Genomic DNA, 57,671 nt, shown 5'->3' with positions numbered 1-57,671 from the left:
AAAAGCATCAAGACAAAATTGCTGTCACCAATCAAAAAGCTACCCAGATGCCTGACCTCTTTATGCATGGGATTTTCACGAAAGCCTATGTCGCGAAAGAACTGCTTCGATTTTTGAAGGTCTTTTACAGGGAGGTTGAGCCAGATTGTTTTCATTTGATTTTGTTTAAAGGTCTGTTTTTTGAGCTATAACGTAGCAGGGTGTTTCCGCAGTCAAAGGTTCTGGATTCGAGTAACTCCAATTTCATTTGGTTTCTAACTTGGAACAGCGAAGTACCTTTCCCTAGAACGACCGGATTTACAATCAACCGAAATTCATCGATCAAACCGTATTCCAAAAAAGTCGAAGCGATATCGGCACCGGCGAACAAAACCAAATCCTTACCTGTCTTCCTTTTTTCCAACTGTATTTCTTCGATTACATTTTGTTTGATCAACCTTGAATTCCATTCCACTTTATCCAAGGTTTTTGAGAAGACTATTTTAGGGGTTCTGTTCATAATATCGGCAAATTCCCCAGTTTCAAAAGGCCAGTAGGTCAGCATTAGTTCATATGATTTACGGCCATATATAAACGTATCCACGGTTTTAAAAAAATCCATCATATAATCGGACATTTCCTCGTTCCATACATGCCAATCGATTTCCCCATTCGATCCTTCGATATATCCATCCAAGGACATCATCATCGACAATATTACTTTTCTCATATAATGGGTATTAATGATTTTCCGAACACACCATTCCAAAGATAAAGGGGTTTTTTGAAATCTAAAATGGGTAATTACGTCAATCTAACGGGTTGATTCCGACAAACGTTTTAATTACATTTGCAATTCAATAATAGCAGATAAAATGAAACACGTATCCATAATAGTTCCTAAAGGTCATAGTAGTGTGGTCAACATCGGGGGTACCCATCAGATGCTATCTTGGGTCAACGAATTTTTAGAAAAGACCAATAGGGAACCACTTTTTGATATCCATTTAGTAGGTCTTGAAAAACAAACGGAGCAGTCAAACGGTCTGTTTACGGTCAATCCGGATCTATTGATCGATGAAGTAGTAAAGACCGACCTGATTATCATTCCCGCCATACATGGCGACTTTGAGAAGAACCGCGAAACCAATGCCGCATTTATTCCATGGCTGATTGCGCAGTATAAAGAGGGAGCGGAAATCGTCAGTCTTTGTGTGGCCTCCTTTTTTCTGGCATCTACTGGGCTCCTAGACGGAAAAAACTGTTCTACCCACTGGCAATATGCCAACGAATTCCGAAAGAAGTTCCCGAATGCAATCTTAAAAGACGATAAGATCGTGACCGATGCCGATGGCATTTACACCAGTGGTGGTGCCTATTCGTTTACCAATCTCGTCATTTACCTCATCGAAAAATATGCGGGGCGCGAAACCGCCGTGATGGCCTCCAAGGGTTTTATGATCGATATCGACCGCAGCAGTCAATCCCCCTTCATTATTTTTTCAGGGCAAAAATCGCATAAGGATAAAGAAATACTACAGGCACAGGTATTTATTGAACAAAATTTTAAGGATAAGATTACCGTTGACGAGCTCTGCCATAAAATGGCCGTTAACCGTCGGACTTTTGAACGACGTTTTAAAAAAGCGACCGCCAACACTGTGGTAGAATACCACCAACGGGTAAAAGTGGAGGCGGCGAAAAAGGAATTGGAAAAAGGCCGTAAAACAGTCAATGAGGTTATGTATGAAGTCGGTTATTCAGATCCCAAAGCGTTTCGTGATGTATTTCGAAAGATTACCGATATGACACCTGTGGATTATTTAAAGAAGTATCGGAATGTGGAGGTGACTGTGCATTAATAAACTATCATACAATTTCAACTTCTTCTGGAATCATGAATAATAGCTCACAGCCGTTTTCGGTTCGCACGGCATGTTTGCAGTTTTTTGGGGTATGGAGATAATCCCCAGCCTCGAGAAATGACTCGTTTACGTAACAATCCCCTGTAATTACAAAAAGTTCTTCCCCGCCGGGATGGTTGTGGTACGGGTAGGCCGCCCCGGGTTCGAATTTCAGAAAGATTGACGGCGACCTTTTAGATGCTTCATCATACCTCAGCGACTTCACAAAAATGCCTTTGTAATGGTGCCCGTTTTCTATCAATGGCTGCCAATCTGTTTTATTTATATTTACAATATAATCTTCGATTGCTGTTTTCATTTTCGTTAATTTAAAGATTAATAAATATTCGATACTTCAAAATTAGGTAGGAACGAAGCTCGGATAAATGGAAAATCCTGTGAAATGGCTGCAATAATTAAGAAATTGGGGCTGAAATTACTTTGCTAGGCTTTTTTGATATTCCGTTGGAGAGAGCCCGGTGTGGTTCTTGAAGAATTTGGTAAAATAATAAGGGTCGTCAAAACCCAGTTGATGGGCCACTTCCTTAATGAAAAGTCTGGGTTCGTATTGAAGGATCCTTTTCGCCTCGGAGATAATGAGGCCATAAATGACTTTTTGTGCCGTTTTGCCCGCATGCAGCTTGGCCTGTTCGTTCAATTTCAATTCGGTGGTCTTCAATCGCGCTGCTATCTTATTTAGGGAGTAGTTATATTCAAAATTATTACGGACAAATTCTAGAAAATGCAAAAATAGTGCCTCGGGTTTCCAAATTTCGCCCCCATGCTCCAATTTCGCTCGATTGATGTCGACTAGGATCAGTTCGATCCGCGAATGCACCGTGGTCAGGTATTGAAAGGGTTTTTCGTTGAGCTCGGTTTTAATCATTGCCATTTGTCTTGAGATTGCCGGGTGGCCGGCAACATTTATCACTTCATTATAATCGAAATGACAAAACAGGCTGTTCTGAAAGATGAGTTCGATATCGTGCTCCGTTTTGGCAAAGAAATCAAGCGTAAATTCGAGTAAAAAGCCCTCGGCACTTTCAGTATGCGTGAAATGGTGGTACTGTCCCGAAGTAATGGTCAACACTTCGTTTTCCTTAAGCGTTATTTCCTTTTCGTCAACCTGCAGGGTCAGTTGCCCTGTTTCACAAGAGACCAGCAGGTATTTATTGACCCGTTGGGGGCCAATGGCCTTGATATCCTTTATGCTTTGAATGTTGACCATTGGTGTAGCGCAATGAAAAACGTTACTAAAGATAAAGGATAAATCCTGAGTTCGTTAATAGTGTTTTCTAAAAATCGGGATTTTAGTCTTCTGGAAAAATAACTCTGGAAAAGAACGCAAAGCGCTTACCCTTACCTACTATCTTTATAATGGTCGTTGAGACCGACCCCATTAAGAATTTTAGGCATACATTTCGCGATTCTTGACGCCCGGGTCTTGGATTGCTTGGGTGCAGAAAAATATAAAAGATAACCTCTTTGCCGACCTGGTGTCAACGATTCAAAGGCGGATTTTAATTCGGCATTTTCATCCAATGCCTTTTTAAGTTCATCGGGCATCCCAAATTCGGAAGTTTTTTTCATTTTTACCTGCAGTCCTGCTTTTTCCACCTCTATGGCTTCAAAAATATGGGCTTTGATTATAGATTTTAAATCAATTATTTCCTGCAAAGTAGTAAACCGAAGTTGTCGGGCGGCTTGTACGTTTTTAGTCTGTTGCACTAATAAGTTTTCTGCATTACTTAACAAAACACCCTTAGGAAAAAGTAAAGCACAATAGTCTTTGAATCCATGGATCAAAACAATGTTGTTGTTTTGAAACGTATAACAGGGAACACCCCACTTCAATTCTTCGGTCAGTCCACACTTAAGAACAATAGATCTCAAGGCTGCATATTCCTTTTGCCACTTCGTGTCTTTATTGAAAAACCAATCAACCTTAGCATTCATTTTGCATTATTTTTTTTGACTTCATTAATTTTTGCCTGAACTTTTAGGGTTTCCTTTAGTACGGCGACCGGTACTTTTTGGCCGAACTTTATTTGAACGGTCTTTTTCCCTGTTTTATAACCCTTTTCTTCTAGTATTTCACGGTTTTTGGCGTGCAGCGTATCCAATCCTAGACTAACATGGTGCTTTGCCACTGAAAACCCTGCAAGAATGCCGTGATATTTATAGATGGGCACATTCCAGCTTATTACTTCTTCCGCTTCGGGTACAGTAGATTTTATCAAATTCCGAAGCTCTACCATAATCTCACGGGCTTGGGCATTCGAATTGGCAATATAAGAATCAACATCTTTTGGTTTTAGCTTTTCCATTTTAATGGGTTTTCGGTTGCCTGTTACGATGGTTTTCGGGATGATTTTTAGGACCGAAAGTTTCAAATACCAAGATACTACGCTTTTGTCTAAAAGTAATAATTGAAAGAACACCTTGCCAATAAAATTTCAGCTTGCCGATTTTAGATAAGGTGAAAAGTTTTCCTTTGTATATGAATTTTGAATACATCCGCTTATTTCTATGGCATTAAAATCATTGGATTTGTTGAACATCGTTCCTTGTACCTGTGCTGAAAAACCATCAATTAATGATGTTATCTATGCATGCTTAAGGAATTAGGAATACATCAATAGTATCCATCTAATTCAATTTATCCTTGAAAAGTAGGTTCGGAATCACTATATTGCCCTGAATATCGGATGTTTACCGAATATGCAATAGAATAATTGTACCGGTAATCAGTGTAGAATATCGATTGTTGCCACAACAATCAAAGTAATTTTTTCCATTAAAACATAAGCACGATGTCAAAGAATCAAAAAGCTGTTATCAAGTTACACGGAAGCCAAGAATCCGATTCAAAAATAGAAGCGATTAAGAACCTCATTTTTGGGGATCATATCCAGGCCTATGATGCGGAGTTCGAAGTACTTAAACAAGACATTCTCAATAAGAAAAAGGTATTGGAAGACCTGATTGAGGAAGTAGGTTCTGATTTGCGAAAATCAATTGATGATGTTTCGACCGATGTGAATATTAGGATTACGGATTTGGAAAAGAGTTTGGCCAATAAGATCGATGATTTGGAGGATAAAAGCGTGGGTAAGGAAACGCTTGGGAAATTGCTCATCGAATTAGGCAATAAAGTCAGTAACAAATAAATAGACCTCAACGTTGTCTGGGATGAGCGAAAAAGATAGATTGGAAATCCTTAAGGATATTCTCTTCACTGACGATCGGGAAGATATCGATAAAATTGCCGATCGCATCGAATTTTTGGAGCAAGCCTATAACGACAGGGAAAAATTCGCCAAGAGGGTAGACCCCATTATTGAAAATCGATTGGATGAGTTTACCAAAAAAATGCCACATACCCTGGGGCCTACAATTACCGCAACCTTAAAAAAGGAAATTCAAAACCACAAAGATGAAGTAGTGGATGCCCTTTATCCCGTATTGGGCAAGATGGTCAAAAAATATGTGGCGCAGGAGATAAAGGTCCTTTCTGAAAAAATAGACAACCAATTGAGTTTTATATCGGCATGGAAAAGAAGGATTAGGGCATTTTTTGGCGGGAGTAAGGAGAAAGAGTTATTGCTCCGAGATTTGGCCTCCGAGAAAATAGAACAGGTGTTATTGATTGAGCGGGATTCGGGACTGTTGAAGGCCAGTTTTTCAAGAACGGATACCATCGACGAAGAAATGATCTCGGGTATGCTCACAGCGATCAAAACCTTTGTCGAGGATGCTTTTCACCAAAAAAACCAAGATCTGGAGTTGATCGAATATGAGTTATATAATATACATATCCAAAGCTTTGTCAATTACTATGTTGCCGTGGTCATATCAGGGTCATATAGTTTAAAAACGAAAAATAGGGTGCAGGATATCATCTTCAATTTTTACCATAATTTTATGGAGATGAACCTTGACCTTATTTATACGAGTCGACATTTGGAACACCCTGTTGATACGCTAAGTTCTTCGCTGATCGAGAAAAAGCTGGCAGAATATTTTGGCAATGCAAAAATCTAAGAAAATCGTGATTCTCGGTCATTTTGGTGTCGGGAAAACATCATTGATCAGGAGGTTTGTAAACGACAGTTTTTCCGATAATTATAAAGTGACCATCGGCGTTCATATCACCAAGAAAATTGTTGAGGTACGCGCTGATGAATCCATATCGCTTATTATATGGGATCTAGAGGGGACAGATGAAGTTAGAATGATTCGTGACGCTTATTTATTGGGATCCCATGGCGTGGTCTTTGTTTTCGATGTAAGCAGGCCCTCTACCTTCCAGGGTCTAAGCCAGGATTTGGAAATCGTTGCTGGGAAGACCCAAGGTATTCCCCTGATCGTTGTGGGAAACAAAATAGATCTGGTCATCAATGATGAGCTTCAAAGTCTCCTAAAAGAGAATGATATCGAAGCAAATTATCTGACAAGTGCAAAAACCGGGGATGCTGTCAATGAAATGTTCACCTATTTAGCTACGATATTGAATGACCTTTCTTGATCAGTATAAAAAACAATATATCAATCGGAACATTCAGTTTGTTGTCATTGATCTCCAGGGTCATATCCTTGAAAGTGACCAAACTTTCATCGAATTGAAAGAGGGTGATCTTATCTATGATGTACATCCTTTTTTTATGTCTTTCTCAGCTATTCTCGATGCTACCCAAGCATCGATAACCTATAACTGTGTCCATATCGAGGTACAGGATAAGGAATTCATCACCGATCTAAAAATATTCAAAAAAGAGAATCATGTACTATTGGTTATTTATGACCTTACAGAACACTACCTCGACTACCAAAGTATCGCCCAAGCCCGTAATGAGTCCATTATAAATTCTGAATTGGTGGTCCTGAAAAATGTTGAATTGGAAGAACGGGAACGGTTTAAAAATGCCTTTATTCAAAATTTCAGCCATGAATTAAGGAATCCGCTCACCAGTATTATTTCAATTACCAACTTGTTGGAAGGCACGAACCTGGATAACGAACAACGCCAAATGGTCGATTTTCTAAAGCAGTCGAATTCTAATTTGAGATTACTGCTCGACGATATCTTAAGTATCAGTATGATCGCTTCTGGCAGATTACAATTGCGGAACAAAGTCTTCAATCTATATGATTTACTCGAGCTCATAAAGTTTACGTACAAGTCAAAAACCTCCCAGAAATCGCTGCGATTCGTGATGGAGTATGATCATAAAATACCTGAGTATTTAGAAGGAGATCGTTTGCGTTTATTCCAGATCCTTACGAATTTGCTCGATAACGCCTTAAAGTTCACCGAAAAAGGTACTATTACATTGAATGTTAAACTTAACCAGAAGCGAGCCAATAAGGTAAGCCTAAGATTCGAGGTGGCCGATACCGGTATTGGAATTCCGTCGGAGAAATCAAATGCTATTTTTGAGAGTTTTACCCGATTGGAGACGGAAGATAAAAAGGAAGGAGTAGGTTTAGGACTTTCTATTGTAAAAGGGTTGTTGTCCCTAATGGGTAGTGAAGTCAAGGTAGAATCTATACCTGGGCAGGGATCGATCTTTTACTTTGATGTTACGTTAATATATGCATTGGATCTTGCTTCAAAACCCATTGAAAAGATAAAGGCCAAGCCCATCGATGTTTCTAAGCTTAAAGGTCATCGAAAGTATAAGGTTTTATTGGTCGAAGATGATGAACGAACACAAACGGTATTGTTCAAGGCGTTGATGGAAACTGCATTGTTTTATATTGATTTGGTCAATGATGGGGCCTTGGTTTTCGAAACAGTGATGAATAATTCATATGACATTATACTAATGGATGTAGATCTCCCGAATGTTCCAGGGGACCAAATAACTAAGTTGATCCGGGGATTCCCATTTAAGGACATCAAGGGTATCCCGATTATTGGGATTACGGGTAATGTGTTCAAGGAAAATATAGAGGGTTATTTAGATGATGGTATGAATGCAGTAGTGCCGAAGCCTTTTGATTTTCATGAACTCCTTGAAACCATAATAAAACATCTAAAATAACGGCTCCTGTTTCCCTAGATATTTTCTGGTTTTGCACTTTATTTGGATTTAGTTCACAATGCTAAAAGTAGGAATAAGCTTTCAAAATTGCATTTTATCGATAAAATAAGGCATTTCAGCGACAGCCAGATTTGATTTTTATTTTCTTCTTTCCCAGTATTGGTTACTTATTAGCTTTACATCGTATTGAAATCCAGAACGCAATACAATATTGAATGACGCTTATGAATTCATCGATTTTAGTTGATATTTTTTTCATCATCAGTTTGTTGGTTTTTTTAATGACGCTGTGCATCATCTTACCCTCAGCCCGATTGAATCGAAAGGCTGTTTTAAAGTCGAAAGGTGATCGATACGGACTATATATGATCAAGAATAAAAGGACTAGAGTAATTAATTGATTTTTTCAGGAATCGGATGGAATAATTGAATAAAAATATTAGTTGGATATAAGGCTATGCTAACACTAACCATTATTATCCATCAACCACTGGGATTGAAGTTCAATTCCAGTGGGATGTAAAAACTGGCCAGGGTTTTGATAGTAATTAAAGTAATTTAGGTTTTAATTAGTTTGGCCGGTTTAAAGACCCTGTAAAAAGGGTCTTTTTTTTAAAAAGCCCCCTAATTAATAAACATTAAAATGGGATACCCGCGTACATTTTTTAAACACTATCGAACATGCCAATTCTTGGGAAATTGATCAAATTGGGACATTTCAAGGAGGAATATCCCGAAGGCAGCTTATCCCGGCACAATGAAAAAGAGAAAAAAATAAAGACAAGCATGCTAGAAGAAGAAATGTTCATCGGTTCGATCTTCATTGGAGATGTATCGAACTTTGATCTATTGGAAAAAAATAAGAGGGAAGAAAACCTGGGAAGATTGGGTCATGGTTATCTAGAAGAATAAGAAGGCCCATGAAGAAAAAAGTTAATGGTTATGGCCTGTTGATCTTGTTTGGAATCATGATCATTTTACAGCTAATCGATACGATTCTCTGAGAAGAACAATGTGCTACTATCGATTGGAAGGTATAGATAGTTTTAGGCGCACGGATTAAGACCAGTTTCTATGTATAAAAACACTTTGTAAATCAAAATCACCAGTTAAGTAAAAAAGGGTTGTGTTTGTTACGTTCCCCCGAAAGGGATAATCTGAAGTAATTTGGATTGTCCCTTTTTTTATGCTTGGAATTCAATTTTTGTATATTTAGGTCTATGAGATACTTACTTTTCACCCTACTGGTGGTATTCATGTTTTCATGCAACTCAAATGAGGCCAAAAAAGGTACTTCGACAAATTCGCCCATTCAACCGCATATTCCCGAAGGTTATGATCCTGAGCAAAGATTAAATGAATTGGGTATTAAACTGCATGGGCTCTCGATACCTAAGGCGAACTATGTTCATGCGGTTCGTACCGGAAACCTTATTTTTTTGGCCGGGAAAGGGCCTAGTAATGAAGATGGGGAAAGCATAACAGGTAAACTGGGAAAAGATTTGGATGTTGATTCAGGGTATGCGGCATCCAGATTGGTTGGGGTGCGGCAACTTTCCGTGCTTAAGGCTGAATTGGGAAACCTTAATAGGGTAAAACGAATTGTAAAGGTTAAAGGTATGGTGAATGCCATCCCGGAGTTTACGGACCATCCCAAAGTCATAAATGGGTATTCCGATTTGATGGTGGAGGTTTTTGGGGAACGGGGAAAACATGCCCGGGCTGCTGTTGGAATGGGATCATTACCTAATAATATTGCAGTGGAAATAGAAATGGTGATTGAGATTTTTGAGGAATAAACATAGCTGATAAAGATTGTACAACAACCTGAAATATAAATCTTGAAACTAAACGGTTATGGGCATTATTATCGCCATTCCGTTCATAAATTGATCAATGATTATTCAATAACCTCGCCTTTGAAATCGACTTCAATGGCAAAGGGGTCTAAAATGCGGTCGGTTAAGATACTTACCGTTCTTCGGTTTAAAACGGTATCTTCATTCAACGGTTGATCAATATTCCAAGATTCCCATTGCTGGGCCAATTCCTTTAAAGAGTATTCGGGTTTTATCCGCATCACGATTTCGATAAATGAATTTAACGTCAACCCCTTACCGGAAGCGGGTAAGTTGTCCAAGCTTTCAAAGTAGGGCAAAAGCCCTTGCACATATTCATATTCCGAGACCAATTTATTTGGATAAAACCAAGTTTGGTTCGCCCATTTATATGGCACACCGTACCCTTTTAATATGCCGGTTACCCCAATACGCTGCATAGCAGTAAAACCTTTATCTTCTTTTTTCACGTCGATAAAAGGCATGAGATAAACATTCGCTTCCAATAAGGTATTTTGCACTTGCCTAATAGAAACTTGGGAAGGCGATAGGTTCATTTTGATAGAGCTAGCGGCCAATGCCCCTGCAGCCTGTCCTATGCCCAATACCACAGGTTGTAATCTTGTGGTTCCGTTTACAATATTGGAGACGCTTATATTTTTTTCTGCGACGATAAAATTTTCTATATCCTCGGGAATCAGGGCCCCGATGGGAATGGTATAACTTGGAACCTTTATATCGATGAAATCGATTTCCGGGGCATCAGGGTTTTTATCATGATGGTGGTCTATGGGGTAATCGCCCACTGCGATTCCCGTTCTATAGAGGTTGAAATCATAGGGATTTTCCAAATGTAGTGCAGTTAGAAATACCTTTCCTTTAACCCTTCGGCCTTCACGCTCATAAGGAATCATGGGAAAGTAATCCGTGGTCGGGAATTCCTTGGCCATTCGTAGGTTTTTGTACCCAAGCTCGTTTTGAATATAATATATGAAGCCTTGTGTAAACTGTTTGGCGGTTTTGAGTTTTTCCACTTTTTCTTCTTTGGTCATACCTGGCCAATTCAAATAATAATCATTGCCGCAGTTGGGCCAATTGATCATGTATTTGTTATTGGGCAACTTGCCATAGTTGAGCATTTGATCACAGTTTGAAACGGCACTTAACATTTCCCCATCTTCCCGTTTGCAAGCGCATTCATAATTTTTGGGATTATAGTTTTTAGGTTTTTTTACCAATCCCAATCTTCCTTTTTTTGTGCCTATATCCTCTAGAATGGCAACATAGGTAAGGTCTTGAACAATAGTGTTGGCCTTCTCGGGGGCTTGGGCCTCACCCGTATCCCCTTTGGCATCCATTCCCAATCTAAAATCGGCCCCGACAAGAGGCAATAGCTCCCCTGTTTCGGTTGCATCAATAAGGATTTTTGCATTGATCTGGTGACTTTTGCCACTTTGACGATAGGTGACCAACCAATTTTCACCATCTTTAAGTATGGTTTCATATTCAGCGTCGAAAGCAATATCCAAATGGGGAATATGGGCCATTTCTTTTAAAATATGATTTCCCACACTGGGTTCGAAAAGGGTATGGCTAACCCAACCCGTGGCCAATGCCTCTGCCCCGCCATAATGGGAGCGGAGCCTTTCACGAAACTCCCCCCATATCCCAGAGGGCAATTCATGATTACCATCAATGGCCGAAACACCAGCCGAAGTGAGCATACCCCCTAGCCAAGGGGTAGCTTCGATTATTTGCACCTGAACCCCCATTCTCGATGCTTGTATGGCCACTGAGGTGCCGCCAGCTCCTCCACCGATAATCAACACATCTACTTTTTTTTGGGCATGTAATACCCCTTGGGAAATCATCAACCCAAAAATAACAATCAATATTTTATTATAAAATTCCATTTTCGATTATGTATCAAGGGTTTTCCAGACTTCCATTAAAGCTCTGGGCACATGAAAGCAACCTTTCCATTTACCCCCTTTAAGAGGCAGTGATACGTCTCCCTGTCGGTTTAAATACCCATACCATTCACCTCCATTTTTTTTATCCCTAAAATGGGTCCAAGTATAATCATGTACTTTCTCGAACCATTGTTTGGCCTTGGGGTTTTGGTTATAAGCATAGGTTTTGGCCAATGCTACCAAGGTTTCCAAATGCACCCACCAGAGTTTTTGGTCGTGTTCAAGTTGCTGGGGTGGATGCCCATTAATATCCATAAAATAAAAAATGCCGCCGTATTTTTCGTCCCAACCATATTCTAGTTGTTGGTACATAATCTGTTCTGCTTTTTGGACCAGGGCGTTATTGTTTTCAGCGATACCCAAGTTCATAATGAACCACATAGCTTCAATGGCATGGCCAGGATTCAACAATCTACCTTCAAAACTGTCGACAAACTCCCCATTGATTCCAATATTTTCTAGAACCAAGCCACTTTCTTTATGATAGAACTGGTTTAAGATTTTGTGTATAATAGTATCGGTTATGTGCTCAACTTCTTCCAATTCCAACAAATGTTTCAATTCCAAGGATAGGTTACATAAAATCATGGGAAGGGCAAAGTTTTGCAACTCGCGCGTACCTGGATATACTTTGTTGAATTTTCCTTTAGTGTTTTCCTGTCGCTTAATAATATTCTTGAAGGTGTTCATTGCGATTTCCGCGTAACGGTCTTTCGGATCTATTTTATATAAAGCGCCAAAGGCCATGGCCGCAAAGCAGTCAGAAAATATATTATAAGGTTGTACCAACGGTTTACCTTCCCGATTTAGTGAAAAATACCAAGCGCCGGAGGGATCCCGGCCATATTTTTCCAAAAAATCCGCTCCCAAAAGGGCGATTTGTTTCCATTCTTCCTTAGGTTGAATTATTGTATAGAGTGTTGCGAACATCCAAACCTGTCTGGCTTGTAACCAAATGAATTTATCAGTATCGTAAATTTCATTAGTTTCTGAAATACACGTAAAGTAGCCACCAAATGCAGCGTCTATGGAGTATTTTTCCCAAAATGGGATGACTTCATTCAGCAGTTCATTTTTATATAGTGTAGCGTATTGCTTCATTCATTAAAGTGTTCCAGATACCTATTGTACAAATGGTGCGCTTGGATATATGCCGATTGTGGACTCATGAAATGGGAGAATTCGAAAGTAATCGCTTTTGTACAGCCTGCTTTTCTGGCTGCCTCTAATTTAAACAACATTTTCTCGAACTTTATCGGCATGAATTTAATGGGCATATCCCTATCAAAAGATTCAGAGTTGGTCCATGATTCCAAGGCATATTTATCGGCCAGGTTTTTATTAATCGTCAAATAGGCTTCCAATTCATTATAATCGACATGCCCATCTTGAAAAGCAACTATGTCAATACTGTTCTTTATTCCATCGAAGATTTCATCCCATTCCTTCTCATGTTCGCGAATAAGGATATAGGTTTTTTTCGTCAGCTCCGGTGTATTTGCCGTTACGGCTTTTTTCCCGTCAATCCAAGGTGATATCAAAACAGGCAATCCGCCACTAATAGCCTTGCAATGATCACCCAATTTTGCGATGGATGTTATCGCCCCTTTGGTTTTTCTACTCAACTCCAGACTTAAATACCAGCCTCCAAAATTGGGATGTTGACCATATTTTTGGAATGCTTCATCAATAACGAATAAATTAGAATCGATTTCATGGCCCATATTCCCGGTTTCCCAGTATTTCCCACTATCATAGATCCCGAAAAAGAAGGTCATGGCATACTTCTCGGATAGATCCAAAAAGAGTTGTACCAAATCCAGGGGAGGTGTATAACATCCATGTTGATCAATCAAATAATCGGAGGGATAGGTCAAAAACTGTTTGTAGCCGCAACGAATCATGATCACAGTGTCGATGCCTATTTTTTTCATATTGGCAAAATCGGCATCCCACTCCTTAGCACCCCAGTTTTGATGAGGGATATCGTGGCTTATCTCATCTAAAAATGTCCCAGTAATGCGCATACTTATCCAATTGTTCAAATACTAAAAACCCAATTCCCCAAATATATAGAACTATTTAACAAGGTATTCTAAAATTGTTCGATATGGCTTTTAGGACTCACAAAAAATGTTCTATTTTTGCCTCTTTGATGTATTGGAGAAAGGCTATAAAGCTAAAGTCCAGAATACGAATTCTTGTCTAATAAGATGCATCTTGATATTTTGGCCTCATAGTTCAACGGATAGAATAGAAGTTTCCTAAACTTTAGATCCAGGTTCGATTCCTGGTGAGGCTACAAAAATAGTTTCCTATTCACGTTTCATCCAAATCTCGTACATAGGTTCTCCTTTGCTATTCTTGCCTTGATGATGCCAGTCATTGCCCATAATCTTATATTCGAAAGTAAGCTGCGCACCGACCCGGGAATTATCCCTGGAGAAAAATCCGATATTTTCTTGGTATACCCCATCCGTCGACGTAAAAGAACCACCACCTGTGCCATGGAATTGCATAGTTTCGGTATTATAGGCAATCCATTGGAATCGGCCATCTTGCAAGTATTTCAATGTTTTCCTAGGTTGGCTGTCCCCCCTTCGTTCTTGCCCTTCATCCGGACCACGGGTGCCAAATAACCATTGACCATCCAATTCTTGATTGAGTTTAGGAATCGGGTTGAACTGCACGCTAGATTCTAGCTCAAGAATAAGATTTGAACCTTCCATTTTAAAAGGAACGCTCAGTTGTCGCAATGAATCTTGGGTATAGTTAGAGTTAAACTCTAGAAGCACAACGAGCCTATTGTCTTCGTGTTGTGGAAATCCCCCAACGGTTTTAATGAATTTTGCCGGGGATTTTTCGTATACCGTATGTGTTAGATAATTCTCTGAGATTTTGAGTTCGTGAATGGTATTTTCGGTATCTGAAATGTAAACCCCAGGATTGATTTGTGCTTGTAGGCTCATTATACCACAGCTGAAAAGTAATATGGCTTTAATTGTCATGTGTTTTTTTGCTTTCATACTTTGAATATCTTCATTAAAGATAATAATTAATGGACTATAAATGAATTGGTTATAAGCAATTATGAACGTATTTAACGACAATGAAAACTTTTTTTTACATTTTACCGTATTTTTTTTTGAAACACTTGTTTTTAAATATTTTTTGTTTTCATTTGTGCTTTCAAACTAATGGTATTATTAGTTTGGATTTAAGCTATTAGCTGAACATAATGAATGATGTTTGTATGTTCGGGTCAATGGGATTTAGGAAGTCAAACCCATTGTCAGCCCAAAGATTGGGTAACCGGAATTTAAAGCTTACTTCCGATTACACTTTCGCAATCGTCTGCAGCCAGCACGATTACTTTTTTATTCCAACTACCGCGAAACAGATAATTATTTGATTTAAATGTGACGATTTTTAATAAAAGGGTCGATTCTTTTATCTTAATCTTTAAATTGAATTTTATTTCCAAATAATAATTTGTTCCATGAACACAAAATATATTGATCTTATTGATCAAACCTTTGATTTTCCACAGGAGGAATTCACGCTAGATACCGACAACTTACGGTTTCATGGTATTCCTCTGATCGAACTTGTTGAAAAGTATGGCAGCCCATTGAAATTTACTTATTTGCCCAAGATTTCAGAAAATATAAATCGAGCAAAGAATTGGTTTGCAGAGGCCATTGAAAAAAATGGATACAAGGGTAAGTACTATTATTGTTATTGTACCAAAAGTTCCCACTTTCAGCATGTAATGCACGAGGCCTTGAAGAATGATATCCATATTGAAACCTCATCTGCCTTCGATATCAACATCATTGAAAATTTAAAGGAAAAGGGTAGGTTAAAAAACGATGCCTATATCATTTGCAACGGATTTAAGCGTGAACAGTATATAGAGAATATTGCTCGGCTCATCAATTCCGGGCATCGCAATTGTATTCCTATTATTGACAATTATGAGGAATTGGATCTACTGTCAGAAGTTATAGAGGATAACTTTAAAGTAGGGATACGTATTGCATCGGAAGAGGAACCAAAATTCGAGTTTTATACCTCTCGATTGGGGATTGGATATAAGAACATAGTGCCGTTTTATGAGAACCAAATCAAGGAGAATGATAAGGTTGAACTCAAGATGCTTCATTTTTTCATCAATACCGGTATCCGAGACAACGCATATTACTGGAATGAGTTAGCTAAATGTTTAAAAGTTTATGTACGTCTGAAAAAAATCTGTCCCTCTTTGGACAGTCTTAACATAGGTGGTGGATTCCCGGTTAAAAACTCCTTGGCCTTCGAATTCGATTACCAGTATATGATAGATGAGATCATTAATCAAATCAACATTGCCTGTCAAGAAGCAGATGTTCCCGTGCCCCATATTTTCACCGAGTTCGGTAGCTTCACGGTTGGGGAGAGTGGAGGTGCGATTTATGAAATCCTCTATCAAAAACAACAAAACGATCGTGAAAAGTGGAATATGATCGATTCGTCTTTTATCACCACGCTACCGGATACGTGGGCAATAAATAAGCGGTTTATTATGTTGCCGATCAACCGATGGCATGACGAATATGAACGGGTACTTTTAGGTGGGCTCACTTGTGATAGTGATGATTACTACAATAGCGAGCAAAACATGAACGCCATTTATTTGCCAAAGTTCCGCAGAAATAAACCGCTATATATCGGCTTTTTTAATACCGGGGCTTACCAAGAAACCATAGGTGGTTATGGTGGTCTACAACATTGTCTGATTCCGCAACCAAAGCATATATTGATCGATAGGGATGAACATGGTGATCTTGTGACCACATTATTCAAACCACAACAAAAGGCCGAGCAAATGTTGGATATATTAGGATATGATACGAGTGGGCCTAAATCGATTTCCAAAAAGAAGTTAAAAGAACGAACAATACCTGTACAAGGGTAATATAAACACAACTAAATAATTTTAAATCATGAGTACAATGAAGAATTACGCGGGAATTGCCGACGAATTCGCACAATTGGAAACTGCCAAAGTGGTATTGATACCGGTTCCTTATGACGGAACAAGCACTTGGGGCAAAGGAGCCGATAAAGGTCCAAATGCATTTTTGAATGCGTCGGAGAATATGGAATTGTATGATATTGAAACCGATTCAGAGGTATTTAAACAAGGCATTCACCTTACTGATGCGGTGACCGAAAACAGTTCACCCGAAACCATGGTAAATGCAGTCCATAAAATGGCCAAAGAGTATATCAAGCGTAATAAATTTGTTACACTTTTTGGAGGCGAACATTCGATTTCCATTGGTAGTATTAGGGCGTTTAACGAATGTTTTGATGATTTAACGGTATTGCATATTGATGCGCATGCCGATTTAAGGAAGTCGTATGAAGGCACAAAGTACAATCACGCCTGTGCCGTACATGAAGCTAGTCAAACAACCAATTTGATCCAAGTAGGCATCCGTTCTATGGATGCCATTGAAAAGACGATCATGGATGAAGAAAAGACCTTTTTCGCCCATGATATGGTCAATGATGAGTATTGGATGGACAAGGTGATTGAGCTCATGACCGATAATGTCTTTATTACGTTTGACTTGGATGCCCTTGACCCATCTATTCTGCCTTCTACGGGAACACCGGAACCAGGGGGATTGTTCTGGTATGAGACGTTGGATTTTTTAAAGCAGGTTTTTGAAGAAAAGAACGTAGTAGGTTTCGATATTGTTGAACTCTGTCCCAATACCCAAGATAAATCATCTGATTTTTTAGCCGCCAAGTTGTATTATAAAATGTTAAGCTATAAATTCATGGGAGAAGAGGTAGAGGATGATTATGATAATACCTACGATGTGAATTACAAATCGAATAACACCCATTCAAAATTCGATGATGACGAAGACTAAAGGAGCCATTTCAGATTTTATCGAGAAATACTATTTGCACTTTAATGCGGCGGCATTGGTCGATGCGGCCAAGGGTTATGAAGACCAATTAAAAAAGGGTTCCAAGATGTTGGTGTCATTGGCCGGGGCCATGAGCACTGCGGAGTTAGGTAAGATTTTCGCCGAAATCATAAGGCAAGATAAGGTACATATAGTTTCCTGTACCGGTGCCAATTTGGAAGAGGACATTATGAACTTGGTTGCACATTCCCATTATAAACGTGTGCCTAATTATCGCGACTTGACTGCACAGGATGAATGGGATTTATTGGAGAAGGGACTCAATAGGGTAACCGATACTTGTATTCCTGAGGAAGAGGCGTTCCGAAGGTTGCAAGGTCATATCTTTAGACTTTGGAAAGATGCCGAGGATAAAGGCGAACGTTATTTTCCCCATGAATTCATGTATAAAATGTTGCTTTCCGGGGTATTGGAGGACTATTATGAAATAGATTTGAAAGATTCCTGGATGTATGCTGCAGCTGAACTAAACCTGCCGATTATCTGTCCAGGTTGGGAAGATAGCACTATGGGCAATATTTTCGCCTCGTATGTGTTAAAAGGGGAACTTAAAGCCAGTACTATGAAGTCAGGTATAGAGTACATGACTTTTTTAGCGGATTGGTATACTGATAATTCGAAGAAAGGAATCGGTTTCTTTCAAATAGGAGGTGGTATTGCGGGCGATTTCCCAATTTGTGTGGTACCAATGCTGTATCAGGATATGGAGCGGACAGATACCCCTTTTTGGAGTTATTTTTGTCAAATAAGCGATTCGACCACAAGTTATGGGTCCTATTCGGGAGCGGTACCGAACGAAAAGATTACTTGGGGTAAACTCGATATGGATACCCCCAAATATATTATAGAAAGTGACGCGACCATTGTGGCGCCATTAATTTTTGCGTATCTTTTAGACATGTAATTATGGATAATCTTAAAAGAGTTATAGTAGATTTCAAAAAACTTACACCGGAAGTTCTAAAACTTTTGGTCGAAAGGTATCCTGATGGTTACGATGATCGTAATATCATTTCATTTAGAAATGCCAACGGTGAACGTGTAGAGGCGGTCGAAGTTTTGACTGATGATACCAAATATTTGGTCAAGATCAGTGCGAAATTAGAGTATACCATGGAAAATTATGATGAGGATGACTATGAGGATTATGACGATGACGATCCAGAAGCCGTTCCTGATCCTGATTTACCAGAGGATGGGAATGACGATGACGATGATGACTAAGGAAAGGGTGTTTTTGGTGTTTTATCTTATCAAGTATTCTAAGATTAGGAATTAATTCTAGCCGAAATCGCGTTAAAAGTGATTATCTATAGGTCATCTGCATCCGCAGGGACGTAACAACTGCGTCCTTTCGTGCAGTTCATGGGAGATACTAAACCACTGTCAGGCCCTGCCCCTCCTGCAGATGAAATGCACCAGCATATCGTGTTCGCATCATCGAGTAGAAGCCAAGGTTGATCGCCTCCTTCCATCATGCCATATGGGTTTCGAGCTCGAAGGAATTTGCAGATCCCAAGTTTACTTGGTTTATTTTCTCCCATCTTTATGTAATTTTTAAAATAGCTTCGCTAATAATAGATTTAAATAAGGGCACCTTATACCCATTTTTCGAAAGTGGGCGTGCAACAGACATGGCTGCCTCAGCTGCAGCCATAGCATTGGTATTATTGATCGACTTTTTTTCCATAGCCTGCTGGGCCTGAACAGAACGATATGGTACCGGGGCGGCCGCCCCTAGAACGATACTTGCAGATTTACAGGTATCCCCAGAAGTTTCTATAACTACGGCCACATCCCCGAGAGACCAGTCATAAGATTCACGCGCCACCTGTTTTATATAATAGCTTTTCGTATTCTTTGAGGGTGCGGGGAGGACTATTTCGGTAATAATTTCCTTAGCTTGGAGGATGGTTTCCATAGCAATATCCTGTCCTGCGGAAACAAAGAAGTCATCCATTAAAACCTTTTTCTTTTCTCCTTTACTATTGACGATAACGACACTGGCATTAAAAGCCATAAGTGCTGTCGATATGGAGGAAGCATGTAAACTTACACAAGAGCCATTGTCAATAATGGCGTGATTCTCATTTTCACCTGTTTCGGAGTGACGTGCAAAGCATCGATCTCCTGACTTCCGGAAGCATTGATGGTCTGCAGAACGGAAATACCAGCAACGGTTACGTTGGGCGATATTGCCACCCAAGGTGGACATATTGCGCAATTGTGGTGTGGCTGCATGGTTTATCGCTTGATGTAGTGCCAAATAATGATTTTTTATATCGGAATTCGATGCCATTTCGGCCAAGGTTACATTGGAACCTATACGCAAACCATCCTTAGCGTCATAACTGATAACGTCAAGACCGGGTATATTGCGAATATTGATGATTTTTTGTGGATTGATCAGGCCTTCCTTTACCCAGTCAAAAACATCAATACCTCCTGATTTAAAAACTGCTGCATTATTGGTAGACTGATACAGCTCTTCGGATACTGTTTTGTTTACTTGTTGAAGGGCATCTTCAATGGATGTGGCTTCGTACCAACTAAATTTATTCATGTCTTAGTATTTAAGAGACTTTATTCAATGCTTTGAGTATACTTGATGGCGTAATGGGTATTTCATGCAACCTTACCCCGATAGCGTTATAAACTGCATTGGCAACGGCAGCTGCCGTTGCAATATTTGCAGGTTCCCCAATGCCATAGGCATCAGTGGAGGATAATGCGGAATATTCTTCCACAATGAGGGTTTCAATCTCAGGAATTTCCATAGAATATGGCACCTTGTATTGATCAACATTGGCATTCATCATATGGCCCGTTCCTGTGTCCATTATCCTATTTTCATATAGGGCGTAAGAAATACCTTGTATGACACCCCCATTGATCTGGCTTTCCAATTGACCAATATTGAGTGGTCTGCCGCAACTATGGGCGGCGACTATTTTATCTACTTTTACAAATCCCGTATCGGTATTTACACTTACCTCCGCAAATTGCACCGAGCCCAAATCGCCGTAGGCGAGACCCCAAGGCTGTTGAAAGCCGCCATAATCATCTGATCGGCTTGCGATTTTACTAATTTGGCTAGTCCGCATGAGTTTGGTCGCCTCTTTAAAGGGCATTTTTAGATTGGCATCCTTTTTACTCCCTACTTGACCATTTTCAATGAACAATTCGGATGAATCGGTTTCCCATTTTTTTGCAACCAACTTCAATAAAGCAGTTTTCGCTTCAAAGGCTGCATTACGGGTAGGAGGGGTAATGGAGCCCGTAACGACACTTCCTCCCGAACCTGGTCCTACTGGGAAAAAAGTATCCCCTATATTGACGGTAATATCGTTTACCTGTAGTCCTAATTCCTCAGCGACCACTTGTGCAAGAATGGTTTTTGTTCCTGTTCCTATATCCTGGACGCTAGATCGTATTTCAACGCCACCATCGTTATGGATCTTGACTTCTACCGAAGAATCCAAAGTAACGAATCGCGGCCAAGTGGATTGGCCTACTCCAAGACCTTTCTTTACCAAACCTTTGCCACTACCGGCAGGTTGACGTCGTGACCAATTGAAAAGTTTCGCTCCACGTTGGCGTTCTATTTTACGCACCTCACTTTTATCAATAAGGTCTCGATATTTTAGCGGGTCCATATTTAGTTTTTCTGCCATTTCATCAATAGCCTGTTCCAGTCCAAAAGCGCCCTGAACATTACCAGGTGCACGCCAAGCCGCGCCAGGCCCTGCATTGGTCAATACATCGTATTGTTCAGTTGCAAAATTAGGACAGGGATAAAGGACTTGGGCAATACGTCCCACCCCGGCACCTAGTCCCACTCCTGCGGTTCCGTGGGAACGTTGTTGAATGGCGGTCAGGGTACCATTTTTCTTAGCTCCTATTTTTAAGTACTGAATGGAATTTGGACGGTTCCCTTCTGCAATATGTTCTTCTTGCCGATCCATCATTAACCATACGGGTCTCCCTGTTTTTTTGGAAAGATTAGCTGCCATTGGGCCGAAACTGCCTGCACTATGCTTGGCACCAAATCCGCCACCCATGAAATCACATACAACCCGGACTTTACTCTTTGGCAAGCCGAAGATACTAGCCATCTCATTTCTGACGGCATTGGTATTTTGAGTAGAGGCATAAACCATCATCATATCAGGTCTCCAGTCAACAACGACGCCATGGGTCTCCAACGGCATGTGTGTCTGTACTTGGGTTCTGTATGTTTTTTCCACGATAATATCCGCTTCATTGAAACCTTGCTCCAAATCACCTCTTGGTCCCCCAAAGAAACTACTGGTCGATGGTCCCCTAACATTACCTTGTCCTTTACTGCCATCATGTACTTCACCTACATCCCCACCATCGGCCTGACGTGTTATAGGTACATCAAAAACGATAGGTGCATCCATTTCCATGGCAGCTTCAAGATCTATGACGAAAGGTTTCTCTTCATAATTCACCTTGATCAAGGAAATCGCATCTTTGGCAATTTCCAGGCTATCCGCAGCAACACCTCCCAAAGGCTGGCCCACATATTTTACCATTGGGAATTTGCCATTATTTTTTTCTTCTCCCTCTTTCTGGGTATTTTCTATAAGGTAGATGGCATGAACACCAGCGAGACTTTTGGCTTCACTAATATCTATTGATTTGATGGCCGCATGTGGTACCTTTGATCGCAACATCTTGGCATATAGCATACCGGGCAATTTCATGTCCGAGGTGTACTTCGCCTTACCTGTTACTTTATCAACGGCATCGATTCTATTGACCCTTTTTCCGATTATTTTTAATTTATCGTTGATAGGCCATACTGGCGGTTCTTCAATAGGAATTTCCCGTTCTATTTCACTTAAGTTATGTCCAGGAATACCGTATGGGAATTTTTCTTTTCTAGTATCCATCTTAATTGGTTTTATTTGCTGCCGCTAATGTTGCCTTAAATACATGAGGATGTGTGCCACATCTACAAAGATTGCCCCGTGTGGCGTTTTTAACATCGTCTAGAGTGGGGTTGGTATTGTTTTCCACCAAGTGGACACAAGACATGACCATGCCCGGTGTGCAGTAACCACACTGGGATGCATCGTGCTCTATAAAAGCCTCTTGTACCGGATGCAATTCGCCATTCTTCGCAATACCTTCAATGGTCGTAATTTCCTTGTCACCGACATCAAAAACCGACATCATACAAGAATTCACCGGTTTCCCATCTAAATAGACCGTACATGCCGAACAGGAGCCCCGATCACAGACCACCTTGGTTCCTGTAAGTTCCAAATGGTCTCTTAAGGCAGCGGCCAATGTTGTTCTCGGTTCCACGCTTAGCGATTCGACCATGCCATTGATTTTCATTTGAATGGTCGTTGCCCCTGGGCCAAACTCTTTGCCGGCTGTTAGTTTTTCCTCCGATCCAAATGCAAATGCATTGGTAGTCAACAATACGCTTCCAGCGGTAGACAATCCTGCACCTCGAATAAAACTTCGTCGGCTTATCCCTTTTTTGGAATTGGAGTCCGCTCCTTGTTTTTTATCTTCCATAAAATTTGAATATGGGTTTATTTCCTTTAATTAACCAAAGAGAAGAAAGTTACTAAATTATTCATATAGAAGCTATATAAATAATCAAGGATTTCCAGTTAAAAACCATTTGATATTGTTAAATATATCTTAAAAGAAGGTCAACCTAAATCTGTTTAAATTATCAAAGGAAGGCCATTGGAAAAAATAGCATTATAAAATATGGTATTTACCGAAATAATGGCTTATGAAAAAAGGTTGATAGATTATGAAAATGGAAATACCCTTGGCAAAACACTTTTAGGTAACTTTTAAGTTATTTGGCCAAATTATCCAACATTTCGGCGGTGGTTTTTTCCAAATCAAATTCAGATTTCCATCCCCAATCAATACGGGCTTGGGAGTCATCTATACTATTGGGCCATGAATCCGCAATTTCCTGTCTAAAATCAGGGTCGTAGGTAATATTGAAATCGGGGATTCTAGACTGTATGCTATCGGCGATCTCTTCGGGACTGAAACTCATTGCCGCCAGGTTATATGATGATCGAATTTTAATATCTTCAGAATCGCTTTCCATAAGTAAGAGGGTTGCCCTAATGGCATCATCCATGAACATCATAGGAAGCTTTGTGTCTTTTTCCAAAAAGCAGGTATACGTTTTCGAGGTCAATGCCTTATGGTAAATTTCGATGGCATAGTCGGTAGTACCACCACCTGGCATGGTTTTCCAACTTATAAGACCTGGATAACGGATGCTTCGGACATCTACACCATATTTATTAAAATAATAATTGCACCATCTTTCGCCCGATTGTTTACTAATACCGTAAACCGTACTAGGTTCCATTATGGTATTTTGCGGGGTATTTTCCGATGGGGTATTTGACCCAAAAACAGCAATACTAGAGGGCCAAAAAACTTTATCTATCTTTTTCTCCTTGGCAAGGTTCAATACATTGAAAAGTGAATTCATATTCAGGTTCCATGCACGCATAGGAAATTTTTCGGCGGTTGCACTTAACATGGCGGCCATCAAGTAAACTTCGCTAATTTCATAATACGCGACCACCTCTTCCAAGGCATTGTAATCCGTGGCATCCAAAAGCTCAAAAGGTCCGGAGTCCATTAAGCTTTCGTTTCCTTCCCGTATATCACTTGCTATTATGGTATTGTCTCCATACTTTTCCCGAAGGGCATAAGTAAGTTCTGTTCCAATCTGCCCACAAGCCCCTAATATTAAGATGGATTTCTGCATTAAAATCTAGTTAAAAAAATACTTGGTAAATATAGCCTTTATTAAAATTTGTACATTCGCTTTATGCATAAATTATTAATTACCGTGGTAGTGCTTTTCATTTCGGTTTCTTGCAAAGAAACGGTAAAGGAGGAGACAGACCAGGATGCTTCCCGCTATGAAATAACTACGGATACGTGGCCGAAAAAAATACCCGTAGACCCCAAGGTTAATGCTATTTTAAGGGAATGGCCCGAATTTTTGGCCATGGACATAAGTTTTGATGCCATTTATAATGCGGTCAACAGGGAGGATTTGAGCCTAACCATAGATAACATTATCGAGGAGCAAAATTTACTAGAAGATTCAAGTTATCCAAAAGAATTTGATATACCCCAGGTTAAAAGCCGTCAAAAGGTATTTAAGACCTATGTCCTAAAAGTAAAGGGAGACTTAATCTATTATTTGGATCCTGAACCTTCGGTGCATCAAATGATCGTAGCTTATAATTTGCTCCGTGAAAAGTTCAATGGGGTCGTGAACCAAACCTTGGATGCCAAATTGATTTTAGAAGAAGAATAGAACATTTCCATCCTAACTACATCCACGCCTTTTTAACCTAGCAGTGCTACTCTTTTTGCTAAACCTCCAGACCTCTATGAAATGTCAATAAAAGACCTAATGGTTGCGTTATTTCTTTTCTTCGGTGGGTTGTGTTTTTCTGGTTTCCAAAGCTTGCCTGCTTAAACTTGCCAAATTAAAATTGGGATCAATTTTCAAAGCCTCATCGATCAGTGCAATGGCCTCGTCGATTTTGGTTTTGTCCTGATTGTAGGTGGTGAGTGCTTTTAAATGTAAGAAAGCGGCTTTCAATGAGGCTTCATAAGGTTGCTGCCTTTCATAAAAAGCATATTTCATATCATCCGTGGCATTGGCAATACCAAATTCAATATTAGTACTAGCCCCAAGTGGGTCTCCGGTCTGGATTTTTAAATCGGCCAATTCATAGGCCAAATAGGGATTTGGGGTACGTTTGTTCAAAATCTCAAATTGTTCCAAGGCCCTTTTGGGTTGGTTTATGGCCTTTAAGGAAATGGCCTTTACTTGCACGGCCAAGTCGGAATCAGATTCGTTTTTTTCGATCCCTATGGTATTCAGGGCCTGCATATGTTGATTGTTATTGGTGTAGATATAAGCAAGGGTATCCTTTCTTGCTTTGGAAGGCGAAAGTACATTAAGATGGGTCAGTGCATTGATCATGCCATCTACATCGGCCTGCATCCTCATTTCTTTGTAAAAGGCTTCATAATGCTTTTGCAATTCGGCATTTGATTGGGCATTGACCATGAAACTAGTGGCACATAGAACCACAAAGGCAATCTTTCTCATTTCGCTTGTGTTTTGTTGATTTTTGGTGCGCTAAACTATTAAATTTATTGATAATAAGCTGTTAAGAAAAGCCTTAAATCAACAATAAAAAAAGGTGCCTTGTAGGCACCTCTAATTTTAAATGTATTATTAATGAATCAAACAACGGTCAGTTTCACATCCTTTTTAGCGAATGTGCGTAAGAGTCCCGCATAAAACCCCATACTTTTTGCATCCATTTCAATACATGACCTTAAAAAATCCTTTAGGTTTTTGAACAAAAGATTCGCATGTAATATTGGGATACGGGTATTCACCTTGGTAGGGTGATAATACTTGTCATCAATTACAATATCCATAGCCACCCTTTTTCTGTGATAATCAATGGATACATCTGCTGCGTTATAGTATTTCTTCAAAAGCGCAACATGTAATGTTTCATATTTTTTGGTCGATTGTTGGTTGGCGCAACTCTTGGAAATTAAATTCTCAATCTCCGTTTTAAGTCTAGTACGTAATGTTGAATTTTCCATGACAATCGAATTTTATGGTTTACTTAAAGTTATGCATTTCATCGATAAAGTGTTTAAAAACAAGGATTTAATTAACACAAAAGAGGGGTTTTTGTTGTGAAAACCTACTTTTTTGTGGTGAATTAATCGAAGATTGAGGTCTTAAATCTGAACTTTTTAACACTTATTAGCTTACTTGAGTCGATTATTTTTCCTGAAAATTTCGAATTTTGAACATATTCTGGCGGCATAACTCCCCTTTTTAGTGCTATCTGCTGATAATATTTTTCTTTGGTGGGATGTATAGGGTATACGGCATTGAATACTTCACCCCACCAATGCTTTTTTAAAACAGAATTTATAAGGGCAACGCAGTCATCCAAATGAATTAAATTCACCGGATGATTACCATTGCGTAAGTCCTTTTTGCCCGATAACATTGTGATCGGATGTCTATCTTTCCCGATCAATCCCCCGAATCGGATGATGGTCGTCTCAACATTGGGGATGTTGCTTATCAGTTTTTCAGCGGACAATACCTGTTTTCCGGATTCGGAAGTCGGTTCAGGCGGTACCACTTCTGTTACCTTGCCCTGCCCATCCCCGTATACCGATGTACTACTTATAAAAACTATATTACGGATCTTCGATGCGATTACGGCTTGTCGTACAAGGGCCATTTTCTGGACATAATTCCCACGATTGCTTCCTCGTAGTTTAGGTGGAATATTAATAATCAAAGATTCCGAATTACCCAACAATTCTACTATTTGCCCTTCTATACGCTCTTCGGAAACAGAGACTAAAAAAGGAACGATCCCTGCCTTTTCAAGTACTGGGAGTTTGTTTGTTGAGGTTGTCGTTCCATATACTTTAAAGCCTTGTTTAATGAGCGATTGGGCCAAAGGAAATCCTAGCCATCCACAACCCATAATGGCAATGCTCTTATTCAAAGGTTATGGTTTTGGTCAACAGGATGGCATCATTTAGGACAAAGGGCATTGGAATAAGGTCTTCAGGTCTTTCCGGCACAGTGAATTGGGCATTGTGCAACAGGTCGTTTGAGGCCTCATAGAATGTTAACTCCAGTTTCTCCCCTTTAGGCAAGGTAAGTAGAAGGTCGGTATACTCATTATTACTTATATAATGGGTAATCAACTTTCCATTTTTCCTGTTGGCCAAATAATAGGGCGATAACACTTTTGCATTTACAACAGCCTTCTTGATTTCAACGTCATTGGTAAATACTTCCAATCGGTTAACATTTCGTTGCGGAATGATACACAGCTCTAAAATACGCTCGTTCTCAATTACGGTATCTAGACTAATATCGATTTTGGGGGATGCTATATCCTTTATCGGGGCTACGGCTACATAGCTGAATCCAGAAGAATACTTACTACTGATGGTTTTATCGGCCAGTTTTTCCGGAATTTTTTTGGCATCATTTATATATTGGGCTGTCCAATCAGAGATCAGATTTTCATAAGTGGCCCAAAGGGCCGTAGAGGCATCGGTGTCCAATACATACAGAAGGCTCGTGGGCTTTGCATTTTCTTTGGTAAAACCTGAATTGAAATGCGCTGAAGCCATAAACCCAAGAAAAAGCAAACACCCTAGCACCGCTATGCGATTTTTATTTTTGTAAAATCCGAAAACGGGAAGCAGTAAATAAAAGGTCAGGGTAGTCAAAAGTGTGGCAGCTACCATCATTTTCAACCCTAAGCCAACGGGGAACATTTTAATGAAGGGCGCGTACATCCATAAGGCAGGTACAGCGAATAGGAACAAAAGATATGCATTTGGACTTTTTTGGTTGATTACCACCATAAATGAAACCAAAAGGGCATAGACGGGAATAACGAAAAAGCTTGCCCCAGGTAAATAGGCCGAGACCAAACCACATATAAGCAACCAAAAGAATATGGGTGCAACCAAGAGATTTGGCGTTTCAACCTTTTTGAATTTATGATATACCCAAAAACAAGTGGCTATGGAGAATAGTACAAAGGCGGCTATATAAGCATGGCCGTTATAGGTAAATCCATGCAGAATGTCGGTATATCCAGGATAGATCCATTTGAGCACGGTCCAGCTATAAAAACCGACAACCCCATTAATGACCAAAGAAATGATCAGGGGTAGAAATCCCTTAAGGATTTCGTTCCCAAGGATTACTCTTTTCCGAAACCCGATTACCAATAGGATTCCAAAAAAGAGTACGGCCAAGATGAACATGGGCCAGATCCATTCAAAAGGATAAGAAACAAGTTTAAAGAAGGGCACATTGAAATAGATGAAATCATCCAAGCTCTTTAGGTTCCCCAAATCAGTGTTCGCGAAATAAGTCAATAAGGGCATTAAATAGCTGCCTTGGTGGGCCAGGGTATTTCGGTTTAATCGTTCATAATTATCACGAACCGTGTGATAATCGTAGTGGTCATCGATGAATGCAAAATTCAATCCCTCAATATCCCCATCTTCCCTAAAAACCGTTAAATCGGTATCGTTGGGCAACATTTTATAAATGCTATAAACCAATGAATTGGCCACAGGGTATTTAGGATCCGCTTTTATAAACTCCCCAATAAGTTTTCCATTGCCTCGATTGGTCTCAATGAGCATATAACTAGGTCCGCCACTACCCCGGGCCTCAAAATTCAAGATAAGGCCTACCTCCTTTGCCCATGGGTGTTTATTAACGAACAGGTCTGCCCCATTGAGCCCCAATTCCTCAGCATCGGTAATGAGGATAATGATATCGTTTTTCGCTTGTTTTCCTTCTGTAAGATAAGCGCGTACACCTTCCAGTATGGTCGCCACCCCACTACCTGCATCACTGGCCCCCAAGGAAGAATGTGGACTACTATCATAGTGGGAAAGCAAGAGCAGCGCCTTACCGGTCCCAGTTCCTTTGACTCGCGCAAGTATATTCGTCGCCTTGCTCAAATTGCCCCAATCGCCTACGGTATAACCTTCCTGTAAGGAGGGTTCCAAACCCAATGCTTGTAATTGGGCCATAATGTACTCCCGTACTTCGGCATGGGCAGGAAATCCGACGCCATGGGGTTTTTGGGAAATTCTTTCAACATGGGTCAATGCCCTATCTGTGGAGAAATTGGTTTCCGGTGCATTAAGGTCCCCTGAATAAGAAGGCATTTGTGCTTTAAAACCCCAATAAACCGCAAGGAGAATAAGTAAAAGTGTGATGACTTTAGTGAATCGATCCATATGAAATACTTGTACCTTAAAAGTATAAAATTCTAAGATGATGCCACATTACATCGAGTATTTTATGGAATTAGATTAATTTTTCTATCTTTAGTTTTCAACCTAAATTTTAAAGTTATGGCTATCAAGAGTTTTCAAGGGTTCAGAAAGGCGGTCAAAAAGGAATTTGATGCTCCTATTTTGGTCTCTGATTATATGAGCACCAAGTTGGTTACTTTTTCACCGGAGCAGTCCATTTTGGAGGTCATGGAAAAATTTGCCAAACACCATATATCCGGAGGACCGGTGTTGGACGATAATGGTTTTTTAGTGGGAATTATTTCCGAGGCAGATTGCATGAAACAGATTTCTGAAAGCCGTTATTTCAACCAGCCTATTCTTGACAAAAGTGTTGAAAAGTATATGTCAAAAGAAGTGGAGACAATACCCCACGATATCTCTATATTCGATGCCGCAGGTATTTTTGACAAGCATCATCGAAGAAGGTTACCCGTAATGAAAGATGGGTTGGTCGTTGGTCAAATAAGCCGTAAGGATATCGTTATTGCCGCTTTGAAGCTTAGTGGCCAGAATTATAAATAGACTACTCGCGTTTTACGATCATATAATAGTCATTCTCTAGGGGTAAGTACCCTAAATCATATAGAAAGTAATATGTTGTGCCTTTTTTGGTGGTATAAAGATTGGTGATGAATTCAAAATCGAATCCTTTATCCATCAACCGTGTCCGTGTGGTTTTGGTTTTTCCATCCTTTAGCGGAAAACTATCCAAAATACGGTAATTCTTTCTAAGCCGGTTGTTTATATTGCGAATAAGGTTTTTACTATCCTTGTTCACTTTATTGTTGTAGGCATTCCTACATTGGTCAGAACAGTATTTTTTGTCGACACGTCCCCTGATTTCGGCTCCACATTCCAAACACTTTTTTTGCATTCTATTCCATTTTTTTATAATTGAATTTTACTTCCTCCGAAGACCCATCCTTTTGGCCAATGACCACATACATATTAATCTCGTTCCCGCTTATTTTCTCAATGGTAAACCCATCGAAATAGATCCTATTGCCTTCCAATCTCACCAACGGGAAATCGACGGTTTCTTCTTTTTCCTCCCAACCTTTCAACGAGCTATCAAAATGCTTCAATTGCAATACTAACGTTTCATTTTTGTATTGTATATGTCCCGCCTCGTAAAACTTGACTTTACCCTCGGATACCAATTTAAAGACGAACATCATGGAATCTCCCAATGGGGGACTCCATATTTCTTCCGTTACACCACCAAAGGCTTCGCCTTTCCAGTGGCCCGCAATCCATGAAACATCCTCCAAAGTCGCTTTTGGTGAAGAACTTGTTGCCGGCAACGAAAGGGTGTTCTGGGCAAAACAGTTTGCCGAAAAACAAAGTAATAGTATGAGGACTTTTTGCATCGGATTTAGTTCTAGTTGACAACAAGGTACGAATTATCCGATTACAAATGAATAATGCTTAGTCTGCGATAATGCAGTCATATTTGGTTAACAATCCAATTCTATTTTCCTGAGAGAATTTGGCTTTCTTAATATCAGTCCGTAAAAGAGTCTGTTAAGGTTAATATGCTGAGCTTACTTTTGAATGATTCCAAATCTTCTCTTTTTGTTTTTTTAATGGTCACGGTTTTTTGGGTGTTCGGAAGCATATCAAAATAATTATCCGAGAAATTAGCGATGAATCCTGAAGATAGAAAAACATCCTTGGCCAGTTTTTTGGTGTTCAAGGTCACTTCAAAAACATCGGGGTTTTCCTTTACGGTAAATGAGAGCTCTGGATCTGGAAAATCCAGTTGCTTAAATGGTGATAAATAGTGAATATTTTCGGTTTGTATTTTATCACCAACATACAATGCTTCGTGTAAAAGTATATTTTCGGAATCCTTTCCCTTTAGAAAATCATTTTTTAGAAGTGTAACATATTGTTGGGAGGTGTTAGGTGCAACAACTACTTCTTCTTCCCATTGGTTCAGTTCATTGCCTTCAAAATCGAGTAATCGGATTTTCAATTTGGCATTAATGCTTTTCAAAGAGTCGGAAACTATGAATACATTCAACCGATCTGCCTTATCTTCATTACTGATAAGAAAATTTTTGAAAGACTTTTTCGCCTTATATTGCAGGGCTTTCCATTTGCCGTAATAATCGATACTAGACCAAGAAGCTACCGGCCAACAGTCATTGATTTGCCAGTATAGGCTACCCATACAACGTTCCCGGTTTCTTCTGTGGGCCTCGATGCCAACATTTACCCCGTGGGCCTGCAATAATTGGCTAACATACAGAAAGCTTGCAAAATCTTTCGGCTTTTTATAGTGGCGTAGCATATATTCTTCAATCGTTACATTGCCGATGCTTGACCTTTGATGCGAGGTCATTACCTCGGAATAGATATCATGGTCTTTAGGTTGGGTGTATTTTTCAACGGTCGACAATTCCGGAAAGGATTGAAATCCATACTCTGACATAAATCGGGGTATTTCAGTGGTATACTTATCAAACGGTTCTTTGCCCCACCAGACCATCCAGTAATGGGCGTCCCCTTTTTCGAGGGATTCCTTTTTCCCAAAATCACTACCGGGGGACGAGGGCCAATAGGCACGACTATTATTGAATTCCTGTACTACTTCTGGCAGGATTTTATGGAAAATATCATCATAGGCTTTCCAAATGGTATCAGCAATTGGTTTGGACTGTTCTTGGGCTACCTGATTTTTCCAGCCCCAGTTTTCCCAGGCAGACAGTATTTCATTGTTGCCACACCAAAGGGCAATTGAGGTATGGTTTCGTAGTCTTTTAACATTGTCTATGGCCTCTTGTCTTACATTGTCGAGAAAGGATGGGTCTCCTGGAAACATTGCACAGGCGAACATAAAATCTTGCCAAACGAGGAGTCCCTTTTCGTCGCACATTTGGTAGAACATATCATCTTCATAAATTCCGCCGCCCCAAACACGTAGCATATTCATATTGGCTTCCTTGGCGGAGGACAAAATATGTTCGTATTCGGCTTGTTTCGCCCTTGGCAGGAAGACATCTTGGGGAATGTAATTTGCCCCTTTCATAAATACGGGATGGCCATTTACCTTAAAGAAGAAGGAAGCCCCAATGGCATCGGGTTCCCGAACAAGTTCAATGGTTCGCAATCCTATTTTATGGGCTTTCTTGTCCACATAGGAATCGGAGACTACTTGGGCTTCTATGGTATACAGTACCTGGGCCCCCATGCCGTTTGGCCACCATAGTTGGGGGTTTTCTATTTCAAAAGGGATATTGAAATTATTTTTTCCTACCTCAAGTGCGACCTCTTGGGTCTTGACAATGGAATCATTAACGAGGATTTCGATTTTGGATTTGTCATTAATTTCTGTTGCACTCAATTCGATGTGTGCCGTGAGGTTGGCTTTTTCACCTATGGCTTCTTGCTGAATGAAAAGATCATCAATTTTATGATGGTTATAACTTCGCAGTTTTATAGGCCGCCAAATTCCGGAAGTCACCAATCGGGGTCCCCAGTCCCATCCAAAATGGTAACCGGCCTTTCTGGTAAAAATACTTACTTGCTTTTCACCTTCAACCTTACCGATCTTTGAAAGATCGTTATCCGAGACGGGGATTTTATAACCTAGGGCATCATATTTTTCCAAACCCTTGTTGATAGGGGATTCTAATAGGATATGTATTCTATTATCCCCAAGTTGTAATAGAGGTTTTACCTCGACCGTATAATTCCGGAACATATTGTCGGTCTGTAGGATCAAGGAATCGTTCAGGTATATCTTGCTGTACGTGTCGAGTCCTGAAAAATGCAGTTCTATACGCTCTTTGGCCAGTACTTCCTTCGAGACTTTAATAAGGGTTTTGTATTCCCAATTTTCCTTATCGATCCATTGTAAATCATGTTCGTTCAGCCTGTAGTAGGGATTGGGGATTTCGCCTATGTCAATCAAATCGGTGTGGACTGTTCCTGGGACGGTGGCTTTGTTCCACAAGGTATCCTGGACTTTTTTGAAGGTCCAATTTTGGTTTAAATCAATCTCCAAAACTGCAGGTTTATTTCCACAACTGGACAGTAAAAGGGTTGCCATAATAAAAAATAGGGTTTGGCGGAATTTAGTTGTTCTGCGCATCGTTGTATTTAAAAATATGTATAGAACGGACAACAATCAAAGAATGAAGTACAGAAGCAAGTCACCCCCTGAATTAGTCCACTAGTATATTGATTCTTTCTTTTTTGAGGTCAAGAGTTCACCCGTGTTCGGAAATACCTGCTTCACAAAATATTTTGGGTATCAGGAAAATCGGATCAATCCCAACGAACAACGGACTTTCATCCTTTTTACCAAAATTAAAGGATGCCCGCTTCTAAAACAAGTACTGAACACTTCTGTATATGAAAAAGATCATATCGTATCATAGTTAGATTGATCCTGTTCATATAGTAGAGTATGCGACGGGTTATGGCTTGCGATTCGGTAAAATTCCGTGCTATGCAGAATCGTTATTTCTTCGGAAAACTCAATAATGATATATCAATATCTATTATTTCAATCGCCTAGGATAGGTCTGCTTGGAGTTGTAATTCTTGAATTTTTACTACCAATTATTAATTAGTGTCTATAATTTATATCCGATTAGGATTTGCAACAATGTCGAATTTATTTCTGTCGTTGGGATGTCTGACTTAAGAACAAATGCGTACTGTCGTACGTAAAATGATTAAAAAAACAAAGTTCACATGTAGCAATGGATTAAGTAAGTTATTGATTATCAATCTTAAAAAAGTATACAAACGAATACAACCGTTTACAAACGAAAGTAATTATTTTACAACCGAATAAAAGTTTTTCGGGGTGTTAGGTTTGTGCTGTCGAATCAAGGAGGTTCGGTAGTATTAACTGTTTAACACTTAAAATTAGAAATTATGAACGCACTTAGAAACAAAGTACAGTTGATTGGAAACTTGGGTAACGACCCTGAAATCGTAAACTTGGATGGTGGCAACAAATTAGCCAAATTCTCTATTGCAACCAATGAAACCTATAAGAATGCCAAAGGCGAAAAGGTCACCGACACCCAATGGCACAATGTGGTCGCCTGGGGAAAAACTGCAGAGATCGTCGAGAACTATTTAACCAAAGGAAACGAGGTAGCCGTTGAAGGTAAATTGACACACCGTTCTTATGAAAACAAGGAAGGTGAAAAAAGATATATTACTGAAATAAGATGCAATGAACTGCTAATGTTAGGGAAGTAATAGGTTAAATCGTCCTTAACCTTCAGTTCAGAAATGAAGCGATCTCATCTTGGGAAAATACCCTAGTGAGATCGCTTTATTTTATTCACCATGATTACTTGTTCTCATGATAGGAATCAATCATCCACGGCTGCCCCCACCATTTGCCGAAACTTCCAGCCTGTATCATCCTGCACGGATCCTTGGGTTTGTTTCATCAAAACACCAATTACCTGTTCCTTGGGATCAGCAAAATATTGGGTATTAAAATATCCGCCCCAATCAAATGTTCCCGCACTGCCAATTCCACCGGCATCTTGTCCATTCTCGGTTACCACTCCAAAAGCCAAACCATAATGTTTGGGTCCATCGCCCCAAATATCACCGATTTGGTTACCCATAATACTTTGTACAGTAGTACGGCTTAAAATACGTATACCATTTAGTTCGCCTTTGTTCAAATACATCTGTAAAAAAGTGGTATAGTCCTTGGCAGTACTTGAAAGTCCGGCACCTCCTGAGAAAAAGCGTTTCGCCCCTTTCTTGGGATAATCGGTATCATAAAAGGTAATCGGATACTTTTTCCATTTTCCATCGACTTTTTGTTGAACGGAAACCAAACGGTCTTGTTTGTTTTTAGGAAGGTAGAACCAGGTATCCTCCATGCCCAACGGTTCGAAAATACGGGATTTCAGAAATTCATCAAAGGACATTCCTGAAACAATTTCGATAAAATAACCTAGCACATCCAGCCCTTCACTGTAGGTATATTGGGCTCCAGGGTTATGGTGCAGTGGTAGTTTGGCCAATTTTTTTACACTTTCCCCAATACTGATATCCTTGGTCGTGAAGAGGTCGGTTATACCGGCTTTGGCATAGATTTTTTTAAATCGTTCATCACTATCGATCACACCATAACCTAAACCGGAAGTATGGGTAATCAAATCGCGAATGGTTATTTGATCTTCGGCCGGTTTGGTGGTATAGGTCGAGTCAGTTTCATTGAAAGTATCCAATATCTGAGCATCCCCGAACTCGGGAATAAACTTGGAAATGGGATCGTCCAATTTAAATTTTCCCTCTTCCCAAAGAATCATCACGGCAGTGGAGGTAATGGCCTTGGTCTGGGAGGCAATCCTAAAAATGGCATCGGTTTCCATTGCTTTACCCGAGGTGTTGTCAGCCATACCATAAGCATTATGAAAAACGATTTTTCCATTCCGGGCAATAAGGGCAACGATACCTGGGAGATTGCCATTGTCGACATTAAATTGCAGCATGTCATCTATTCGCGCCAAGCGTTCCGAAGACAAGCCGACACTTTCAGGTGTTGCTTCGGTAAGCGGAGGGGAGAATTGTACCGATGTGGTTTGGGCAATGGTCAAAGCGTGAAAAAGTACCGCAATAAAAAGAACAATTGGCTTCATAAGCTTGCTTTCAGGGTTGCCAAAAATGCACAAAATGAATATGTACAGATAGAAAGGTATTAATTTAACTGCTTTTTATAAAGTAATCCCCTAAAAATCTCCACGCTAATACCCATTAATTATACACCCGGAGGTGCTGCGGCACTATTGGCCGTAATCTGTTGCACATCGCGATCAAAAAGATAAAGTCCACCTTTATCGTTACCGATAAGGTTTATTTTATCCAAAATCGTCCTAGCCAGGGCTTCTTCCTCTATCTGTTCGGCTACGTACCATTGTAAAAAGTTATGGGTAGCATAGTCCTTTTCCTGTAAAGTGATATGCACTAGGTCATTGATACTGTTCGATACAAAAATCTCATGTTCCAATAGCTCCTTGAACATTTTTTGGAACGTGCCAAAATCCAGTTTTGGTGCTTTCAAGGTCGACACTTTGGCATGCCCTCCACGTTCATTCACGTACTTGATCAATTTTAGCATATGCATACGTTCTTCATCCGATTGGTCGTACATAAACGTGGCGATGCCTTCCAATCCCTTAACTTCGGCCCAAGAGGCCATTGATAGATATACTTGTGATGACTCTGCCTCAATCTGTATTTGTTTGTTGAGGGCTTTTTCTAATTTTTCAGATAACATAATTTTTCAATTTGTATAAAATTACAAAGAAAAATAACCTCTTTGGATGATATATATCAAGTTAATTGAGGAACTTTACTTATGCAGTTTTAGTTGAATTCGCTTTCTTGGGATGTCTATATCTAGAACTTTTACAATAACTTGCTGGTGGAGACTTACATGTTCATTTACATCCTTAACAAATGCATCTGCCAGGTTGGAAACATGAATAAGGCCGCTTTCCTTGATACCGATGTCTACAAAACAACCAAAATTGGTGATGTTATTCACGATTCCCGGAAGTAATTGGCCTGGCTGTAGATCATTGATAGATCTGATATTTTGATTAAAGGTGAACACCTTGGCTTTTTCTCGCCTATCCAAGCCGGGTTTTTCCAGTTCCTGTACAATATCCTTTAAGGTAAATAGTCCGATGTTGGAAGTGCAATATCGCTGTAGTTCAATGCCTTGTAAGAGGGATTTATTTCCGATCAAGTCCGAAACGCTTTTACCCATATCCTTGGCCATGGATTCAACGACACTATAACTTTCAGGGTGTACTGCGGAATCATCCAAGAGGTTTTTTGCATTTTTAATCCTGAGAAAGGCTGCGCCCTGTTCAAAAGCCTTGCTGCCCAAGCGGGGCACATTTTTTATGGCCTCCCTACTTTCAAAGGCACCCTTTTCGTTTCTGTAGGCAACAATATTTTCAGCTAATTTGGGCCCAATACCCGATACGTAGCTTAATAAGGGTACGCTTGCCGTATTGATGTTGACACCCACCGAATTCACGCAACTTTCCACAACGGAATCTAACGAAATCTTAAGCTTATTCTGGTCAACATCGTGCTGATACTGGCCTACGCCGATCGATTTCGGGTCAATTTTAACCAATTCCGCCAAGGGGTCGGCTAATCGTCGCCCAATGGAAACCGCTCCTCTAACGGTAACATCGTAATTCGGAAATTCATCACGGGCGATTTTTGAGGCGGAATAGATAGAAGCTCCAGCTTCGTTCACTACAAAAACCTCAATAGGATTTCTAAAATGAATACGCTTTATCAATTGCTCCGTTTCCCTGGATGCCGTACCATTACCGATGGCAATAGCATCTATTTTATAGGCATCGGTCAAAGAACTTATTTTTTTGATAGCCCCTTTACTATCGTTTTGGGGCGCATGGGGGTAAATGGTCTCATTATGTTCCAAATCGCCCTGTTCACTTAGGCAAACTACTTTACAACCCGTTCTAAAACCTGGATCGATGGCCAATATTCGTTTTTCACCTAAGGGAGCCCCTAATAACAATTGTTTCAGGTTTTTTGAAAACACCTCAATAGCCGAATCATCGGCTTTTTCTTTGGCTTTTTTCAGGGTTTCATTGGATAGGGATGGGAATAAGAGGCGTTTATATGCATCTTGAATGGCCTCCTTTAATTGGATAGTGCATGCATTGTTGCTTTTAAGTATTCGTTCTTCTATTTTTTTTAAAGCACGGTCATTGTCAATTTCTATTTTTACCCGAATGAAACCCTCGTTTTCGGCTCTAAGAATGGCCAAGAGACGATGTGATGGACACCGACCCAGTGATTCGCTCCAATCAAAATAATCCCTGAACTTTTGGGCTTTTTCTTCTTCTTTTTTGGTGGGGATGACCTTAGTGGTTATCTGGGCAAATCTATCCAGTTGAAACCGCAATTGATTACGGATATCAGTACGTTCATTAATCCATTCCGCAATAATATGCCGGGCACCCTCCAGGGCCTGATCCTCATTTTGAACGGCATCGTTTAAAAACCTTAATGCAATTTTTTCCAACCCATCACTGCGTTGCGCCATGATAATCTTTGCCAAGGGTTCCAATCCATTTTTACGGGCCGTTTCGGCTTTGGTCTTTTTACTCTTTTTAAACGGAAGGTAGAGGTCTTCAAGCGTAATTAAGTCCTCGGCTTGATTTATTTTTTCACCTAGTTCTTTGGAGAGTACTTCTTGTTCCTCCAAAGTTTTGATAATAGTCGCCTTGCGTTTTTCAAGTGCCTCGAATTGCGATTTAAAAGTGACTATGGCACCGATTTGCACCTCATCCAAATTCCCAGTCCGTTCTTTACGATAACGTGAAATAAAAGGGACCGTGCAGTCTTCATTAAGAAGTGCCACGGTATTGCTTATCCCTTTTTCAGGCAGTTGGGTGTGTTTGGCAATGTAGGGGATGAGTTGCATTTATCTTTTTGTTATTGGATTTAATGTCCGGTCGAGCGCAGTCGAGACCTTAATCTTTGTCAGTAGGTTTAAAATCAGAGTGTGAAACATTTCTACACTCTGCCAAAATTTGTAATAGGTCATATTTGCCTTTGGCCAGGGCAATTTTCTTTTTACCACTCCATTTTTTGATTTTCTTTTCAAAATAAATGGCTTGCACTACATCATTGAATTCTTGATGGAAAATTAACTCGACAGGTCTTCTTTTATGGGTGAAACAAGATTTGTTTAGACCCTGTTGGTGCTCGTCGAATCTTCTCTCAATATCATTTGTAATTCCGGTATACGTTATTCCATCCGAGCATAATAATATATAAACATAGTAGAATTTCATTATAATTTACTGCTTTAATCCAGGTCTCGACTGCGCTCGACCGGACATCACGAATATCAAATAGCAACCTTCTATGAATGGTCTCGATTACTCTCGGTGTTACTCTAGTATTAATTAATCGTCAACCCATTCCCAACCCCGTCTTCATCGGGGTTGACAAAGACCAATTTACCTTCAGTGTTTTCAGTCATTAAGATCATTCCTTCACTTTCTACCCCACGTAAAGCACGAGGGGCAAGATTCATCAATACGGTGACTTTTTTGCCTACTACTTCTTCAGGGGTAAAACTTTCGGCAATACCCGATACGATAGTCCGGGTATCTAGGCCGGTATCTACTTTCAAGACCAATAATTTTTTGGCCTTTGCCATTTTTTCCGCCGCTACAATGGTACCGACACGCATATCCAGTTTTGAGAAATCGTCGAATGTAATCGTATCTTTTTGTGGTTCAACCTCCTTGTTCATTTGCTCATTTGATTTTTTAGTAGCTTCCAGTTTATCCAACTGGGCCTGTATTTCCTGGTCTTCTACTTTTCTGAACAGTAATCCGGCTTCACCTATTTGGTGGCCGGCTGGCAGTAAGGATTCTTTGGTGGCAACATCTTCCCATCCGTTCTCGATACGATTCTCCAAAGTCGAATCACTCGAACTGACATTCAGAATATGTTTTAATTTCTTTGAAGTAAACGGCAAAAAGGGTTCACTTAGAACAGCCAATCCGGTTGCGATTTGAAGGGCTACGAACAGTATTGTTTGTACGCGTTGTTCATCTTCCTTTATGACTTTCCATGGTTCTTCATCGGCCAAATATTTATTGCCCAAACGTGCCAAATTCATAAGTTCTTGACTGGCTTCCCTGAACCGATACCTATCTATAGAACTCGAGATAATCTTTGGGTATTTTTTCAACATTTCCAAGGTTTCTTTATCAACCTTCGAAAGGATACCCGGGGCAGGGACTTGACCACCATAATATTTATCGGTCAATACTACAACCCGATTGATAAAGTTCCCGAAAATTGCCACCAATTCATTGTTGTTCCGAGCCTGAAAATCTTTCCAGGTAAAGTCGTTATCCTTGGTCTCTGGGGCGTTTGCCGTTAAGGTGTATCGCAGAACATCCTGCATTTCAGGAAATTCTTCCAAATACTCGTGCAACCAAACCGCCCAATTCTTGGAGGTGGAGAGTTTGTTACCCTCCAAGTTCAAAAACTCGTTGGCAGGCACATTGTCCGGTAATATATATTCTCCATGTGCCTTTAAAATACTAGGGAAAATGATACAATGGAACACAATATTGTCCTTACCAATAAAATGCAAAAGTTTGGTGTCTTGATTCTTCCAGTATGGCTCCCAATCCTTGCCTTCACGTGCCGCCCATTCTTTGGTAGAGGAAATATAACCGATAGGGGCATCGAACCAAACATACAAAACTTTACCCTCGCCACCTTTTACGGGTACCGGGATACCCCAATCCAAGTCCCGGGTAACCGCCCTGGGTTTTAATCCGTCATCTATCCAGGATTTACATTGGCCGTATACATTCGGTTTCCAGTCGTTTTTATGTCCAACAAGAATCCATTCCTTAAGAAAATCCTCATATCTATCCAGGGGTAAAAACCAATGTTTGGTTTCCTTTAATGTAGGGACGGCCCCTGATATGGTCGATTTCGGGTTAATCAAATCGGTAGCGTTCAAGGTGGACCCGCAATTCTCGCATTGGTCGCCATAGGCCTCTTCATGGCCACATTTGGGGCAAATACCCACGACAAAACGATCGGCCAAAAATTGCTTGGCTTCCTCGTCGTATAATTGTGCTGTGGTCTCCTCTATAAAATCGCCTTGTTCGTAAAGCTTTACAAAAAATTCAGAGGCCGTCTTATGGTGGACTTCGGCCGAAGTTCTGGAGTAATTGTCAAAGGAAATTCCAAAATCGTCAAAGGATTTTTTGATGATGGCATGGTATTTATCTATGACTTCCTTTGGTGTGACCCCTTCTTTTTTCGCTTTCATTGAAATGGCCACCCCATGTTCATCGCTCCCACAAACAAAGGCCACATCTTTACCTTGCAGTCTTTGGTATCTTGCATAGATGTCAGCAGGGACATACACACCGGCCAAATGCCCAATATGGATAGGGCCATTGGTGTAAGGAAGTGCGGCTGTAATTGTATATCTCGCTGGGCTTTTCGGTTTTGCTGCCATTTACTTTCAAAATTAAGCCTCAAAAATACTGATTTTGCTCGGTGCAGCCTAGGTTTAGATAAAAAAGGAAAGCCCCCGAACCATCATTGCTGATGGTATCGGAGGCTATTCCAGAAAGTGGGGGTTGTTAAGCAACCATTACTGATTTGCTCATTTTCTGGTTCTGAACATTTATTCGATAAATATATTTCCCTGTGGATAAATGACTTGGCATTCGTTCACGGATATTTATCTCGGTAGAACCTTCAAACATCATCTCATTAAATACGGTTCCCACGTTTTGTCCTAGAATATTGTACAACTGTATATCTACATGGGCACTAAAAGGCATTTCCAAGTAAATATGTGGTGTACTGTCCGTAGGATAAAACGGTTTGTGTACGATTGCATCCAATAACTCCGGGTCGAAAGGAGTTTCGGGGGTAGGTTCTGTTGTTGGTAACGTAGGTTCACCATCGCTGTATACAATATCAGGGAAATCAACCCCACTACAATTGAATCCTAAGTTTACCGGTGCATAAGGGTGGTCAAGTAAATGTTGTTCTACCAAAGGAATATCCACACATAACCATTCGGCCAGAACAGTGGCATAAAGATCCCTAAAGTCCATCGTGAATTCCAAATTACCACGACCGTCTGGGTTATCCAAGGTCGGGTGGTCCCCAACGAAAGCACTTCCATTCAGTCCGGAACCAAAGAAAAGGGTAGGAGCGGCCTTACCATGGTCGGTACCGTTTGAACCATTTTCAAATATTCGTCTTCCGAATTCCGAAAAGGTCATACTCAATACTTTATCATCTTGCTGTGTAAAAGCGATGTCATCATAAAAGTTGTCTATAGCCACCGAAAGATTGGTCATTAATCGTTCGTGGGCCAAAGGTTGGTTACCGTGGGTATCGAAACCACCCATGGATATCATATAAACCTTTGTGCCTAAATTACCCTTGATCAATCGTGCTAAAAGAGCCAATTGACGGGCAAATCCATTATCCTGATATTCTACTTGGTTCTGGCCTCTTTCATAAGCTTCATGTATGAGCCCTGAATATTCATAGGTGGTGTTGGCCACCCCCCTAAGGAATTTTAACTGATCGCCATACATACAATTACCAAACAAAGTATCATCCAAACTATATTGTAATCCCGATTCCGCGATTTCCTCCAGTTGGTCAATATTAGAGGTTACAAAGGCATAGTTGGTCTCTTCCCCTTGGAATACCAAATTGCCGAATTGGCCAATCTGTATGGCCGCAGGTGCTGCCGGTGGGTTGATCAGGTAATCTGGGTAAATGTTTTCGAAATATCGTCCCATCCATCCTGTATTTAAGCCCTGAAAACCATTTGAGGTCAAATCGGTATTGGCAAAAATATCAGATCCGGTAAAGTGTGAAAGGCTTTGATTTTGATAGCCTACCCCATGCACCGCCTTAAATTGGCCATCGCCCCACATGGGCTCAAGCGACTTCATGTAAGAAGGCACTCCATATTCATCGGTAAGTTTTAATATCTTACTTTCAGGAATATAGATATTGGGCCTGGCATTGGCATAGGAATCATACTGGTCTATGGGAATTACGGTACTGAGTCCGTCATTACCGCCAGAGAGCCGTATAAGTATTAGAATATTGTCGGTTTCCGCAGCTGCTATTGCTGCGGTCAATGGGGAAGGGGCAGATGCTGTCAGCATATTGGCACCCAACATCATGGATCCTGTGCCAGCAATGCCCATGGCCTGAAGAAATGATCTTCGGCTCCAAGCTTTATGTTCTTGATCGTGGCCATCATGTTGAAGGCCTTTATATGGGGTAGTATCGTGAGTATCGCACATAGTCGTAGGTTTATTTAAGTTGAAATTCAGGTTCTCTTGCCAAATATTGAAGTAACAAATACACTTGAAATGCGGCTTGTGGCCACATGGCTAAGGTCCAAGTGGGGGTAGTGCCACCTTCATAATAGGTTTCATCGACATCACTTCTGAAAATCGCGAATGCCTTTTCATAGTCCGGTTCGGTGAGTAACCCTTTTGAGAGCACAAAATCGATGATCGGTCTTGCAATCGCATCAGGATTATTACTGGTCATTCCAATATTACCTACTATGGCCATTCCGAAAGCCCTGAATTGTTCATTATCGGCTTGATAGAAATTCTCAAGTATTGATTCTATGGTCAACCAACGACCAATGATAAAATTCGTATTGATCCAAGAACGGTCTCGTTGCCAACCTGCAACATCGAAAGGGTCGAACAAGCGTTGACTGAGCAGCCCACTGTAATTGATCAGTTCGGATACATTAGTGTCATTATAAGCGAATCCAGATTCATTTAGAAAATTAAAGTACATATCAAATGGACTTTTAATAATCACGCCTATGGCCTCGTCATCAAAAAAGTGTTGGCTTTTAAATAATTGTGATAGGACAGGGGCCAATTCAAAATTGTTGGAAACGAAAGTACTAGCCATACCGTCAATGACCACCTGTGCATTATTGGCATCATCCCGTGAGTCGGGATGAACGAAAAATTCGTAAAGTTTTCTACAGATGAATTCCGCTATTTCATTGGGTCGTTGCTGAAACAGGATATCAATGACATCATCATAGCCCCAATTGCCCGTTTGACCAAAAATGGTCTTACTGCCGGTGTCAAAACGGGTTGGATCGAAAGTAACGGCTTCACACCCTAATTCGCCCCGCTCAACATACCCTGTAAGCGCTTTTGCGGTTTCAATGATATCCATTTCGGTATACCCGTTTCCATCACCAAGTGTAAAAAGTTCGTATAACTCCCTTGCGTAATTCTCATTAGGATTGTTCCCATTGTTATAAACCCCATCCAAATAATAAAGCATGGCACTGGTCAATCCAATTTCACTCACAAAGGTTTTGAAATTGCCGATGGCATTTCGCTGTAAGCAATTGATATAATAATAGAGAAAAGAATTACAGTTATAAACATCGATTTCAGTAACGAAATGATTGCTCCAGAAAAAACTGAGTCTTTCCCTTAGATTATTGTTCAACATTCCGTTCGCATAGGTAAGACTCCATTCGGCCTGTTGTGCACGTCGAAGTTGCCCGGCTGCATCGTCGTCCGCGGGATAATTGCTGTTATTCCAATCGGCCCATGTCGGTGCCGGGGTAGGGGCCATATTAATAGCTTGGTTGACCAAGGTATCTACCAAGGCACCAGCTGAAAGTCCGACAGCTTGATTAATAGTCTCCACTGAGGCGCTAAACCCCAATCTTCGGTACAAGTGCGCTACTCTAGTCCTATCCAGAGGCGTAGTGTACGGCGCTAATGTAGAGGTATTACAATTAACGAAGTATTCCATAGTAATTTTAGGCTTTAAGAACGTTCATGTGCGTAGGGGGCAGATTCTTAACGGCTAAACCAATTGGATATTATGTAAATCCAAGTATTTTCGTTGTTATGCATTCCAAATAACGGTGATATGTTTGAAATATACGATGAAAGTCATATTTTTTCGATGAAATGCAATCATTTTGATAAGAATTAAGTAAAAGAAATGGGTGGACATAATGAATTTGGTAAGGAAGGCGAACAAATTGCGGTCGATTTTTTAATTGGAAAGGGATATACGGTCAAGTATAGGAATTACAGGTATCTTAAAGCCGAGATTGATATCATCGCCCAGATTGAAGATACCTTGGCCATCATCGAAGTGCGATCAAGAAGTACCGATTTTGTTGAGAATATTGCGGAGACCATTACCAAGAAGAAAATAGGCCTTTTGGTCATGGGAGCTGATCATTTTGTAACGGAACGGGATTTGGATGTTGAGGTCCGATTTGATGTCATCACGATCCTTAAGAATAAAAAAGTTTTTAAAATTGAACATTTGGAGGGTGCGTTTTACCATTTCTAGATTTAATTTTGCACAATTTGTTTTATTTATAACAATATGTTATATTTGCCAATAATTATTCCATCATGAAAACAATATCGTCGGTTGTTGAACAATATATCAAGAAGAAACCCTTTCTTCAAAGTGCGCTGGCACAAGGTATTATTAACCTCACTTCACTTTCTAGAATAGTTAAACCTGAGATTGAGGAGCAGTTGGGGAAAGATATTCGTAATGGGGCCATAGTAATGGCCTTGAAACGTTTATCCGACGATCTAGAGTTTAGGGCCACCCATAAAATTATCAAGGTTTTAAAGAATATTGGGGAAATTACAGTACGCTCCTCCTTAACCGATTATACATTTTTGGCATCTGATACCATTCTTACCCAACAGGCAAAACTTTTAGAGGAGATACATTCCAATCAAGATGTTTTTTATACCTCTTCTAGAGGGGTAAACGAAATGAATATTGTTATTAGCAATATCATGGATAGTACCGTTGAAAGTTTGTTCAAAGCGGAACGATGCACCCAAAAGGCGAACAACCTATCTTCAATAACCGTAAAACTTCCTGCTGAGAATGTCTCTGTTCCTGGAATCTATTATTTTATTTTTCAACGATTGGCCTGGGAAGGTATTATTCTGTACGAAGTCATTTCAACCACTAACGAGTTTACGATTATCGTAAATGATGACCAGGTAGATATTGCCTTTAAGACCATAAAAGACCTTAAAACGCTTTAGGGCACTAATCCCTTTCCAAAAATTCAATGACCTCCTTGTCATTATCAGGTTTGGCAATTATGCGCTTATCCTTATCCAAAACAAAATAGGTGGGTGTTTTTAGTATGTTGTATGTTTTGGCATAGTCACTTTCCCATTTGCCCAAAGCAATGGCATGCTCTAAATCAGGTAGTTTGGCTGATTCTTTTTGCCAATTCTTGGTGTCTTCCTCCAAACCAACCGCGATAACTTTAACGGTAGTATAATTTTTTAGTTTTTCTTGTAGGGCGGGTAATTCCTTTAAACAATGCCCACAGGTACTGCTCCAAAATGCGAGGATATAATTATCGGCCCCTTCCATCTCCTTTAGCGCATAGGTAGATTGGTCTTTTTCCCATTTTATATTAGGCGCAACCGCGCCCAATCGCAATCTATTGTGTATATCTATATCGTCGACAATATTTTTGTTGTCCGTTGTCGTCGCTAGTTTTTTGAGATAGCTGGTGTAGATATAATCAGAGGTTAAATTGTAGCCACTTGTCGCTGCTTGTGTCCACAAGCTATAAAAAAGATGCGCTTTATAAGTGTCACCTACATTGGATAATTTTTCATTGATCACATCAACATTCACATTTATGGCCTCCTGTGTTTCTTTATCGGTCATGGCCTGTAACGGAAGTGCGGTAAAGACATAGTTGAGCAATTTTTCCGTTAAAAATCCCGAAGCCTGTAAAATAGGATTTTCAAATTCCATCGCATCGAAATAATGTGTTTTTCGGCCATTTACGTATTCATCGACCGACTGTATTTCTTTTGGAATGTAGGGCTTATTGCTCATTATGAAGTTATTTGCGAGGGTACCCACCGATCGATTTTCATAGGAATCCTGAACTTGTTGCATTTGTTCGGTCAGGGTCTTAAAAGTTGCTTTATCGGTATTCCCGCTCGTATAATAATCCGCCATTTGCTGTTCAAGGCCAGTAATTTCCTCAATGTACGTATTGAAAAGTATATTTTCCTTCGAGTTAAAGAATGAAACCCCACTAGTGGCGTCAAAGGCAAGTGTTATATCTTCTTTTCCATTATAGATGACATCGAAATAAAACTTTTCTTGAGGTAGGGCATACACCAATCTATAGTTCCCAGGCAGTGCCTTTTCCGGCATCTTTAAATTGAACAACCCATTTTTTACCGCGGTTTCGGCGATATAGCTTTGTGTTCCCGGTCTAAGCTGGTACGCTATCAACCATTTATAATCCCTAGCGGGTGAAAAGGTACCGGAAATTGTGCGTTGCGCCGTTATTTGTATGCTGACCAAAAAGGTAATTACACATAGTAGTTTCTTCATATTTCGGATAAAATCAAATATCGGTCCAAATTACGAATTTGGGGGTATTTACTGGGATTAGGGCGGACAGAAAATTCAATTTTTGATGATTTGCCCCTGCAGTGGCAACATAGGCGGCTGGCAACATTCCAATGGATTCCCTATCAATATAGTGGAGGAACCATGGATTTTTATGGTTGACTTTATAAAATCCGCCTCCTCGGCCTTGAAAATATTGTCTACGTATTTTTGGGGATTACGGTCAATATAGGGGAACCAGGTACTATGGATCTGGATCATGATGCGATGCCCCTTTTTAAAGGTATGCAGCACATCCTGTAAGCGAAAATCCACATCGCTTATTTCCCCAGGTACAAAGGGCTCCGGCTTAGCAAAACTGTTGCGGAATCTACCCCTAAAAACTTCCGACCGTACCAATTGTTGATAGCCGCCCATGATGATGTTTTTAGGATTATGTTCATAATTCTGATGGTCATCGGGATACACATCGATTAGCTTAACGATAAAATCGGCATCGGTACCGCTCATCGAGACCTTGAGTTTTGCGAGAATCTCCCCGGCAAGTACCCTTTCATTCGAAAGTATTTCAGATTCGAAAGTAAGCACATCAGGACGTCGTGAAGCATGCCTTTGGTCATCTGACATGAATCTTCTTGGGGTAAAGGTAAGTCCTTCTGTTTGTGAGGTGTAAGGGACCGGTTTTTTTGGGTCGCTCATATATTCGAAAGCAGTATTTTCATCCGTGGGTTCATTGATGGACAGTTGTCCATTCTCTCCAAAATATAGGGCCATGGGTTCTATTTCCGTGGGAGGCCATGCATCGAAAGCTTTCCATTTTTTTATACCCGTATCAAACATATAAGCCTCGGGAAGTGGGGCGGTCACCTCGTCTTTTAAATAGTGTGAAAAGAAGTTACGTTCGATTTCCCTTTGATAAAACGTGGAAATACTATCCCCAAAATAAATATGATTGTGGGTGGTCTTGCCATTTTCCCTCGCCCAACCTCCATGGTCCCATGGCCCCATAACAATGGTATTCTTAGCCTTTGGGCTTGTTGCCTCAATGGTTTTGTAAATGGATAAAGGCCCATACAGATCTTCAGCATCAAACCAACCACCGACGGTCATCACAGCATGGCTTACATTCTTTAAATGCGGAATTATGCTCCTTTTCTGCCAGAACTCATCGTAATTGGGATGATCTACGATTTGCTGCCAAAAGAAGTTGTCAAAGTGATACTTTTCGGTAATGTTCTTTAAAGGTCCCATGCGTAAATGAAAATCATATCCATCCGAAGCGGGAGCGTTATAAAACCTTTTTAATTCATCCATAAACCAAGACTGTCTGGTCAAGCTCTCCTTTTGATATCCAAAAACCGCAAATGCAGCGGTATAGCTTTGCAAAAATGCACCTTGATGATGGAAGTCATCAAAGAAAAAATCGGCTATAGGTGCTTGGGGAGAAGATGCCTTAAGCGCTGGATGCGCATCGGGTAATGCCGCCGCCGCATAAAAACCAGGGTACGAAATACCATACATACCCACCTTGCCATTGTTGCCTTTGATATTCTTGATCATCCAATCAATAGTATCCCAGGTATCCGAACTTTCGTCTATGTCGATTTTGTTTTTTCGGTCATTCCCCGGGATATTGGGCCTCATATTATCAAAGGTGTCATCGGACATGTACCTTCCGCGGACATCTTGGAAAACAAGGATATATCCATCTTGCAATAGGTATTTGGAAGGATACCCACTTAGCCCATAATCGGTATAATTTGAAGCATTATAACAGGTGCGGTTCAATAGGATTGGTGCTTTTTTGGAAGTATCCTTTGGGGTGTAAACCACCGTAAAGAGTTCGGCACCATCCCGCATGGGTATGCGGTATTCCTTTAGGTCATAATGTTGGCGAACATATAGGGAATCATTGTTTTGGGCAAGGGTTATTTCAACGGTTAGGGCAATTATAATCGCAAGTATAAATCTTGACATATTAAAGCTTTTAACACGCTTGAAAGATAGATATTTTAGGTAAATCCCTAATGTCATTTTTAGTGGTTTATCCTCTATACTTCAAGAAAAATAATGGTATTCAAGGATACCCTTCTTGAATGGAATGAGAAGGTTTGAAAAACAAAAACGGTTGGTTTAGCATGCTATTTGGCCGACTTTAGTTTTTGTTCAAAACCGATAAATGTATAGATGTCGGTGATTAAAGCCGTTTCTTTTTCATGCACAAAGCCGTCAGAAATGGCGATTTCATCCAAAATGGTTGCCAAAATTTTCTTTTTCCCATACGTCATATCACGCAGTATCAATTTTGCTTGCTCCTGGGTTATATTGCGTGCCTGTAGAATAAAATTACTATCAAACTCAATACTGCGCATCAATTGGCCCAAGGCGGTAAGTTCACCATTATGTACAGTGCCATCCGCTATTATGACAGAATCAACGGCATGTACAATGGCTAGTTTTTCGGCTAAAGTAAAGCCCGAAGTTGGAGTATTCATAATTCTAATTGTGGGTTAGAAAGGGTGGAAGATACAAAATAATGTGTTCATTGGAGGTGTTCAAAAGAACTAGGTTGATGCTATTTCCTTTGTAATCTTATTTTTAAATGGAGCCAAAGCGCTCAATGCTTTTTCTACAGAGGTGATTCTATCGAAGGTCAACAATAACCGCAGACCGTTTCGGGTTTGCTTTTCCTTTATTTTGCAAAGGCCCGAATGGGTCTGTACAAATTGTAGCACTTGGGTGAATATTGTACTTTGATAAAATGCGGAATGCTGATCAGCAATAAAATAACCGATTAACTTGCCTTTTTTCATCACCACTTTTTCAAGGCCGATACTATTGGCAATCCATTTTACACGAACAGAATTGAGTAGGTCAACTACCTGGATGGGCAGTTCCCCAAAGCGATCGACCAGTTCCGATTCGAATTTCAGTAGTGCCCCCTCATCTTTGATGGAGTTAAGTTCAGTGTACAGATTCAATCTTTCCGTAATATTGTTGATGTAATCATCGGGGATCAGCAATTCAAAATCCGCATCGATCTGGGTGTCTTTCACATAAATAGGTTCATGATGCCCTTCAACCTCATCGTACAATTCCTTAAATTCATTTTCCTTGAGTTCCTCTATGGCCTCGGCCAGTATTTTTTGATAGGCATCAAAACCTATTTCATTGATGAAACCGCTTTGTTCCCCACCTAATAAATCACCTGCACCGCGAATTTCCAAGTCTTTCATTGCAATGTTGAAGCCACTGCCAAGTTCGGTGAATTGCTCCAGTGCCTGGATTCTTTTACGGGCTTCGGTGGTCATGACGTCAAAGGGAGGGGTAATAAAATAGCAGAAGGCTTTTTTATTGCTGCGCCCCACGCGGCCCCGCATCTGGTGCAGATCGCTGAGTCCAAAATTATTGGCGTTATTGATGAATATGGTATTCGCATTGGGAACATCCAACCCACTTTCAACAATGGTAGTTGATATCAATACGTCAAATTCCCCGTTCATAAAAGCGAGCATCAAGGTTTCCAACTTCTTGCCTTCCATTTGGCCATGGCCAATACCAATCTTGGCATCGGGCACCAACCGTTGCACCATGCCTGCCACTTCTTTGATGTTTTCAATGCGATTGTGTATAAAGAAAACCTGTCCGCCACGTTGTATTTCATAGTTTATGGCATCGCGAATGGTCTCTTCACCGAATCGGATGACATGGCTTTCAATGGGATAACGATTTGGCGGTGGGGTGTTTATGACCGAAAGATCGCGGGCTGCCATTAAACTGAACTGTAGCGTTCGTGGAATGGGAGTTGCCGTCAAGGTAAGTACATCCACATTTTCTTTTATCGACTTCAGTTTATCTTTGACAGATACCCCGAACTTCTGTTCTTCATCAACGATCAATAGGCCTAGGTCCTTGAACTTTACATTTTTATTTACAAGTTGATGGGTGCCTATAATGATATCCACCTTACCATTCTCCAAATTTTCAAGGGTTTCACGTTTCTCTTTGGCCGTTCTAAACCTATTGAGGTAATCGACCGTAATGGGCATTTCTTTTAGTCGTTCGTTAAAGGTCCTATGATGCTGAAAGGCCAAAATTGTCGTTGGCACCAGTACGGCTACTTGTTTGCCATTGTCGACTGCCTTGAACGCTGCCCGAATGGCCACCTCGGTCTTTCCAAAACCGACATCCCCGCAAACCAGGCGGTCCATAGGTCGTTCACTCTCCATGTCTTTTTTAATATCCTCGGTTGCCTTGCTTTGGTCTGGCGTGTCCTCATAAATAAAGGATGCCTCAAGCTCTAATTGTAGATAGCTGTCCGGATGGTATTGAAATCCTTTTTGCAACCTTCGTTTGGCATATACCTCAATCAGGTCGAAGGCAATTTTCTTGACACGTGATTTGGTCTTTTGCTTTAATTTTTTCCAAGCAGCAGAACCCAATTTATAGATTTTGGGTACTGCACCATCCTTGCCATTGAATTTTGATATTTTATGAAGTGAATGTATACTGACATATAAAATGTCGCGATCCCCATACATGAGTTTTATCGCTTCCTGCTTCTTGCCCTCTACGTCTATTTTTTGGAGTCCGCCGAACTTTCCTATACCATGATCAATATGGGTCACATAATCCCCTACTTCCAATTTATTGAGTTCTTTGAGGGTAATTGCCAGTTTTTTGGCATAGCCGTTTTTCAGATGGAATTTATGGTAACGTTCAAAAATCTGATGGTCTGTATAGCATGCCAATTGCAAATCATCGTCGATAAAACCTTGAAAGATGGGAAAAATAACCGTAGAATATTGTATATCATGGTCTACCTCCTCAAAGATGTCATGAAACCGCTTGGCCTGTTGTTCTGAAGCGCAGTAGATATAATTCGTATACCCTTTTTGGCTATTTTGATTGAGGTTATCGATCAATAAATCGAACTTTTTGTTGAAAGAGGGTTGAGGCTTGGTATTAAAAATCAACTCTTCAATAGGTTCGGAATTGGAGGCTTTGCCAGATCCTCCCATTTCTACCAAGCCATAGTGCTTCAATTGCGATTTTAGCAGTTGTGAATTCACGAACAGTTCCTCGGGTTGGGCATGTTTTATATCCTTTGACAATTTGGCGAACGATTCTTGCGCTTTACTAAAGAACGAATCCAACCGATCATATAGTAATTCAAGATTTTTCGTGAATAGTAAGGTATTTGGCGAGATGTATTTTAAGAAACTCTCACGGGATTCATTCAAAAACTTATTCTCCACATTGGGAATTATGGTGATTCTATTCACCTTTTCGGTAGACAATTGTGTTTCTACGTCGAAAGTTCGAATACTATCTACTTCATCCCCGAAAAATTCAATGCGATAAGGTAAATCATGGGAGAAGGAAAAGACATCAACAATGCCCCCGCGTACCGAGAATTCACCGGGTTCTGTAACAAAATCGACCCGTTTGAATCGGTATTCAAAAAGCACCTCGTTGAGAAAATCCAATGAAAATGAATCCTCTATTTTAACTTTCAGGGTGTTCTTCTCGAGTTCTTTCCTGGTGACCACTTTTTCAAACAGGGCATCGGGATAAGTAACAATGACGGCTGGTTTTTTTCTTGAATTGATTCGGTTCAGTACCTCTGCCCTAAGTAGCACATTGGCATTATCGGTCTCCTCAATCTGATAGGGTCTGCGGTAACTACCTGGATAGAACAACACATCTTTCTCACCAATAAGCATCTCTAGATCATTCAGGTAATAAGCTGCTTCTTCCTTATCATTGAAAACCAGAAGGAATGGCCGTTCGGAATGTTTGAAAACGCTTGAAATTACAAAGGAAAGGGCAGATCCTGTCAGACCTTTTAATGCAATTTTGTTACTTGAATCGGAGCCGGGAAGTTGGGTATTGGCAATAGCTGCTTGCAGTTTCCGTGTTTGTGGAGACTGTGCAAACAGTTGTTGGATTGTATTGTGGGTCAACCGTTAAATTTTGTGCAAATATAAGTTGAAGTCACTCGCTGCCCAAGGCATGGTTTATATTTTTATGACCAACCCTTCGGCCAGGGCAAAGACTTCGTCCTGTTTTTTAGGTTTTAGGGTATGGGATCCAGTAAACTCCCCAAAAGCAGGAAGTATCATTTGATTTTGTTTTTTAAAAAAACACGGGAACCGAAGGGATTGTTTGCCACTTCCCCTGATTTTTATGGCCGGATGTATATGTCCGCAAAAGTTGTAAAGTCCATTTCGTTTCTCAGGATGGTGTGTAAACAAGAATGTTTCAAGGATAAGCTCTTCTACCACTTGAACGTTTAGGGTTTCGTATTTAAGAGGTGGTATGATATCATGGTTGCCATTGATAAGGATCATTTCGATCTGTACTTTGGATACCCAAGCCTCAAAATACTTCCATTCCGTATTCAAATGGGAATGGAATAGGTCCCCTAAAAAATAAATACAAACAGGGTTGAAAAAATCTACGACTTCGTCCAACAATTCAAAATTAGCTTGAATGGCATCCCGGGGAATCGCAGCCCCGTATTTTCTGAAGTGGCTTACTTTACCCAAATGCACATCACTGATCAATAAGGCAGATCTTTCTTGCCAGAACATGGATCCAGACGGGTGCAATATGAAGTTTTGACCTTGTATTTGGATTCCTTGGGTCATCAATTATTTATTCTGGAGTTTAGCGATCATTCGTTTTATACGGTCGGCCAATTTTTCGCTTGATAATTTTTCCCGTAGTCTGTCCGTAATCAAAGGGAATGAAAACGGGGTCGGTTGTCCACAGTGTTTCCATATAAATTTTTGTTCGTCAATCCGCCCTAAGGCCAATCGTAAGCGTCCTTCTTCCAATTGGTGCTCAAAGGTTTCGGTATAGGCCTGTTGATACAGAAGATTATCCGATTCATACTCTTTGAATACATCGAACAATAATTGTGAGCTGCTTTGTAAATGCTTCATTTTAATTCCTTTTTCAGGATAACCTGTGAATATTAGGCCACTGATGACCGCAATATCGCGAAATTTCCGCTTTGCCATTTCGGTCGAGTTCAAACTTTTTTGCAGATCATCGAAAAGAAAGTCCGTGGTAAACAGGTTATTATCGATTATCTCTTGTATATCCAATTTTTGGTCAGACAGCAATTCAAAACCGTAATCATTGAAGGCCAATGAGAAGGTTATAGGCGATAATAGACTAATACGGTAACTCAAGAGACTTCCCATGGCTTCATGCACGGCCCGACCTTCAAAAGGATAAAAGATATGGTGGTGCCCATCATGGCTCTCGAAGGTTTCTATCAAAAATTCATCGGGCTTGGGAACAATACTATCCACCCGCTGTTTGTCGAATATGGTCTTTAAAGATCTAATTTCTATGGACTGATCTGAAAAGGGGAGGGAGGCAGAATACAGTTCGTTCCGCAATAATTCTGACATTTGCGCGGAGAACGTCATTCTACCGCCCATCCATGCCGGAACCTTGGTCGATTTTTTATTCGAATTCCTGACATGTACCTGCATTTGTTTTATGCGGATGAATTCCAGGTTTCGACCAGCAAAAGTGAAAACATCCCCGGCTTTCAATTTGGATATAAAATACTCCTCTATAGTACCAATATAGCCACCCTTTTGATAACGCACAGTAAGGTTTGCATCGCCTACAATGGTTCCGATCTGAAAACGATGGCGCATGGCAATACCACGGTTGTGCACCTTGAATAAACCATCTTCTTCTACCTCCACTTTTTTATACTCATCGTACGACTGCAGACTTTGACTGCCCAAGACCAAAAAATTCAATAGCCATTGCCACTGTTCTTCGGAAATTCCTTGGAAACAAAACGTATTACGAACCTCTTTATAGATGGTCTCGGAATAAAATCCATCGGAAACCGCCAAAGTGGTGAGATACTGTAGCAATACATCAAAACTGTTGAGATATGGAATGCGATCTTCGACGGCGTTTTTTTTAACGGCCTGTTGCAACGCAGAGGCCTCAACCAGTTCCAGGGCATGGGTGGGCAAAAAGTAAATTACGCTTTCTTCCCCAGGTCTGTGGCCACTACGACCTGCCCGTTGCAAGAAACGTGCAATACCCTTGGTTCCTCCAATTTGGACGACGGTTTCAACAGGGGCGAAATCGACCCCAAGATCCAAACTCGACGTGCAGACGACTGCTTTTAGGCTTTCGTTGCGAATGGCCTGTTCTACCCATTGTCGGGTTTCCTTATTGATGCTACCATGGTGCATAGCGATTTCCCCGGCATATTCAGGATGCTTTTCAAGGATTTTTTGAAACCAAATTTCGCACTGGCTACGGGTATTGGTGAACAATAATGTAGTTCTACTTTTATTGATAATGGGAATGACCTCTGGTAACAAACGAAGTCCCAAATGCCCACGCCAAGGAAACGTTTCCATGGTGCTGGGAATGATGCTTTTGACGGTTATCTTCTTAGGAAGATTGGCTTTGATCAGTACGGAGTTTTTCAAGGCCGATGAGTCAGGTCCCAATAATACCTGTCTAGCCTGTTCTAAATTGCCAATAGTAGCCGAAATACCCCAAATCCTCAAGTTTTCCGAAATCGATTTGAGTCTGGACAGTCCAAGTTCGGTCTGCACACCTCTTTTTGACCCCAGAAGTTCGTGCCATTCATCAACAACGATAGCCGAACAATGCTTAAAAGTATTTGCATACCCCTTAGTGGCCAATAGCAAGTGAAGACTTTCGGGAGTCGTAATCAGTAGATCGGGCATATTCCTTTTCTGCTTTGCCCTTTCATTGGTACTCGTATCACCGGAGCGAATTCCTACGGTTAGACCCGTACCCAAATCATGGGCCACGCGTTCTGCCGATTGTTTTATTTCATGCGATAAAGCACGCAATGGGGTTATCCATATCGCCTTTAATCCCCTTTTATGGGTCGTCTTGTAATCAGGATGGTGGTTGATGTAATCCAAGACAATGGGGAACCAAAGCGCGTAGGTTTTTCCACTCCCGGTTGGGGCATTGAGAAGCCCATGTTTCCCTTGCAGAAATGCTTTCCAAGTTTGCTTTTGAAACGCAAAAGGCTTCCAATTTTGTTGGGCAAACCAGTCTTCGGCAATGATATAATTAGGCTCCTTTTTCATGGAATCATCCTGATTTTAACGCTGATTGTTTGTGAGAAAATAATCATTTACAGACTAAAATATCACTTTTAAAAATTTATATTTGTTGAAATAAAAAGAAGTAACATGCCTATTTTAGATTTATACAACCATAGTGAAAAACGAAGAAATTTGGCCCATTTTGCCGCAATAGCTTCTTTAGCGGCTGTGGATGGAGAGGTGAATGCCCAAGAAATGAGGCTTTTGGAGAAATTTGCCAACAAATTGGACATCTCTGAAGCAGAATTTAAAGAGGTCATGAAAAAATCGAATAAGTACCCGATTGATCCCCAAAATAGTTTTGAAAAAAGAATGGAACGATTGTACGATCTTTTCAAGATTATTTTTGCCGACAATGAGGTTGACGATGATGAAATGGTTTTGTTGAAGAAATATGCTATTGGTTTAGGTTTTCCCAGTGATAAGGCGGACAAAATCATAGGAAAATCAATTGCGATTTTTTCGGGAAAAATAGATTTCGAAGACTATATGTACCTAATAAAGCATTAGGCAAGTCATTTTTAAGCCGAAAATTCAATACAGGCGTAAACCACTTATTTATATTTGTCGAGGAATTCCTGTAGCTTTTCTACCATTTTTCTACTTCCACAAAAGAAAGGTACACGTTGGTGCAGTTCTGTCGGTTGAATATCGAGAATTCGAGATCGGCCACCAATGGCCATGCCATTGGCCTGTTCCGCAATAAATGCCATGGGATTACACTCGTACAACAGCCGCAATTTTCCGTTTTCCGTTATGCTGCTCTTTGGATACATATAAATACCTCCTTTGATCATGTTCCTATGAAAATCGGATACTAAAGAACCTATATATCGGGAGGTATAGGGTCTATC

53 protein-coding genes and 1 tRNA gene (2 of these 54 only partly in view) are annotated in these 57,671 nt (G+C 40.4%); 18 read left to right on the top strand and 36 right to left on the bottom strand.

The window, feature by feature from the left end:
* Both HPE63_RS06630 and HPE63_RS06625 read right to left on the bottom strand, forming a co-directional pair.
* On the bottom strand, window positions 1–155 hold the start of the coding sequence (locus HPE63_RS06630; RefSeq protein WP_188313470.1) for a VOC family protein. Its footprint begins 259 nt before the window's first position; 155 of the gene's 414 nt are visible here — the first part of the coding sequence; it begins with the start codon at window positions 153–155; its stop codon lies beyond the left edge, outside the window.
* A complete protein-coding gene (locus HPE63_RS06625; protein WP_188313469.1) occupies window positions 152–709 on the bottom strand; it encodes a dihydrofolate reductase family protein in 558 nt (185 codons plus the stop codon). Before HPE63_RS06625 ends, HPE63_RS06630 begins: the two co-directional genes overlap by 4 nt.
* Before the next feature lie 145 nt (window positions 710–854).
* Here HPE63_RS06625 and HPE63_RS06620 point away from each other — a divergent pair, with 145 nt between their 5' ends.
* Complete coding sequence (locus HPE63_RS06620) at window positions 855–1,841, top strand: GlxA family transcriptional regulator (protein WP_188313468.1); 987 nt, start codon at window positions 855–857, stop codon at window positions 1,839–1,841.
* A gap of 7 nt (window positions 1,842–1,848) precedes the next feature.
* Here the strand turns inward: HPE63_RS06620 and HPE63_RS06615 are convergent, their stop codons facing one another.
* From HPE63_RS06615 to HPE63_RS06600, 4 genes are all read right to left on the bottom strand, one after another.
* On the bottom strand, window positions 1,849–2,202 hold the full coding sequence (locus tag HPE63_RS06615) for a cupin domain-containing protein (RefSeq protein ID WP_188313467.1): 354 nt from the start codon (window positions 2,200–2,202) through the stop codon (window positions 1,849–1,851).
* A 117-nt stretch (window positions 2,203–2,319) separates the two neighbouring features.
* Window positions 2,320–3,111 (bottom strand): helix-turn-helix domain-containing protein, encoded by a 792-nt coding sequence (locus HPE63_RS06610; RefSeq protein ID WP_188313466.1) that lies wholly within the window; start codon window positions 3,109–3,111, stop codon window positions 2,320–2,322.
* Window positions 3,112–3,242: 131 nt separating this feature from the next.
* A complete protein-coding gene (locus HPE63_RS06605) occupies window positions 3,243–3,839 on the bottom strand; it encodes a YdeI/OmpD-associated family protein (protein WP_188313465.1) in 597 nt (198 codons plus the stop codon).
* Entirely contained in the window at window positions 3,836–4,210 is a 375-nt protein-coding gene (locus HPE63_RS06600; RefSeq protein WP_188313464.1) for an iron chaperone, read from the bottom strand. Before HPE63_RS06600 ends, HPE63_RS06605 begins: the two co-directional genes overlap by 4 nt.
* A gap of 486 nt (window positions 4,211–4,696) precedes the next feature.
* Between HPE63_RS06600 and HPE63_RS06595 the strand changes: the two genes are divergently transcribed.
* From HPE63_RS06595 to HPE63_RS06570, 6 genes are all read left to right on the top strand, one after another.
* The gene (locus HPE63_RS06595; RefSeq protein WP_188313463.1) at window positions 4,697–5,053 is read left to right on the top strand and encodes a fructose 1,6-bisphosphatase; all 357 of its coding nucleotides are present in this window, start codon (window positions 4,697–4,699) and stop codon (window positions 5,051–5,053) included.
* Window positions 5,054–5,075: 22 nt separating this feature from the next.
* The gene (locus tag HPE63_RS06590) at window positions 5,076–5,927 is read left to right on the top strand and encodes a cell envelope biogenesis protein OmpA (RefSeq protein WP_188313462.1); all 852 of its coding nucleotides are present in this window, start codon (window positions 5,076–5,078) and stop codon (window positions 5,925–5,927) included.
* Window positions 5,914–6,411 (top strand): Rab family GTPase, encoded by a 498-nt coding sequence (locus tag HPE63_RS06585; RefSeq protein ID WP_188313461.1) that lies wholly within the window; start codon window positions 5,914–5,916, stop codon window positions 6,409–6,411. Before HPE63_RS06590 ends, HPE63_RS06585 begins: the two co-directional genes overlap by 14 nt.
* Complete coding sequence (locus HPE63_RS06580; protein ID WP_188313460.1) at window positions 6,398–7,930, top strand: ATP-binding response regulator; 1,533 nt, start codon at window positions 6,398–6,400, stop codon at window positions 7,928–7,930. Before HPE63_RS06585 ends, HPE63_RS06580 begins: the two co-directional genes overlap by 14 nt.
* 681 nt (window positions 7,931–8,611) lie before the next feature.
* Complete coding sequence (locus HPE63_RS06575; protein ID WP_188313459.1) at window positions 8,612–8,842, top strand: hypothetical protein; 231 nt, start codon at window positions 8,612–8,614, stop codon at window positions 8,840–8,842.
* A gap of 308 nt (window positions 8,843–9,150) precedes the next feature.
* The gene (locus HPE63_RS06570) at window positions 9,151–9,729 is read left to right on the top strand and encodes a RidA family protein (protein ID WP_188313458.1); all 579 of its coding nucleotides are present in this window, start codon (window positions 9,151–9,153) and stop codon (window positions 9,727–9,729) included.
* A gap of 101 nt (window positions 9,730–9,830) precedes the next feature.
* Here HPE63_RS06570 and HPE63_RS06565 read toward each other — a convergent pair whose 3' ends face one another.
* The 3 genes from HPE63_RS06565 to HPE63_RS06555 are packed head-to-tail and all read right to left on the bottom strand — an operon-like array spanning window position 9,831 to window position 13,768.
* Entirely contained in the window at window positions 9,831–11,681 is a 1,851-nt protein-coding gene (locus HPE63_RS06565; protein WP_188313457.1) for an FAD-dependent oxidoreductase, read from the bottom strand.
* Between the two features lie 6 nt (window positions 11,682–11,687).
* Window positions 11,688–12,842, bottom strand: coding sequence for an AGE family epimerase/isomerase (locus HPE63_RS06560; protein ID WP_188313456.1), 1,155 nt, complete (start codon window positions 12,840–12,842; stop codon window positions 11,688–11,690).
* A complete protein-coding gene (locus HPE63_RS06555; protein WP_188313455.1) occupies window positions 12,839–13,768 on the bottom strand; it encodes a DUF4434 domain-containing protein in 930 nt (309 codons plus the stop codon). The genes HPE63_RS06560 and HPE63_RS06555 overlap by 4 nt, the downstream gene beginning before the upstream one ends.
* Window positions 13,769–13,971: 203 nt before the next feature.
* Between HPE63_RS06555 and HPE63_RS06550 the strand changes: the two genes are divergently transcribed.
* Window positions 13,972–14,043: transfer RNA gene (locus HPE63_RS06550), tRNA-Arg, on the top strand.
* A 13-nt stretch (window positions 14,044–14,056) separates the two neighbouring features.
* Here HPE63_RS06550 and HPE63_RS06545 read toward each other — a convergent pair.
* Window positions 14,057–14,767, bottom strand: coding sequence for a hypothetical protein (locus HPE63_RS06545; protein ID WP_223198075.1), 711 nt, complete (start codon window positions 14,765–14,767; stop codon window positions 14,057–14,059).
* A gap of 473 nt (window positions 14,768–15,240) precedes the next feature.
* On the opposite strand from HPE63_RS06545, the gene HPE63_RS06540 reads away from it, so the two are divergent.
* From HPE63_RS06540 to HPE63_RS06525, 4 genes are read left to right on the top strand one after another with little or no spacing between them, the layout of a single operon-like run.
* A complete protein-coding gene (locus HPE63_RS06540; protein WP_188313454.1) occupies window positions 15,241–16,698 on the top strand; it encodes a type III PLP-dependent enzyme domain-containing protein in 1,458 nt (485 codons plus the stop codon).
* Window positions 16,699–16,726: 28 nt separating this feature from the next.
* Window positions 16,727–17,668, top strand: coding sequence for an agmatinase (gene speB, locus HPE63_RS06535; protein ID WP_188313453.1), 942 nt, complete (start codon window positions 16,727–16,729; stop codon window positions 17,666–17,668).
* Window positions 17,655–18,632, top strand: coding sequence for a deoxyhypusine synthase family protein (locus HPE63_RS06530; protein ID WP_188313753.1), 978 nt, complete (start codon window positions 17,655–17,657; stop codon window positions 18,630–18,632). Before speB ends, HPE63_RS06530 begins: the two co-directional genes overlap by 14 nt.
* 2 nt (window positions 18,633–18,634) lie before the next feature.
* Window positions 18,635–18,952, top strand: a complete 318-nt coding sequence (locus HPE63_RS06525) for a hypothetical protein (RefSeq protein WP_188313452.1) — start codon at window positions 18,635–18,637, stop codon at window positions 18,950–18,952.
* An 86-nt stretch (window positions 18,953–19,038) separates the two neighbouring features.
* On the opposite strand, the gene HPE63_RS06520 is transcribed toward HPE63_RS06525, so the two are convergent.
* From HPE63_RS06520 to HPE63_RS06500, 5 genes are all read right to left on the bottom strand, one after another.
* Window positions 19,039–19,206, bottom strand: coding sequence for a hypothetical protein (locus tag HPE63_RS06520; RefSeq protein ID WP_223198074.1), 168 nt, complete (start codon window positions 19,204–19,206; stop codon window positions 19,039–19,041).
* 68 nt (window positions 19,207–19,274) lie between these two features.
* Window positions 19,275–20,291, bottom strand: coding sequence for an FAD binding domain-containing protein (locus HPE63_RS06515; RefSeq protein ID WP_188313450.1), 1,017 nt, complete (start codon window positions 20,289–20,291; stop codon window positions 19,275–19,277).
* A 10-nt stretch (window positions 20,292–20,301) separates the two neighbouring features.
* Window positions 20,302–22,647 carry a xanthine dehydrogenase family protein molybdopterin-binding subunit gene (locus HPE63_RS06510; RefSeq protein WP_188313449.1) on the bottom strand — a complete coding sequence of 782 codons (2,346 nt, stop codon included), beginning with the start codon at window positions 22,645–22,647 and terminating at the stop codon, window positions 20,302–20,304.
* 1 nt (window position 22,648) lies between these two features.
* On the bottom strand, window positions 22,649–23,284 hold the full coding sequence (locus HPE63_RS06505; RefSeq protein ID WP_188313448.1) for a (2Fe-2S)-binding protein: 636 nt from the start codon (window positions 23,282–23,284) through the stop codon (window positions 22,649–22,651).
* 295 nt (window positions 23,285–23,579) lie between these two features.
* Window positions 23,580–24,521, bottom strand: a complete 942-nt coding sequence (locus HPE63_RS06500) for an NAD-dependent epimerase/dehydratase family protein (RefSeq protein WP_188313447.1) — start codon at window positions 24,519–24,521, stop codon at window positions 23,580–23,582.
* A gap of 63 nt (window positions 24,522–24,584) precedes the next feature.
* Between HPE63_RS06500 and HPE63_RS06495 the strand changes: the two genes are divergently transcribed.
* On the top strand, window positions 24,585–25,082 hold the full coding sequence (locus HPE63_RS06495; protein WP_188313446.1) for a hypothetical protein: 498 nt from the start codon (window positions 24,585–24,587) through the stop codon (window positions 25,080–25,082).
* A gap of 108 nt (window positions 25,083–25,190) precedes the next feature.
* On the opposite strand, the gene HPE63_RS06490 is transcribed toward HPE63_RS06495, so the two are convergent.
* The 4 genes from HPE63_RS06490 to HPE63_RS06475 form a co-directional block, all read right to left on the bottom strand.
* A complete protein-coding gene (locus HPE63_RS06490; protein ID WP_188313445.1) occupies window positions 25,191–25,889 on the bottom strand; it encodes a hypothetical protein in 699 nt (232 codons plus the stop codon).
* 137 nt (window positions 25,890–26,026) lie between these two features.
* Entirely contained in the window at window positions 26,027–26,401 is a 375-nt protein-coding gene (locus HPE63_RS06485) for a hypothetical protein (protein ID WP_188313444.1), read from the bottom strand.
* Between the two features lie 122 nt (window positions 26,402–26,523).
* Complete coding sequence (locus HPE63_RS06480; protein WP_188313443.1) at window positions 26,524–27,333, bottom strand: Rossmann-fold NAD(P)-binding domain-containing protein; 810 nt, start codon at window positions 27,331–27,333, stop codon at window positions 26,524–26,526.
* On the bottom strand, window positions 27,326–29,611 hold the full coding sequence (locus HPE63_RS06475; protein ID WP_188313442.1) for a M28 family peptidase: 2,286 nt from the start codon (window positions 29,609–29,611) through the stop codon (window positions 27,326–27,328). The genes HPE63_RS06480 and HPE63_RS06475 overlap by 8 nt, the downstream gene beginning before the upstream one ends.
* Window positions 29,612–29,728: 117 nt before the next feature.
* Here HPE63_RS06475 and HPE63_RS06470 point away from each other — a divergent pair, with 117 nt between their 5' ends.
* Complete coding sequence (locus tag HPE63_RS06470) at window positions 29,729–30,193, top strand: CBS domain-containing protein (RefSeq protein WP_188313441.1); 465 nt, start codon at window positions 29,729–29,731, stop codon at window positions 30,191–30,193.
* Between the two features lies 1 nt (window position 30,194).
* Here the strand turns inward: HPE63_RS06470 and HPE63_RS06465 are convergent, their stop codons facing one another.
* The 3 genes from HPE63_RS06465 to HPE63_RS06455 form a co-directional block, all read right to left on the bottom strand.
* Window positions 30,195–30,545, bottom strand: coding sequence for a hypothetical protein (locus tag HPE63_RS06465; RefSeq protein ID WP_188313440.1), 351 nt, complete (start codon window positions 30,543–30,545; stop codon window positions 30,195–30,197).
* A 1-nt stretch (window position 30,546) separates the two neighbouring features.
* A complete protein-coding gene (locus tag HPE63_RS06460) occupies window positions 30,547–31,041 on the bottom strand; it encodes a DUF6265 family protein (RefSeq protein WP_188313439.1) in 495 nt (164 codons plus the stop codon).
* Window positions 31,042–31,175: 134 nt separating this feature from the next.
* Window positions 31,176–33,728, bottom strand: coding sequence for a beta-mannosidase (locus HPE63_RS06455; protein WP_223198073.1), 2,553 nt, complete (start codon window positions 33,726–33,728; stop codon window positions 31,176–31,178).
* A gap of 836 nt (window positions 33,729–34,564) precedes the next feature.
* Between HPE63_RS06455 and HPE63_RS06450 the strand changes: the two genes are divergently transcribed.
* Window positions 34,565–34,897 (top strand): single-stranded DNA-binding protein, encoded by a 333-nt coding sequence (locus HPE63_RS06450; RefSeq protein ID WP_188313437.1) that lies wholly within the window; start codon window positions 34,565–34,567, stop codon window positions 34,895–34,897.
* Window positions 34,898–35,013: 116 nt separating this feature from the next.
* Here HPE63_RS06450 and HPE63_RS06445 read toward each other — a convergent pair whose 3' ends face one another.
* From HPE63_RS06445 to HPE63_RS06415, 7 genes are all read right to left on the bottom strand, one after another.
* Window positions 35,014–36,303 (bottom strand): serine hydrolase domain-containing protein, encoded by a 1,290-nt coding sequence (locus HPE63_RS06445; RefSeq protein ID WP_188313436.1) that lies wholly within the window; start codon window positions 36,301–36,303, stop codon window positions 35,014–35,016.
* Window positions 36,304–36,422: 119 nt separating this feature from the next.
* Window positions 36,423–36,941 carry a ferritin gene (locus HPE63_RS06440; protein ID WP_188313435.1) on the bottom strand — a complete coding sequence of 173 codons (519 nt, stop codon included), beginning with the start codon at window positions 36,939–36,941 and terminating at the stop codon, window positions 36,423–36,425.
* Between the two features lie 75 nt (window positions 36,942–37,016).
* Window positions 37,017–39,140, bottom strand: coding sequence for a Tex family protein (locus HPE63_RS06435; RefSeq protein WP_188313434.1), 2,124 nt, complete (start codon window positions 39,138–39,140; stop codon window positions 37,017–37,019).
* A gap of 49 nt (window positions 39,141–39,189) precedes the next feature.
* Window positions 39,190–39,513, bottom strand: a complete 324-nt coding sequence (locus HPE63_RS06430; protein WP_188313433.1) for a GIY-YIG nuclease family protein — start codon at window positions 39,511–39,513, stop codon at window positions 39,190–39,192.
* A 110-nt stretch (window positions 39,514–39,623) separates the two neighbouring features.
* The gene (metG, locus tag HPE63_RS06425) at window positions 39,624–41,720 is read right to left on the bottom strand and encodes a methionine--tRNA ligase (protein WP_188313432.1); all 2,097 of its coding nucleotides are present in this window, start codon (window positions 41,718–41,720) and stop codon (window positions 39,624–39,626) included.
* A gap of 127 nt (window positions 41,721–41,847) precedes the next feature.
* Window positions 41,848–43,548: a DUF1501 domain-containing protein gene (locus HPE63_RS06420; protein ID WP_188313431.1), complete on the bottom strand. Its 1,701-nt coding sequence runs from the start codon at window positions 43,546–43,548 to the stop codon at window positions 41,848–41,850.
* Window positions 43,549–43,558: 10 nt separating this feature from the next.
* On the bottom strand, window positions 43,559–45,052 hold the full coding sequence (locus HPE63_RS06415) for a DUF1800 domain-containing protein (RefSeq protein WP_188313430.1): 1,494 nt from the start codon (window positions 45,050–45,052) through the stop codon (window positions 43,559–43,561).
* A 195-nt stretch (window positions 45,053–45,247) separates the two neighbouring features.
* Here HPE63_RS06415 and HPE63_RS06410 point away from each other — a divergent pair, with 195 nt between their 5' ends.
* Both HPE63_RS06410 and HPE63_RS06405 read left to right on the top strand, forming a co-directional pair.
* A complete protein-coding gene (locus HPE63_RS06410; protein ID WP_188313429.1) occupies window positions 45,248–45,607 on the top strand; it encodes a YraN family protein in 360 nt (119 codons plus the stop codon).
* A 65-nt stretch (window positions 45,608–45,672) separates the two neighbouring features.
* Complete coding sequence (locus HPE63_RS06405) at window positions 45,673–46,332, top strand: aspartate kinase (protein WP_188313428.1); 660 nt, start codon at window positions 45,673–45,675, stop codon at window positions 46,330–46,332.
* A 4-nt stretch (window positions 46,333–46,336) separates the two neighbouring features.
* On the opposite strand, the gene HPE63_RS06400 is transcribed toward HPE63_RS06405, so the two are convergent.
* The 6 genes from HPE63_RS06400 to HPE63_RS06375 all read right to left on the bottom strand — a co-directional run bounded on the left by HPE63_RS06400 (window position 46,337) and on the right by HPE63_RS06375 (window position 56,799).
* Window positions 46,337–47,659, bottom strand: a complete 1,323-nt coding sequence (locus tag HPE63_RS06400; RefSeq protein WP_188313427.1) for a TlpA family protein disulfide reductase — start codon at window positions 47,657–47,659, stop codon at window positions 46,337–46,339.
* Window positions 47,660–47,734: 75 nt separating this feature from the next.
* On the bottom strand, window positions 47,735–49,654 hold the full coding sequence (locus HPE63_RS06395) for a CocE/NonD family hydrolase (protein WP_188313426.1): 1,920 nt from the start codon (window positions 49,652–49,654) through the stop codon (window positions 47,735–47,737).
* A 164-nt stretch (window positions 49,655–49,818) separates the two neighbouring features.
* Window positions 49,819–50,172, bottom strand: a complete 354-nt coding sequence (locus HPE63_RS06390) for a tellurite resistance TerB family protein (protein WP_188313425.1) — start codon at window positions 50,170–50,172, stop codon at window positions 49,819–49,821.
* A 69-nt stretch (window positions 50,173–50,241) separates the two neighbouring features.
* Window positions 50,242–53,643 carry a transcription-repair coupling factor gene (mfd, locus tag HPE63_RS06385; protein ID WP_188313424.1) on the bottom strand — a complete coding sequence of 1,134 codons (3,402 nt, stop codon included), beginning with the start codon at window positions 53,641–53,643 and terminating at the stop codon, window positions 50,242–50,244.
* 54 nt (window positions 53,644–53,697) lie between these two features.
* Window positions 53,698–54,330: a ligase-associated DNA damage response endonuclease PdeM gene (pdeM, locus tag HPE63_RS06380; RefSeq protein ID WP_188313423.1), complete on the bottom strand. Its 633-nt coding sequence runs from the start codon at window positions 54,328–54,330 to the stop codon at window positions 53,698–53,700.
* 3 nt (window positions 54,331–54,333) lie between these two features.
* On the bottom strand, window positions 54,334–56,799 hold the full coding sequence (locus tag HPE63_RS06375) for a ligase-associated DNA damage response DEXH box helicase (protein WP_188313422.1): 2,466 nt from the start codon (window positions 56,797–56,799) through the stop codon (window positions 54,334–54,336).
* A 105-nt stretch (window positions 56,800–56,904) separates the two neighbouring features.
* On the opposite strand from HPE63_RS06375, the gene HPE63_RS06370 reads away from it, so the two are divergent.
* Window positions 56,905–57,327: a tellurite resistance TerB family protein gene (locus tag HPE63_RS06370; protein ID WP_188313421.1), complete on the top strand. Its 423-nt coding sequence runs from the start codon at window positions 56,905–56,907 to the stop codon at window positions 57,325–57,327.
* A 44-nt stretch (window positions 57,328–57,371) separates the two neighbouring features.
* Here HPE63_RS06370 and fbp read toward each other — a convergent pair whose 3' ends face one another.
* A protein-coding gene (gene fbp / locus HPE63_RS06365; RefSeq protein ID WP_188313420.1) for a class 1 fructose-bisphosphatase crosses the window boundary here: on the bottom strand, window positions 57,372–57,671 show its 3' end. The gene runs 711 nt beyond the window's last position; only the last 300 of its 1,011 coding nucleotides appear in the window; its start codon lies off the right edge, out of view; the stop codon is at window positions 57,372–57,374.

This window comes from Maribacter arenosus (assembly GCF_014610845.1).
Lineage (GTDB): Bacteria > Bacteroidota > Bacteroidia > Flavobacteriales > Flavobacteriaceae > Maribacter_A > Maribacter_A arenosus.
The sequence above is the reverse complement of the archived record's forward strand: the minus strand, read 5'-3'. Positions and strand labels throughout refer to the sequence as shown.

Excerpts from the sequence above, each read along its gene's own strand:
- HPE63_RS06455 (WP_223198073.1), bottom strand. The coding sequence starts at position 33,728 with ATGGCAACCCTTTTACTGTCCAGTTGTGGAAATAAACCTGCAGTTTTG.
- HPE63_RS06565 (WP_188313457.1), bottom strand. The coding sequence starts at position 11,681 with ATGGAATTTTATAATAAAATATTGATTGTTATTTTTGGGTTGATGATT.
- HPE63_RS06475 (WP_188313442.1), bottom strand. The coding sequence starts at position 29,611 with ATGGATCGATTCACTAAAGTCATCACACTTTTACTTATTCTCCTTGCG.
- HPE63_RS06405 (WP_188313428.1), top strand. The coding sequence starts at position 45,673 with ATGAAAACAATATCGTCGGTTGTTGAACAATATATCAAGAAGAAACCC.
- HPE63_RS06375 (WP_188313422.1), bottom strand. The coding sequence starts at position 56,799 with ATGAAAAAGGAGCCTAATTATATCATTGCCGAAGACTGGTTTGCCCAA.
- HPE63_RS06625 (WP_188313469.1), bottom strand. The coding sequence starts at position 709 with ATGAGAAAAGTAATATTGTCGATGATGATGTCCTTGGATGGATATATC.
- HPE63_RS06600 (WP_188313464.1), bottom strand. The coding sequence starts at position 4,210 with ATGGAAAAGCTAAAACCAAAAGATGTTGATTCTTATATTGCCAATTCG.
- HPE63_RS06500 (WP_188313447.1), bottom strand. The coding sequence starts at position 24,521 with ATGCAGAAATCCATCTTAATATTAGGGGCTTGTGGGCAGATTGGAACA.
- HPE63_RS06490 (WP_188313445.1), bottom strand. The coding sequence starts at position 25,889 with ATGAGAAAGATTGCCTTTGTGGTTCTATGTGCCACTAGTTTCATGGTC.
- HPE63_RS06420 (WP_188313431.1), bottom strand. The coding sequence starts at position 43,548 with ATGTGCGATACTCACGATACTACCCCATATAAAGGCCTTCAACATGAT.
- HPE63_RS06495 (WP_188313446.1), top strand. The coding sequence starts at position 24,585 with ATGCATAAATTATTAATTACCGTGGTAGTGCTTTTCATTTCGGTTTCT.
- HPE63_RS06585 (WP_188313461.1), top strand. The coding sequence starts at position 5,914 with ATGCAAAAATCTAAGAAAATCGTGATTCTCGGTCATTTTGGTGTCGGG.
- HPE63_RS06440 (WP_188313435.1), bottom strand. The coding sequence starts at position 36,941 with ATGTTATCTGAAAAATTAGAAAAAGCCCTCAACAAACAAATACAGATT.
- HPE63_RS06545 (WP_223198075.1), bottom strand. The coding sequence starts at position 14,767 with ATGAAAGCAAAAAAACACATGACAATTAAAGCCATATTACTTTTCAGC.
- HPE63_RS06595 (WP_188313463.1), top strand. The coding sequence starts at position 4,697 with ATGTCAAAGAATCAAAAAGCTGTTATCAAGTTACACGGAAGCCAAGAA.
- HPE63_RS06540 (WP_188313454.1), top strand. The coding sequence starts at position 15,241 with ATGAACACAAAATATATTGATCTTATTGATCAAACCTTTGATTTTCCA.
- HPE63_RS06510 (WP_188313449.1), bottom strand. The coding sequence starts at position 22,647 with ATGGATACTAGAAAAGAAAAATTCCCATACGGTATTCCTGGACATAAC.
- HPE63_RS06560 (WP_188313456.1), bottom strand. The coding sequence starts at position 12,842 with ATGAAGCAATACGCTACACTATATAAAAATGAACTGCTGAATGAAGTC.
- HPE63_RS06570 (WP_188313458.1), top strand. The coding sequence starts at position 9,151 with ATGAGATACTTACTTTTCACCCTACTGGTGGTATTCATGTTTTCATGC.
- pdeM (WP_188313423.1), bottom strand. The coding sequence starts at position 54,330 with ATGACCCAAGGAATCCAAATACAAGGTCAAAACTTCATATTGCACCCG.
- HPE63_RS06460 (WP_188313439.1), bottom strand. The coding sequence starts at position 31,041 with ATGCAAAAAGTCCTCATACTATTACTTTGTTTTTCGGCAAACTGTTTT.
- HPE63_RS06390 (WP_188313425.1), bottom strand. The coding sequence starts at position 50,172 with ATGAATACTCCAACTTCGGGCTTTACTTTAGCCGAAAAACTAGCCATT.
- HPE63_RS06370 (WP_188313421.1), top strand. The coding sequence starts at position 56,905 with ATGCCTATTTTAGATTTATACAACCATAGTGAAAAACGAAGAAATTTG.
- HPE63_RS06620 (WP_188313468.1), top strand. The coding sequence starts at position 855 with ATGAAACACGTATCCATAATAGTTCCTAAAGGTCATAGTAGTGTGGTC.
- HPE63_RS06505 (WP_188313448.1), bottom strand. The coding sequence starts at position 23,284 with ATGGAAGATAAAAAACAAGGAGCGGACTCCAATTCCAAAAAAGGGATA.
- HPE63_RS06465 (WP_188313440.1), bottom strand. The coding sequence starts at position 30,545 with ATGCAAAAAAAGTGTTTGGAATGTGGAGCCGAAATCAGGGGACGTGTC.
- HPE63_RS06580 (WP_188313460.1), top strand. The coding sequence starts at position 6,398 with ATGACCTTTCTTGATCAGTATAAAAAACAATATATCAATCGGAACATT.
- HPE63_RS06485 (WP_188313444.1), bottom strand. The coding sequence starts at position 26,401 with ATGGAAAATTCAACATTACGTACTAGACTTAAAACGGAGATTGAGAAT.
- HPE63_RS06450 (WP_188313437.1), top strand. The coding sequence starts at position 34,565 with ATGAACGCACTTAGAAACAAAGTACAGTTGATTGGAAACTTGGGTAAC.
- metG (WP_188313432.1), bottom strand. The coding sequence starts at position 41,720 with ATGGCAGCAAAACCGAAAAGCCCAGCGAGATATACAATTACAGCCGCA.
- HPE63_RS06395 (WP_188313426.1), bottom strand. The coding sequence starts at position 49,654 with ATGTCAAGATTTATACTTGCGATTATAATTGCCCTAACCGTTGAAATA.
- HPE63_RS06615 (WP_188313467.1), bottom strand. The coding sequence starts at position 2,202 with ATGAAAACAGCAATCGAAGATTATATTGTAAATATAAATAAAACAGAT.
- HPE63_RS06530 (WP_188313753.1), top strand. The coding sequence starts at position 17,655 with ATGACGAAGACTAAAGGAGCCATTTCAGATTTTATCGAGAAATACTAT.
- HPE63_RS06400 (WP_188313427.1), bottom strand. The coding sequence starts at position 47,659 with ATGAAGAAACTACTATGTGTAATTACCTTTTTGGTCAGCATACAAATA.
- HPE63_RS06410 (WP_188313429.1), top strand. The coding sequence starts at position 45,248 with ATGGGTGGACATAATGAATTTGGTAAGGAAGGCGAACAAATTGCGGTC.
- HPE63_RS06525 (WP_188313452.1), top strand. The coding sequence starts at position 18,635 with ATGGATAATCTTAAAAGAGTTATAGTAGATTTCAAAAAACTTACACCG.
- HPE63_RS06555 (WP_188313455.1), bottom strand. The coding sequence starts at position 13,768 with ATGCGCATTACTGGGACATTTTTAGATGAGATAAGCCACGATATCCCT.
- HPE63_RS06470 (WP_188313441.1), top strand. The coding sequence starts at position 29,729 with ATGGCTATCAAGAGTTTTCAAGGGTTCAGAAAGGCGGTCAAAAAGGAA.
- HPE63_RS06590 (WP_188313462.1), top strand. The coding sequence starts at position 5,076 with ATGAGCGAAAAAGATAGATTGGAAATCCTTAAGGATATTCTCTTCACT.
- HPE63_RS06430 (WP_188313433.1), bottom strand. The coding sequence starts at position 39,513 with ATGAAATTCTACTATGTTTATATATTATTATGCTCGGATGGAATAACG.
- HPE63_RS06445 (WP_188313436.1), bottom strand. The coding sequence starts at position 36,303 with ATGAAGCCAATTGTTCTTTTTATTGCGGTACTTTTTCACGCTTTGACC.
- HPE63_RS06415 (WP_188313430.1), bottom strand. The coding sequence starts at position 45,052 with ATGGAATACTTCGTTAATTGTAATACCTCTACATTAGCGCCGTACACT.
- HPE63_RS06605 (WP_188313465.1), bottom strand. The coding sequence starts at position 3,839 with ATGAATGCTAAGGTTGATTGGTTTTTCAATAAAGACACGAAGTGGCAA.
- speB (WP_188313453.1), top strand. The coding sequence starts at position 16,727 with ATGAGTACAATGAAGAATTACGCGGGAATTGCCGACGAATTCGCACAA.
- HPE63_RS06515 (WP_188313450.1), bottom strand. The coding sequence starts at position 20,291 with ATGAATAAATTTAGTTGGTACGAAGCCACATCCATTGAAGATGCCCTT.
- HPE63_RS06610 (WP_188313466.1), bottom strand. The coding sequence starts at position 3,111 with ATGGTCAACATTCAAAGCATAAAGGATATCAAGGCCATTGGCCCCCAA.
- HPE63_RS06520 (WP_223198074.1), bottom strand. The coding sequence starts at position 19,206 with ATGATGGAAGGAGGCGATCAACCTTGGCTTCTACTCGATGATGCGAAC.
- HPE63_RS06435 (WP_188313434.1), bottom strand. The coding sequence starts at position 39,140 with ATGCAACTCATCCCCTACATTGCCAAACACACCCAACTGCCTGAAAAA.
- HPE63_RS06575 (WP_188313459.1), top strand. The coding sequence starts at position 8,612 with ATGCCAATTCTTGGGAAATTGATCAAATTGGGACATTTCAAGGAGGAA.